Genomic DNA, 57,671 nt, shown 5'->3' with positions numbered 1-57,671 from the left:
CAGCAGTCGCAGCGAGACACCCCTCGTACGATGCAGTTTCGCGGTGCGCTCCAGATGCCGCAGATGTTCGTTCGCGTAGTCGCCCGCTGCTTCGGGCCGACCCATGGCCAGGTAGGTTTCGGCGAGATCGTTTCGCCAGGGCACCAGTTGCGGTAGATCCAGCCCCCAGCCCCGCATCAGCGCTCCACAGCGCTCGAAATCGTGCAACGCCCGATCATGATCGCCGACCGCGAGATGGTAGTGACCGCGCGCGTGCAGGTACAGCAGTCCGTATCGGGATCGGAACATCGCCTCCGGCACCGGGCGGTCGAGTTGCCTGCGGACCTCGTCGTACTGCATGGTCGCGGTGAGCCCGCGAATCAGGCAGGCCAGGGGACGCCCGATCCGGGTTCCGAGCCCCTTCGCCGGAACCAGATTCAGTGCGTCCAGCCCGTATTGCACGGCGTGCGGCATATCCCCCTCCCGCAGCGAGATCTCCGCGCGTAGGGCGGTGAACAGCGCCTGCCAGGTGGGTGCTCGTCGAGCCACCGCCTCGGCGAGCAAGGTGTCGCACCACGCCTCGGCGTCGTTGAGGTTGCCGACATGGATCAGGCCCTCCACAGCCACGACCAGAGCGTCGATCGTGGCAGCACCGAGCCGATGATGGTTCAGGATCGACTGCGCGGCGAAAACCGAATTCCGTTGATCCGCACCGGACATCATGCCGCGCAGGACATCGACCGCATGTTCGTACGGCGAGATCGCAGGATCGGTCCGATCGATGGCGAAGCGTTCGGGGGCATCGCCCGGCGCTGCCTCGGGATGAGTGAAGGCGAGCCAGGACCACAGGAACTCGATGGTTCGATCTGGATCGTGCGTCTGCGCGCGCAGTGTCAGCAAAGCCTCGTGGGCGTCGTCGTCGCGGCCCTGCCACAGCAAGTGGATGACCAAGGTCACCAGATACGCGGGCGCCAGCCGTTCGTTGCGGGCCGCGGACCACAGTCGGCCGAAGTTACGCGTCGCCACCGAGGGATTGGCCCGCCATTCCACCGACACCAGCATCGCCGCGATGGCGGTTCGATCGTCGACATGGGTACTGACGCGATAGGCGAGTTCCAAGAACTTCACGGCCGAACCGGTCTGGTTGTGCAGCAGTGCGGAGTCGGCGGCAGCCCGCAACACCGCCACCGCTCCGGGAAAGCGCGCGTATCCGGACTTGACGAGGAATTGCGCGACGGTACTCGGCGCCGCGCCCTGACGGTGCAGCACGTCGGCAATCCGGTGGTGCAGCCACGCACTGACGTCCGGCGAGGTCCGATCCAGCACACTGCGGCGTAGTCCGGGGTCGGGGAACCTGAGCCCGGACAGCAACCCGGAATCGCGCAGTCGGCCGATGGCGCGCGCGATAATGTGATCGTCCTCGTCGACAACCTGGTTGATGAGCTCGGGAGTTGCCAGGTCGTCCAGAATCGCTATTGCCTGGCAGACCAACAGCGATTCTCTACTGTCGCTATGAAATAGGCCTCCCAATAGCCGACGATTCGCCGGTGCATCAGCCCTTTGGTAATTCAACACCTGCCAGAGGGAAGATTTCTCCGCGTGATCACCGGAAGACCTTTGTGCCATAACTCCCCCAAACTCGCAGCCCTGCACCGGAGCCTACATGTGCACGTTACTACCAGCCCACTCGCTGATGTGTCAATAGAAACCCGCGTCGGAATCCCGGGCCGCAAATTGACAGCCCCCTGCTATAAAAAGTCCATGCCCGACTATTGAACCAACCGGTCCGTTCCTTGTAGTGATAGGGGATAATCGCAGCCCGACTAGGGGTTATGACAGGCGCACTTCGCGAGTCATCGTGTACGAGGAGGAATCATGACTGAGAGCATCCTGTCACCCCTACGTACCCGGCAGGCACGGCCACGCGTAGGACACATCACCTACTTGAACTGCGCGCCGCTGCTCTGGGGATTGGCGCGCACCGGGAAATTACTCGACATTGATTTGGTGAAGGGCACCCCCGACGTCCTCGCAACCGACATCCTGGAAGGCCGCATAGATATAGGACCGGTGAGCCTGTCTGAATTTCTACAGCATCAGGAATTGCTGGTTCCATTATCCGAAATTGCTATCGGCAGCGACGGCCCGGTGATGTCGTGCATCATCGTGAGTCAGGTACCGCTCGAAGAACTCGACGGTGCAAGGGTAGCGCTCGGCTCGGAGAGTCGGACGTCGATTCGGCTGGCCCAGCTGGTGCTCGGTGACATGATCGGCGTGCGCGCGGAGTACTTCCTCTGCAAACCTGATCTGGAATCCATGCTGGACTCGGCATCGGCGGCGGTGCTGATCGGCGACGCGGCCCTGCGAGCGGCCACCCTCGCACGCTGTCGATCCGAGCTCACCGTGCACGACCTCGGCCAGATCTGGCGGGAGTGGACCGGACATCCCTTCGTCTTCGCTGTGATCGCGGCCCGGCGCGAGTTCGCCGCGCAGCATCCCGACCTGGTCTCGGAGGTCCATGCGGCACTGGTCGAAGCCCGAGACCTGGCATTGACCGAGATCGATGAGGTCAGCCAACGGATCGCGCGCTGGGAGGATTTCGATGCCGAGTTGCTCCGGCGGTACTACACCCGTGCGCTGAACTACGACCTCGGTGATCGGCAGTACGCGGGAATCGCCGAATTCGCGCGCCGTGTCGGCTTGCCGAGCAATCTCGACGATCGGGTGCCACGGGATGTGTCATGGTCGATCTGAGTCCGGCCCGACGAATACTGGCCCTGTCCACCGTCGCGGGTGAGCGGATCGCGCTGTCGGTGGACGGCATCGACAGCCTCACGTATCGCGAATTATCCAGTCGCACCGAGGAACTCGCCGCCCACCTCGCCAAATCGGGCGTTCGGCGAAGTGACCGAGTCGGCTTTCTCGGCGGCAACGGCACGGCCTTCGTCGTCGCCTATCTGGCCTGCGCCTGGGTGGGGGCGATCTTCGTTCCGGTGAACTCCCGGCTGGAGGTGGCCGAGGTGGCGGGCGTGCTGGCCGACTGTCTGCCCGAAGTGATTGTCGCCGAACCCGATCGGCACACGCACGCGCACGAGGCGAGTGCGGGCCTTGTCCCCCGTCCGGTACTGATCGACGCGGACGTGCTCGCGGGCGCGACCGGGGTGCGGTCCGCGGATCCTGTCAGTCTGGGCGAGGAGGATCTCGCCATGCTGGCCTACACCTCCGGCACGACGGGGCGCCCCAAAGGCGTGCGGATCACCCACGGTGCGCTCTGGTGGAGCTGCCTCAATATGGATCTGGTGGCGCCGACCACCGCGCAGGACGTGACACTCGTGGTCGCCCCTATGTTCCACACCGCGACGTTCGGCTGTTTCCTGCTTCGCGGGCTGCTGCGCGGAGCGACCGCACTCGTGCGGCGATCCTTCGTCCCCGAACAGTTTCTGGCCGATCTCACCTCGGGCCGGGTGACGACCGTCTTCGCCGTGCCCGCCATGTACCAGGCCGCCACCACTCTGCCGGAGTTCGGCGCGGCCGACTTCGCGGGGGTGCGGGCGGCCGTCACCGCGGGCGCACCCGCCCACCGGGGACTCGTGGACTCCTACCGCGACCGTGGCCTGGTGATCCAGCAGGCCTACGGACTCACCGAGACTCTCTTCGCGACCTGCGCCCTGCTCCCCGACCAACGTGAGCCCGACGATTCGGTGGGGTCGGTCCTGCCCTACACCCACCTGCGCCTGGTCGATATCGGCACCGGCGCCGAGATCACCGCGGCCGGTGATCTCGGCGAGATCTGCCTGCGCGGGCCGACGGTCACCAGCGGGTATTGGCGCCCGCCCACCGGCACCGCGACACCGTTCGACGCCGACGGCTGGTTCCACACCGGCGATATCGGATTCCTGGACGATCGCGCGGGCGTGCGTCTGGTCGACCGGATCAAGGACATGATCCTGGTGGGCGGTGACAATGTGTACTCAGCCGAAGTCGAGCAGGTGATCGCACGGTTCCCCGGCATTGCGGACGTGGCCGTGGTCGGCACGCCCGATCCACACGCGGGCGAACGCGTGGTCGCCGTGGTCACCGGCACCGAGCACACCACGCCCGCCCTGAGCCGGTTGCGTGGCTTCTGCGCGAGCGAACTCGCGGAATACAAGCTTCCGACGCAGATCGTCGCGGTTTCCGCGCTACCGAGAACCAGCACCGGCAAGATCGACAAGGTCGCCTTGCGCACCGCGCTGGCGAACGGGATGGACGGGCTCGCGGTGTCGGTCGTCGACACTGCGTCCGCCGCCCGCCCGTCGGCCCCCCGTCAGCTCACCGAAACCGTGACCGCACAGGTCGCCGACCTGATCGGGCGGGCGCCGCGCCCGACGGAGGTGGACGAGAACTTCGCCGATCTCGGCATCGGTTCTCTCGCGGCAATCGAGCTGGTCAGGCGGCTCAACGCCGAGCTCGACTGCGAGCTGCCGACGACCGCGCTCTACGAATTCACCACCATCAACCGGATCGTCGAATACGTGCTCGAACAGCGCGGGGGCGCGACCGCGACCGATGACTCGCGCCCGATACGGTCCGCGCCGGGCGAGCCGATCGCGGTGGTCGGAATCGGCTGCCGCTTCCCCGGCGGCATCGAATCACCGCGCCAGTTCTGGAATCTACTTGCCCGCGGCGGCGACGCCATCTCGGCGTTCCCGCCCGAACGCGGGTGGGATCCGGCCGCCCTCTTCGATCCAGATCCCGATCATCCCGGCACCACGTATGTCTGCGCGGGGGGATTCCTCGACACCGCGGCGGAGTTCGACGCGCACTTCTTCGGCATCGCGCCGAACGAGGCGCTGGTGATGGATCCACAACAGCGCCTACTGCTGGAAACCTCCTGGGAGGCAGTCGAACACGCCGGCATCGATCCGACCCGCCTGCGCGGATCGGATACCGGTGTTTTCGCCGGCGTCATGTACCACGACTACCGGGCCTCCGGCCTCGGCACGCCACGCTCGGCCCAGGCCTACCTCGCCACCGGCCGGGCCGCGAGTGTGGCCTCCGGCCGCATCGCCTACAGCCTCGGTCTGCGCGGTCCCGCCCTGACAGTGGACACGGCGTGCTCGTCCTCGCTGGTCGCGGTGCATCTTGCTGTGCAGTCGCTGCGCCGGGGTGAGTGCTCCCTCGCGCTGGCGGGCGGGGCGACCGTGATGTCGACCCCCGAGGTCTTCGTCGAGTTCTCCCGCCAGCGAGGGTTGGCCGCCGACGGACGGTGCAAAGCCTTCTCGGCCGCCGCGGACGGCACCGCGTTCGCCGAGGGCTCGGGAGTGCTCGTCCTGCAACGCCTCTCCGATGCGCGCCGCGAGGGCCGCACCGTACTGGCGGTTGTCCGTGGCACGGCGGTGAACCAGGACGGAGCGTCCAACGGGCTGAGCGCACCGAATGGCTCAGCACAGCGGCGGGTGATCCAGCGGGCACTCGACGACGCCGGTCTGGTCGCCGCCGACATCGATGTGGTCGAGGCGCACGGCACCGGCACCGCCCTGGGCGACCCGATCGAGGTCCAGGCCTTGTCGGCGACCTACGGCCGGTCACGGCCACCTGGGCGACCACTGCTGCTCGGTTCGGTCAAATCCAATATCGGACACACCCAGGCCGCGGCCGGTGTCGCGGGTGCGATCAAGATGATCGAGGCGATCCGCCGAGGCACCGTGCCAACCACTCTGCACGCGGAACCGCCTACGCCACACCTCGATTGGGCCAGGTCTGGGATCAGACTCACCACTGGACCGACCATGTGGCCGGTCACCGGGCGCCCGAGACTCGCGGGTGTCTCGTCGTTCGGTATCAGCGGAACGAACGCGCATCTGATCCTGGAACAAGCACAGGGGATCTAGTGGAGCGCTACGACGTCATCGTCGCCGGAGGCGGGTCGGCGGGCGTCGCCGCGGCGGTCGGGGCGGCACGGACCGGTGCGCGCGTGCTGTTGATCGAACGCGGGCCGTGTCTCGGCGGTGCGGCCACCCTGCGCAATGTCTTGACCTACTGCGGTCTGTACACCCGGGCCGATCCGCCCGTGCAGGCGGTGTACGGGATCGCCGATGAGGTGTTGCACGGGCTGCGCGCTATGGACGCCGTCACCGAACCCACTCGATTCACTTCCATCGCCGTGGTTTTCGACCCAGAGGCGGTCAAATGCGTCCTCGACGAACTGTGCGCGCGGGCCGGTGTCGACGTGCGGCTGCACAGTCAGTTGATCGCCGCGCGGCGGGTGGGCGCGACGGTTCGCTCGGTGCGGCTGGCGGACCATCAAGGCATTCACACCATCGGCGCGGCAGCCTTCGTCGATGCCACCGGCGAAGCGGATCTGGCCGCCTTCGCCGGTGCCGCGGTCCGATACGGCAACGACGGGCGGGTTCAGAACGGGACGCTGGGCGTCCGCTTCGGCGGTGTCCGCCCGGACGCGGACCTGTCCCGTGGCACGGTCGCCGCCGCACTGACACCCGCGCGGTCCACCGACATCGACGTGGCCTGTGGTCTGGTCGCACGCCTGCCGGTCTCCGGGGACGTCATCGCCTACCTGATCGACGAGGGCTACGACGCGCGAGACGCACTGGACACCTCTCGGGCACAGATCCGCTCACGTCGGCGGGCCCGAACGTATCTGCGGGTCTTGCGCGGGGTGAACGGGTGGGCGGGCGCGCACATCGTCAGCACGGGCCCGGAGATCGGCACCCGCGAGTCGCGGCATCTGGTCGGCCGCTATCAGTTGTCCGGCCACGAGATACTGTCCGGCCGCAGATTCCAGGACGTCATCGGGCTGGGCACGTGGCCCGCCGAATACCACGGCATGTCGGGCGAGCCTGCCGAGTGGCAGTTCATCGCCGACGACGGGCATTACGACATTCCACTGCGCATCCTGCGCAGCGCCGACACCGGGAACCTCTTCGGCGCGGGCCGGGTCGTCGACGGTGACCGGCAGGCCGGTGCGTCGCTGCGGGTCATGGGTACGGCCTTCGCGACCGGGCAGGCCGCGGGCGTCGCGGCGGCGCTGGTCGCGGCGACCCCCGCCGAGCTGTCCCCTACCGCCGTCCAGCGGGAGCTGCTCGCGCAGGGGGCGTGGCTGGGCGAGTAGACCGTGGGCGGGCGAGGACTCAGCGGCGCAGGATCGCGCGCAGGGCAGCCGCGAGCTCCCCCGCGGGGTCGGCGACGGCACCGCCCGACCGCCACGCGACGTGCTGGTCCGGGCGCACCAGGATCGCGCCCGAGGCACCGATCCCGCTGAGCGAGGCCCAGTCTCCGCCTCGGTCATGCCAGGCTCCGGGCGCGGTCTCGGTGATTCGAGCCGTCGCTATCGGCACGCCGAGCTCGGTGCCGACCTGCCGGGCGGCCCGCTCCCACCCGTCACCCTCGCCGCCCGTGATCAGGCCGAACGCACCCGTGCCCGCCAGATCCAGGGTGGAGTGCCGCACCCCGTCCCGATGCAGCCACGCATGCGGCAGTCGATGGCCGGGACGGGTGGTCGGCCGGTAGATGTCGCCCATCGGGGAGGGTGGGTGCGCCGTGGTCCCGTCCGGGCACAGCGCGCCCTCGGCGTAGGCAACGCCGAGCTCGAGATCGTGTGCCTGACAATCGGTCCGGTGCGTCCCGAGTATGTCCGCCGCGCGGGCCCGCTGGGTCGCGCCGCGGTCGCTGTTCTCGAAATAGTTCTGGAAGAACATCTTCCGCGCGATGCGCGGGACATGCGGCCCCAACCCGAGCGCCGCGTCCAGGATGACCTGCGAGTTGGTGAGGATGCCGAGCGCCCAGTCCAGATTCCGCCGTCCCACCGGCCTGCGCTCGGACTCGTAGGTATCGAGCAGATCTTCGGTGGCCCAGCCCGATTCCACCGCGGCGAGCTTCCAGGCGAGGTTGTGCGCGTCCTGGATCGCGGTATTGAGCCCGAGTCCGGCCGCCGGTGGCATGCGGTGGGCGGCGTCACCGGCCAGGAATACCCGGCCCGCCCGGTAGCGGTAGGCCAGCACCGCGTCGATCGCCCAGTTGCTCGTGCGGTGCACGGTGAGGTTCAGGTTCGGCAACCTCAGAATCTCACGAATCCGGTCGGCGACGGCAGCAGGATCCTTCAGCGCGGCGTCGTCGCGGTCGGCTGTGAAGTGCATGCCCCATTCCTCGGAGAACCTGCCCCAGGTCGGGCCCATCTGCACCAGAACAGAACCGGTGTGCGCGGGGTTGTCCGGGCTGATGAAGTAGGTGAGCAGCGCGCCGTCGCGCTGCCAGGGCGACAGGTCGGCGGAGAAATGCACGGTCGACACATGGTGAACCTGGCGTAGCCCGTCCATGTGGATGCGCGCCCGGGCCGCCGCGGTACGGCCACCGTCCGCCGCGATCAGATACCGTGTCCGCACCGAATATTCACGGCCGCTGCTGTTTTCGCGCAGTTGAGCGGTGATGCCGTCGGCGTCGGAGATCCATTCGGTCAGTTCGCAGTCGAATCGCACGCGCCCCGGCGAGCGCTGTTCGGCTTCGTGGCGCAGCAGTGGCTCCAGGCGTACCTGCGGCAGATTCGTCGCCGCGCTCGGGCTGTCGGCGCGGTAGATCTGTTCCAGCTCGCCCGCGCCGAAAGCGTCCAATTCGTGAATGATCCGGCCGTCCAGCGGGCCGTCACCGCCGAGTGAGGTCTGCCAGCAGACTTTTCCGAACTTGTCGAGTGGTGCGCCCTGTCGCAGGATCGGCTCGGCGATGCCGTGCTGCCGGTACAGCTCCATCGTGCGCTGGCTCAGATAGTGGGCTTTCGGCAACTGTGAAGTGCCCGAGCGGCGTTCGACCAGCAGATGGTCCACGCCGAGGTTCGCCAGGAAGATCGAGGCCGACAGACCGCAGCCACCGCCGCCGACGATCAGCACCGCCACGTCGAGGTTCGTCATCAGCGGTGCCCGCCCGATCCGGACTCCCCTGGAAAGTAGAAGCTCTCGTGCGACTCCCAATCCACACCTGCCACCTCCTGGACATCGTCCAGAATGGCGGTCGTCGGTGTGCCCCCGTCCGGGCGCAGCCAGATGTGGGTGTCCCACAGCCGCGGATGCGGAATGCCGAACGAATCGGGGAGACTCGGTTCGAGCGCACCGGAAGCGCCACCCCGGATCGCCTCCTCGGGTGGGCGGCAGAGCATGTCGAACGACGGAAGCGCGTGGATGCCGCGCTCGTGGACGAACCAGTCGGTGGGGTCGAGACACAGCGACGCCGACACCGGATACACCCCCGGGGTGTACTTGGCCAGGTGGCCCCACCCGGCCAGTTCGTACGGGTAGTCGCCCTCGACCGGATCGCCGAGGTCCGCACCGGTCGCCAGCGACCGATAGAACAACACCGCGGGCTCGCCCGCTGTGACCGTGAGTGGCGCGGGAAGATCGGCGGTGAGGCCCTCGACCGAATTCACCAGCAGCTCAGCGGCTCTCACGGTATCGGTGAGAACCATCCCCATCCCGGCGTAGCTGACGACACCGTGGGACAGCGGTGTCCAACCCGCCAGCGACACCGCGGCCAGATCCGCCGGGCCGCGCAGCGTCCGCAGCGGCCCGAGTCGATTCAGCACGAGATCGCGATCGTGTTCCAGCGATGCGATGCGGGCCTGCGCACTACATCCCGGTGCGTCGGCGGAGGCTGGTGTCACTCCCGCGACGCTGTAGCCGGCCGTCGCGAGCAGCAGCGCGCAGGCCGCAGACAGCAGCGGTCCGCGAACCGACGGTGATGGATCCTGGCGCATAGGGAAACCCCTCTCAGCCGGAAGTAGCCGACCGGCAGTCGAAACCGTGCCCTCGGAATTGTCGTGATCGCCACGCTGTCCGCAAACCCCTAGTCGCGTCCCCTACCTGCCGGGATAGGGGACGGCTAGGGGTTTCCCACTCGTATCCGACGCTGGGACAGTTCGCCTCACCCCGCAGCGGAAGTGCTCGACACGGCGTTCTGTTGCCCGACATCGACAGCACCAGGCCGCATTCCGGTCCAGAAGGGAAGAACAATGGCCACGGAAGAAGAACTGCGTACCCACCTCAAGCGAGCCGCTGTCGATCTGACCAATGCCCGGCGGCAGCTCAAGGAGTTCGAATCCAAAGATCACGAGCCGATCGCCATCATCGGCACAGCCTGCCGGTATCCGGGCGGCATCTTCACGCCCGAGGATCTGTGGCAGCTGGTGATGGACGAGCGGGACGCGATCGAGCCGTTCCCCGCCGACCGCGGCTGGGACGTGGCGGACCTCTACGATCCGAACCCCGACTCGCCCGGCAAGTCCTCGGTGCGGGACGGCGGATTCGTGCACAGCGCAGGAGATTTCGACCCCGCGTTCTTCGGAATCAGTCCGCGTGAAGCACCCGCCCTCGACCCCCAGCAGCGACTGCTGCTGGAGACGACCTGGGAGGCGTTGGAGCGCGCCGGCATCGATCCCTCCGACCTGCGCGGCAGCCGCACCGGCGTTTTCGCGGGCGTGGTCTCCGGGGACTACGCCGCGCGAGCGGGTGCCGGCGCCGATCTCGATCCCGGCTATCTGATGCTCGGGGTGACCGGCAGCGTGGCCTCCGGACGAGTGGCCTACTCGCTGGGATTGGAAGGCCCCGCACTGTCCATCGACACCGCCTGCTCCTCGTCGCTGGTCGCGATTCACCTGGCCTGTCAGTCGTTGCGGCGCGGCGAATCGACCCTGGCGGTCGCCGGTGGTGTCACCATCATGGCGACTCCGGGCATCTTCGCCGGCTTCAGCCAGCAAGGCGCACTCGCGCCGGACGGACGATGCAAGCCGTTCGGCAAGGCAGCCGACGGATTCGGCGTCGGCGAAGGCGCGGGCACTCTGATCTTGGAACGGCTGTCCGACGCGCGGCGCCACGGGCATCCGGTGCTCGCGGTGGTCCGTGGCAGCGCGGTCAACCAGGACGGCGCCAGCAACGGCCTGGCCGCGCCCAACGGCCTGGCACAGCGCAAGGTCATCCGGCAGGCGCTCGAGGACGCCCGGCTGAGCCCCGCCGAGGTGGAGGTCATCGAGGCACACGGCACCGGAACCTCGCTCGGCGACCCGATCGAGGCCGAAGCCCTGCTCGACACCTACGGCCAACGCGCCGAGGGAGATCCGATCTGGGTCGGTTCGGTGAAATCCAACATCGGGCACACCCAGGCCGCGGCCGGAGTCGCCGGCGTGATCAAGATGATCGAGAGCTTCCGGCACGGTGTCCTGCCCGCGTCGTTGCACGTGGACGAGCCGACACCGCACGTGGACTGGAGCACAGGTCACCTCGCACTGGCCACCGCGACCCGACCGTGGCCGGACGCCGACCATCCGCGCCGTGCCGCTGTGTCGGCCTTCGGTGTCAGCGGCACCAACGCCCACGTCATCCTGGAACAGGCTCCCGAGCACGACCTCGCCGCGGGCATCGACCCGCTCGGTGCCGTGCCCGCACACCGAGCCTGGGTCGTGTCCGGCCGTTCGCCCGAAGCGCTGTCGGCGCAGGCGCGGCGGCTCGGTGCCGCTGTCGCCGAGGCCGATGTCGATGATGTCGCCTACTCGCTGCTCACTACGCGGACGCTGTTCGAGCAGCGGGCCGTGGTGATCGGGCGGGAGCGGTCCGAGTTGCTGGCCGGGATCGAAGCCATGGCCACGGGCATGGCGAACGACCGTGTGGTCTCCGGCCGTGCCTCGGTCAAGGGCAGGACAGCGTTCGTTTTCCCCGGACAGGGCGCGCAGTGGGTCGGCATGGCCACCGAGTTGCTGGCCGGCTCGGAGGTCTTCGCCGAGCGCGTCGACGCGTGCGAACGGGCGTTCGCTCCGTACGTCGACTGGTCACTGCGCGAGGTGCTGACCGGCGGCGCGGACGCCCCCAGCCTGGACCGTGTCGATGTGGTGCAGCCCGCGCTGTTCGCGATGATGGTCTCGCTCGCGGCCGTCTGGCGTTCGTTCGGGGTCGAGCCCGACGGCGTGATCGGACATTCCCAGGGTGAGATCGCGGCTGCCTGCGTCGCCGGCGCCCTGTCGCTGGAGGACGCCGTGCGCATCGTCACCCTTCGCAGCAAGGCGATCGTCGCCCTCGCCGGCACCGGCGGCATGGTGTCGGTGGCCGCGGACGCCGACCGGACCCGGGAACTGCTGACCCCGTGGGCCGATCGCATCGGGGTGGCTGCCCTCAACGGCCCGACCGCCACGGTGGTCTCCGGCGAGCCCACCGCGCTGGATGAGTTCACGGCAGCCTGCGCGCCCCTCGAGATTCGCACCCATCGGATTCCGGTGGACTACGCCTCGCACTCGCAGCAGGTGGAGGCTCTGCGCGACCGCATCGTGTCGGATCTGGCCGAAATCACCGCGCACACCACGGGTATCGAGTTCTGCTCGACGGTGACCGCCGAACCGATCGATCCCGAGGGTCTGGACGCCGACTACTGGTACCGCAATCTGCGACTGCCGGTGAAATTCGAACGCACCACCCGCGAGATGTATCAGCGCGGATACCGAGCCTTCCTGGAGATGAGCCCGCATCCGGTGCTCGTCCCCGCCATCGCGGACACCCTCGAGGTCGCCGAGGCCGATCCGGACGGGTTCGTCGTCACCGGTTCGCTCCGCCGCGAGGAAGGCGGGCCCGTTCGTTTGTTCACCTCGCTGGCCGAGGCGTTCGTGCGCGGCGTGCCGGTGGATTGGACCCGGCTCTATCCCGCGCCCCGCCAGCGGGTCGAGCTGCCCACCTACGCCTTCCAGCGGGAACGCTACTGGGTCGAGATGTTCGCACCCGCCGGCGACGCGGGCAGTCTCGGCATCGGCGCGGTGGGTCATCCGTTGCTGGCCGCGGTCCTGGCGCTGCCCGACGGCGACCGCACCGTGTTCACCTCACGCCTGTCGCTGAGAACGCACCCCTGGCTCGCCGACCACGCGGTGCTCGGCACCGTACTCGTGCCGGGCGCGGCGCTGGTGGAGCTGGCTCTGTACGCGGGTGAGCGGCTCGGCTGCGCCAAGGTCGAGGAACTCACCATGATGGCTCCGTTGATGTTGCCCGAACAGGGCGGTGTGCAGGTACAGGTCGTGGTCACCGAACCGCGCGAGTCCGGTGACCGGGGCATCTCCGTTCATTCCAGGCTCGACACCGACGCCGACGCGCTGGACGAGACCCGTCCGTGGACGACCAACGCCGAAGGCGCGGTCACTCCGGTCGACATCGGCCAAGCCACTGCGGCACAAGGCCTTTCGGTGTGGCCGCCGGTCGGGGCCACACCGATCGACCTGACCGGCTCCTACGAGCGCCTCGCTGAGCTCGGCTACCAGTACGGTCCGCTGTTCCGCGGTCTCAACGCGGTCTGGCGGCGCGGCGACGACGTGTTCGCCGAAGTGGCGCTGCCCCAGGAGCGCGACGCGGAAGTCGCGCAGTTCGGCTTGCATCCGGCCTTGCTGGACGCAGCCATCCAGGCGTGCGGCGGGCTGGAGGCCTTCCTTCCCACCGGCGACTCCGGCACATTGCGTCTGCCGTTCGCATGGGAGGGCGTGACCTTGCACGCCGTCGGCGCGACGGCGCTGCGGGTGCGCCTCGGGATGGCCGGGCCGGATCGAGTGACCGTCACTCTCGCCGACGCCGCCGGGATGACCGTCGCCACAGTCGATTCGCTGGTCCTGCTCGAGGTCTCCGCGGACAAACTGCGTGGCGAGCAGGACGCCGCGCGCCCGCAGGATTCGCTGTTCGGCATCGAATGGATGCCGGTGTCGGCGCGCACCCTGAAAGTTCCGGCCCGCTCGGGTGCGTGGGTGGTACTCGGCAGTGGCGCCGAGGATTCGGTGCGCGGCCTCCTCGAATCCGCCGACGGCGTGCAGATTCCGGCGTACCCGGATGTCGCCGCGCTGGTGGCGGCCCTCGGCGACGGGCCGGCGCCGGACGCGATCATTCTGCCGGTCGGCGGGCGAGAGGCCGGTGGCGAACTGCCGCGCGAGATCCGCGACGAACTCGCCTGGGTGCTCGGGCAAGCGCAAGCCGTGCTCGCCGAGGGTGCGTTGAGCGCGACGACATTGGTCGTCACTACGCGCTCGGTGGTGGCGGTCGAGACCAGCGAGGACATCGCCGACCTGGCGGCGGCCACCGTATGGGGCATGCTGCGCAGCGCGCAGACCGAGAACCCCGGGCGGATCATCCAACTCGACGTCGGGACCGAGCCGTGCACGGTGGAAACCGTCGCCACGGCTCTGGCCTGCGACGAACCCGAGGCGGTCCTGCGGCGCGGCGTCCTGTACGGGCGACGCCTGGCCCGGGTGGAGACACCGCCGACGGCCATCGACATCACCGAACAGCAGTGGCAACTCAGCATCACCGAGCGGGGCACCCTCGACAATGTCGAGATCCTCCCACTGGCCCCAGAACTCGTGACGACGCCGCTGGCCGACGGACAGATCAGGGTGGCGATGCGCGCGGCCGGCGTGAACTTCCGGGATGTGCTCATCTGCCTCGGCATGTACCCCGACGAGAGCGCCGCGCTGGGCGGCGAGGGCGCGGGCATCGTCGTCGAAGTCGCTTCGGACGTCACCGATTTCGCACCCGGTGACCGGGTGATGGGCATGTTCGCCGCCATGGCGAGCACCGTCGTCACCGATCGACGGCTGGTGACGCCGATTCCACGGGGATGGAGTTTCGCGCAGGCCGCCGCGGTGCCCGCGGTGTATCTCACCGCGTACTACGCCCTGCACGACCTGGCCGGACTGCGCGCCGGGGAGAAGTTGCTCATCCACGCGGCCACCGGCGGCGTCGGCACGGCCGCGGTACAGCTGGCGCGCCACTTCGGCGCCGAGATCTACGCCACCGCCAGCATGCCCAAGTGGGATACCTTGCGCGACAACGGATTCGATGACACGCACATCGGAAACTCGCGCACCGTGGAGTTCGAGCCGAAGTTCCTGGCCCAGACCGACGGCGCGGGCGTGGACGTCGTCCTCGACTGTCTGGCGAATGAGTTCGTCGACGCGTCCTTGCGACTGCTGCCACACGGTGGGCGCTTCGTCGAAATGGGCCTGGTCGATGTCCGTGAGCCCGACGTCGTCGCGGCCGCGCATCCGGGTGTCGACTACCGATCCTTCGTCCTGCTCGATGCCGGACTGGATCGGCTCCAGGAGATCCTCGCCGAACTCTCGACTCTGTTCGCCTCCGGCGTGCTCACCCCGCCGCCCATCACCTCCTGGGACGTCCGACGCGCCCGCGAGGGGCTGCGTTATCTGAGCCAGGCGCGCCACATCGGCAAGGTGATCATGACCTGGCCCGCGCCGCGCGACCCGGCGGGCACCGCCCTGATCACCGGTGGAACCGGCACCATCGGCGGTCTGCTCGCCAAGCATCTGGTGACCGAACACGGCGTCCGCCATCTGCTGCTGACCAGTCGCAGTGGATCCTGCGCGCCCGGCGCCACCGAACTGGTGCGGGAACTGAGCGACCTCGGCGCGCAGGTCACGGTCGCGGCCTGCGACACCGCCGACGGCGAGGCTGTGCGGAGCCTGCTCGCGGCGATCCCGGCCGAGCATCCGCTCGGCACCGTCGTGCACGCCGCAGGCACACTCGACGACGCGTTGTTCACCACGATGAACGTCGAACAGCTGGAGTCGGTGCTGCCCGCCAAGGTGGACGGCGCTTGGAACCTGCACCAGCACACCAGCCATCTGGATCTGACCGACTTCATCGTGTTCTCCTCCGCCGCAGGCGCGTTGGGCGCACCGGCTCAGGCGAACTACGCGGCAGCGAACACCTTCCTCGACTCGCTCGCCCAGCACCGCCAGCACCGGGGTCTGCCCGCGGCATCGATGGCATGGGGACTGTGGGAGCAAGCCACCGGCCTGACCGGAACCCTCAACGCCGCGGACCTTTCCCGCATCAACCGCGGCGGTTTCCAAGCCATGCCCACCCCGCTCGCCCTGTCGGTGTACGACGCGGCACGGCTGCTCGGCAGGCCACACACCCTCACCACCGCAATAGATATCGGGGCCCTGCGCACCGCGTCGGGCCTGGCGGAACTGCCACCGCTGCTGCGCGGGCTGCTGACCACCCGCAGGCGGGTCGACACCCGCGGCTTCGACGCGGGCGCGCTGGCCAAGAAGCTGGTCGGACTGTCCGAAAAGGATCAGTACACCGTGGTACTTGACCTGATCAAGAGTCATATCGCCGCCGTGCTCGGGCACAGTGGCCCGGACGTGGTCGACGCGGATCAGAAGTTCCTGGACATGGGTTTCGACTCGCTCAGCGCGGTCGAACTGCGCAACAGGCTCAAGGCGACGGCAGGCGGAGCGAAGATGTCGACCACGGTCATCTTCGACTATCCGACGCCTGCCTCGTTGGCGGAATTCATCCGCGGGCAGATCACTCCCAAGGACGACGAACTCACCGAGCCCATCCTGACCGAGATCGACCTACTGCTCGGCCGTTTGGCCGAAGTGCATCCGAACCGGACCGTCCCCTCGACAGCAGTGGACCGAATCCTGGCCGGAGTACGCGGATTGCACGCGGCACCCAAGGATTCGGAGCCGCTGACGCTCAGCGCCACCGACCTGGACACCGCCGACGACGACGCGATCATCGCGCTGCTCGACGGCAACGACCAGTAACGACGCGGCACCTGCCACGGACGAAGGAGGAAACACCTATGGTTCCGAGCACAGCGCCCCCGGACAGCGATGGTTCGCGTGGATCGGCCTCGATCCTGCTGGACGGATTCGAAAGTCTCACCGGCACACGGGCCAGGTTCGGGTTGCGCCTGTGGGACGGCAGTCGGGCAGGCCGCCCGGATGCGCCCACGGCGCTACTCGGTTCACCGAACGCCCTGCGACGAATGATCCTGCGACCCGACGACCTCGGCCTCGCCCGCGCCTTCGTGACCGGTGAGCTGCAGGTGGAAGGGTCGGTGACGGAATTCCTGCAAGCCGGAGCGCTCACCGCCGACGACGCCGATTGGGCCCAGGGCCTCTGGCGGGATCTGCCGGTCCGCGTCCGCGGTGTGCTGTCGCTCACGACGTGGGCCCTGCGAACCGGATCGGCGTGGCGTCCGCTGCCACACCCGGCGGTGGAGCTGGCGCGCTGGCGGCTCCGCAGCGGCGCGCAGGCGGTGCGGCACCACTACGACCTCGGTGACGACTTCTACCGGCTGATCCTCGGCCCGTCCATGGTCTATTCGAGCGCGTACTGGCCCGATCCCGACCAGCCGAAGGATCTGGAGGCGGCACAGGCCGCCAAGCTCGACCAGATCTGTCGCAAGCTGCGATTGGGCCCCGGCACCACCCTGCTCGATATCGGCTGCGGGTGGGGCAGCCTGCTCGTCCACGCGGCCGAGCAGTACGGCACGAAGTCGGTGGGCGTGACCCTGTCCTGTGACGAGGCCGAGTACACCCGTCGCCGCGTCGAGTACGCAGGGCTGGGTGATCGCATCTCGATCCGGCTCGGCAATGCCGTCGACGTGACCGACGGACAATTCGATGCCATCGCCGGCATCGCGGTCAGCCAGCATCTGAACAGGAAGCAGCAGCGCCGCTACGCGCAGATGCTGCACGATCTGCTCAAACCCGGTGGCCGGGCGCTCAGCCACGACGTGTGCGTCTCCGAAACCGGTCGCAAGTACCGGGATTCGCCCTTCCTGCGCCGCTACATCTTTCCCGAGTTGAACCTGCGTTCACTCGGTGAATCCGTGGTGTCGTTCGAACGGGCGGGACTCGAGGTGGTCGAGGTGGAGAGCCTGCGCGAGCACTACGCCCCGACCTACGACGCGTGGCTGGGCAACCTCGAGGCCAACTGGGACGCGGCAGTGCGGACAGTCGGCATCGAGAAGACGCGCGCCTGGCAGCTGTTCCTCGCCACCGGCTCGGCCGGGTGCCACCTGGGGTGGACCGGAGCCAATCATGTGATGCTGACCCGACCCGAATCGGCGGTGACCCGATGACCGCCGCGGTCACCGGCGGCACCGGGTTCCTGGGACTACGACTGGTCCATCTGCTGCTCGAGCGCGACGAGCAGGTGATCGCGCTGGGGCGCCGCGGACAGCGCCCGGCGGCCGACCGGATAGCGGAATTCCTGCTCCACTCCGGCATCGCCGAGGACGAACGCACGCGCTTGCTGCGCGGGTTGCGGGTGGTCGACATCGATCTGGAACAACCCAGAATGGGACTGTCGGAGAAGGTATTCCGGAAACTGGCCGACTCGGTCGACATCATCTGGCACTGCGGCGGTAGCACCTCCTTTCGCGACGACCAGCAGGTGTTTCGTATCAATGTCGGCGGTGCAGAGAGCGTGACGGCACTGGCCACCGCTGGCGAACGCCGACCTCTGTTGTGCCACACCAGCACCGTCTCCGTCGTCGGCTCCCAGCAGCGTGGCGTCATCCTGGAGCAGGAGGTGCACGCGGAACCGGCCGAATTCAACTCCGTCTACGAAAGATCCAAGTTCGAGGCCGAACGAATCGTCTGCGACTGGTCGAGGAACACCGAGCGGCCCGCGGTGATCTTCCGTCCCAGCGGGTTGATCGCGCGCTCGCCGCAGTACCCGGGCTGTCCGATGCATCCACTACAGACGGCAGCGAGGGCCGGAAAGTCGCTGTTCGAAGTATTCCAGATGGTGATGGGCGAAACCGGTGAGCCGGTGCCGATTCCCCTGGTGACCACGGAGAGCAAGACCAACCTGATTCCGGTGGACCACGCGGCCTTCGCGATGCTCGAGATCGTGCGTCGTCGGCCGCCGGAAGCGCTGTCGTTCTACCACATCGTCAACCACGTCGATGTCGCGCTGACCACGATCACCGACGCGTTCTCCGAGTACTTCGGAATCCCGTTGTATCTGGCCGAACAGGGTATGGAGGTCTTCTCCGAGCAGGAGCGCACGATGATGCAGGACTTCGGGCTGTTCGACGACTTCGGGGCCTACGTCAACTGGGCCACCATCAGCCGCGACTACGACGTCACGGGGCTCACCGAACTCGACCTGCTGTGCCCGGATCTGCTGGTGGACAAAGATTTCATCCTGGCAAGTCTGGACTGACCGATGGGCGAGTACGTACAACGCTGTCTGTGCGCGGCTCCCCTGCCGATCACATTCGCCTTCGTCGATGACGCCGAACGACTGCCGGTGTGGGTGATCGGCGTCTCCGCCTTCACCCACACCGGCGGGCCGGACCGGGGCCCGGAATCGCTGTGGCAGATGCAGATCTCGTTCGGGCCGATGAAGCGTCGTATCCCGCTGCGGTGCGACGAGTGGATCGAGAACCAGCTGATCGTGATGCGGTCCACGAGCGGGCGAGAACTGCGCATCGAGTTCAGGTTCGCCGCCGAAACCGATACCGACACCGCGGTCGACCTCGTCGTCGGCTATCCGGAGCCGGAGGGAACCGCCGAGCGGGCGTTGGCTGCCAGGCTGGAATCGATCGCCACCGTCGCGATGGGACGCATCGCGGTGCGCCTCAGAGATTGTGTCGCAGAGGTGTATTTGCGGCAGCCGCGAGCGAATGACCTGGGTGCTACCATTTTCGATGGTGCTGGGCGGGCGATCGTCACCGAGCTCGGTCCCACAGGGGAGCGTGATCGTCAGTGATCAGATCGGGTATCAACCGATTCCGGGTCCTGACCCTGCGCGAGATCGCCGCCGGGCCCGGCCGTTCGGCGGCGGTGGTTCTGGTCATCGCGGTCTCGGCGGCGCTGCTCGTCGCGGTGATAGCGACCTACGGATCACTGACCAACTCGGCGCGACAGCTGACCGACAGCATCGCCGGTGATGCACGCATCGTGGTGAGCGGCTACACCGACACCGGTTTCGACGCGGCAGTCGTACCGCGCATCGCGGCACTGCCCGGCGTGAGCGTCGCGGCGCCGATCGTGCAGCAGCAGCGCGAGATCGACGGCACACCGGTCACGATCCTCGGGGTCGACGTGAGCATCCTGGGACTCGGCTCCGACCTGGGCCAACTGGCCGAGACCGGACTAGGCCCGAATTCGCCGCTGCTGAGGCTCCGTGACGGCGTAGTCGCGGGCGCTGGACTCGGTGTCGCGCAGGGTGAGCGGCTGCGGATCGGCGAGCACACCGTGACCGTCGCCATCGTCGCCGAGGAAGCCGACAGTGCCAGAGTGAACGGCGGCAGGTTCATCGTGGCGCCGCTACCGCTGGCACAGCAGCTCACCGACCACAAGAACCGCATCGATACCGTCGCCGTCGCGACAGAACCGGATACCGATCTGGTCGCCTTGCGGACCGAGATCGTCCGCGCGGTGGACAACCGAGCCGTAGTCTCCGACACCGACATCCGTAGTACCCAGGCCGAGAACGCGGTGGCGATCAGCCGCGACTCCACCCTGCTGGTGGCCGCGATCTCCCTTGTCGTCGCGGCGTTCCTGGTCTACAACTCGATGGCCATGCTCGTGATGCAGCGACGCCAGAAGGTGGCCACCCTGCGCGCGATGGGGGCGAGGCGCTCGACGGTCGTGGCTGACCTGGTTCTCGAGTCGATGGTCACCGGGCTGTTCGCCGCGGCGCTCGGGATTCCGCTCGGCTGGTTGCTCAGTCGCAGAGCGATACAGGAAGTTCCGGCATTCCTGGTGCAGTCCGTTTCCGCGCAACTGGTCTTCTCGGTGCCGCTACTCACCTATCCGATCGTGGTTCTGGCCTGCGTGGCCACCTCGATGGCCGCGACTGTCGGCGCGGCCAGGCAGGTGCACCGCATCTCCCCACTCGAGGCCTTGCAGAGCGCCGAGTTGGCCGCCACCGAAACACTGCGCAGTCGTTGGACCGTGCTCGCGGCCGTGACCGGGGTGAGCTTGATGGCCACCGCTTTCGCGCTGGCGGTGCTGATCAGGGGACCGGTCGTGTTCCTGTCCGTGGCGGTATACACCGTCGGTGGCATCCTGCTCGGTGTCGCGGGCATGTCCCGGATCTCGACCTGGTCCTCGGCGGTCGCGCGACGTTTCGGAGTTCCGGGAAGGCTGGCCGCGGCGGCGATCGAACGGACACCACGCCGGTCCTGGGCTACCGCGGTCACCGCCGGCATCGCGGTCGCCCTCGGCATCGGCGTGCACGGCGCGCTGGCCGATGTCATCGACTCCGGGTCCGATTCCTTTGTCGGCCTCCGTGCTACGGATGTCTTCGTCTCGAGTTCGCCAAGCAGCGCACTGCCCGCCGGCGCGACGCTGCCCGAGGATCTCCCCGATCGCGTCCGCGCGGTGCCCGGCGTCGGCACGGTCGGTGCCGGGCAGTGGGCCTACGTCACCATCGGCGAACAGCGGGTGGCGGTGGAAGGTCTCGGCGCGGACAACTCCGGGACCACCGGGGCACTGATGAATTCCGACATGCTCCACCAGGTTCGCGCGGGGACCGGCATCGCGGTCTCGCGTCAGATGGCCAGTCGAGAGAGGTGGGAGGTGGGGTCGCGGATCAGCATCGGCACACCCTCCGGCCCGCGATCGACCACGATCATCGGGATCATAGACATCCTGTCGATCGACTCCGGAACGATCGCCATGAGCATCGCGGACCTACGCGGCTGGTTCGATCGCCCCGGCGCCACCTACCTCTCGGTCGGTCTCGCCGCCGACGCCGACCGATCGCAGGTCATGAGGGCGATCGAGCAGCTGACGCCGGATTCGGTGTACGTGTATTCGGGCGAGGAATCCTACAACGCGGCCACCCACAACATTCGGCAGGCGGGCGTCCTCGCGAGCGGGTTGCAGTGGATGGTCGCGCTGGTAGCGACGGTCGCGCTCATGAACACGTTCACCTTGGCCGTCCTGCAACGCAGACGCGAACTCGGCGTGCTGCGCGCGATGGGCGCGACCCGACGTCTGGTGTCACGGTTCATCCTGGTCGAGGCATTCTCCGTCGGGGTGGTCGGCGGTGTCCTCGGCATGGTGCTCGGCATCATGGTGCAGTACCTCGCCACGCTGGTCAGTGTCGAAACGCTGGGTATCGCCGTGCGATTCACCGTCGCGCCCAGCGTTCTCGGTTTCGCGGCCGTCGGTGTGCTGATCTGCCTGCTCGGCTCCGTCGTGCCGGCCGCGCGGGCCGCACGCATGAATATCGTCGCCGCGATCTGGAGTGAGTGACGCGCGCGATCAGCCGAAAGGAAGCACCATGTTGACCTTGACCGATGTCGTCCGCGAGTACCGACTGGGTGGGGAGACCGTACGCGCACTCGACGGCGTCGCCGTGACGATCGAGCCCGGCCGTTTCGTCTCCATCGTCGGCCCGTCCGGCGCGGGCAAGAGCACTCTGCTGCATCTGCTCGGCGCACTGGATTCACCCACCTCCGGCTCCATCGCCTTTCGCGGCCAGGAGATCAGCGACCTGACCGACGACCGTCGGTCCGAATTCCGTTTGCGTCAGGTCGGATTCGTCTTCCAGTTCTTCAATCTCCTCCCCACCATGTCGGCGTGGGAGAACGTCGCGGTACCGCGGCTGCTGGCCACCGGAGCGCATCGCGATGCACGCCGCCGTGCCACCGAGTTGCTGCATCTGGTCGGCCTGGCGGACCGCGCCGAACACCGTCCCGCCGAATTGTCCGGCGGTCAGATGCAGCGGGTGGCCATCGCCCGCGCCCTGATGATGGATCCGCCGCTCGTCCTGGCCGACGAACCCACCGGCAACCTCGATTCCCGCACCGGCGCCGACATCATGACCCTGCTCGCCGACATCGCCCATGACACCTCCCGCGAACGCGCCGTTGTGATGGTCACCCACGACCAGCAGGCCGCGCGACGCACCGACCGCGTGATCACGCTGCGCGACGGACGGATTCACAGCGACGAACCCTGCACTCCCCCACCGACACCCGACGAGTCCTCGTGCGTCTGAACCCCTTCGAAAGGCACCCCATGAATTTCCGCTCCGCTGTCCGCGCCCTCACGCTGGGAATCTTGATCATCGCGGCGGCGACCCTCACCGCCTGCGCTTCCGGCGATGACGAAGCGGCACTGCCGACAACGACCACGAAGGCCGGTGCGAACTGCCCAGCGGTGCCCTCCACCGCGGATATCGATGCGCTGGTGAGCAAGGCGGTGGACCCGAACACTCCGGTCGCGGAGTTGCTCGCGATGGTTCAAGGCATGGAGGACGTCGATCCGGGGCCGATCGAGCAGGCGCGCCAGCGTAACAGCGCGAGCCTGACCGATCTCGGAATGACCTGGAAGGTCGACAAGATCGTCGACAACTGTGGCACCGCGTCCGCCGAGGGCAAATTGGCGGTCAACAACCAGCCGGGTGTCCCGTTGACCGTCCCGATCGTCTACGACAACGACTCCTGGAAGATCGAGAAGTCCACCGTGTGCAGCCTGATCATCCAGGGATCCGGTCAGATCGCCACCGGTGGCGACGTCGACCAGGATCAGGCCCTCACACTGGCGGGCTGCTGAGCGAATCACCGGGAGCCCCCGAGATGGCCACCCGGGCGATCGCCGCGCTCGTCCTCGTCGTTCCGCTCATCGCCGGGGCGGTCTTCGCCGCTCTCTTCCCGGTGGCGCCGCCGAGCCCGCGAGCAGTCCCGTCCATCGCGATCGTGTCCACACAGCAACCGCCGGCAGGATCTGCCTCGGCGAAACTGATTGCCGCGCTCGGCTCGTCGAATGCCTTCCGATGGCGGACACAGCATCCGGATTCGGCCGGGCCCGACCTCGCCGACGGAGCCGTGGCCGCCGCGGTGGTCGTGCCCTCCGATTGGGGCGCGCGCGCAGGAGACGTCGAGCGTCAGGTGACCATCACGCCTGGCAGTCGCGGCCTCGATGCGAGTACCTACGCGAACCTCGTGCAGGCGGTGTCGGCCGCCGCGGCGACGGTCGGGGTGCAGGAACTACTGGTCGGCGTCTCGGCGGCGCGAAAGAACCTCAACTCCGCCCAATTCAGCGCTGCCCTGGTCGATGCCGCCGCCGGGCAGGCCGGCGACATGCTGGCGCGGGCGTTCGAATCGGTGGACACCATCCAGGAACAGGCGGGACCGCTGCTGGCCGATGTCGACTCGATACTGCCTGCCCTGCGCCAACTGCCCGATACCGTGAACCAGACCGTCGACCTGCTGACGCGCGTGGCGACAGCTCTGCGGGATTCGGAGCTGACCCTGGGCGATATCCGAGCGGGCGCGACCTCGGCGCGCGCGAACGCCGACATCGTCGCCGACGCCGTCCGCGAATCCGCCGCGGCACGCGCCCAGGCACGGGCCGCACTGGAACCACTGGCGGCGATCCTGCGAACCTCCGGCATGCCGCAAGCGCGACAATTGGCAGACCAGTTGACCGGCCTGATCGACCTGATCGGTGGCGCATCCGACACCGCGGCGACGACCGGGGCCGAGGTGCTCGGTCTGGGCGCTGACGCGGTGCCACACCTGCTCGACGGACTGTCCGGGCTGCTGGATGTCACCGTCGAGGACAGCACCCGCGTGAGCGACGTTCTCACCCTCGCCGCCAACCGGCTCCGCTGGCTCGGTTCGATCCTGGGCCAGAGCGAACAATTGCTCACCGGCGTCGATTCGACTGTCGACCAGGTCACCGCCATGCAAGTCGAAATCCGCACGCTGCTGACCACATTCAAGCAGGTCACCTCCCAGTTGGTGGTGTCGATCGATGCCTCCTCCAAAGCCCTGCCGACGGGTGCGGATGCCGCCGCCTCGGTAGGCGTGGCCGACCCGACCACCCGCGCCACCGACCCGGTCGTCGCCCGCGCGGTAGTACTCATGTTCGTCGGCGCACTGCTCATCGCACTGCTGTACGCCCACCTCGTCGAAGGCGCCCATCAGCGCGCACGCGTACTCGCCTTCTGCGCCGCCGCCGTGGCGCCTGCCGCCGTGGCGCAGACGGTCCTGGACTCGGTGCCACGCGCCGACGCGGCTTTCGCCTTCTCGGCACTCGTGTCGCTGGCCCTCACCGCGGCGGCCGTCGCGGTATTGCGGATCTGCCCGGATCGGTGGGGCGTGGTGGTATGGATGCTCGTGACCGGTGCGGCGGTGACGTTCGAGGGTGGAATCGACGGCGGTTACGGCGCGATCGGGGATCTTGTGCGCCGGCTACTCCCCAGCGGATACGCGATCACCGGCCTCGCCGAGGCGGCGCGCAGCGGCATCGGTCCCCGCACGCTCGTGCCATTGGCCGTTCTCACCGGAGTGGGCGTGACCGCGTTCCTCGCGCTCGTGATCCTGCGTGGCATGGTCGGAAACCGCTCGAGAATCCCGGCCGCGCCGGAACCCGCCGACGCGTAGCCTTCGCCGGCGCGACCGGGCGCGGCACGCTCGGCCATCATCCGCTGCCACGCGGGCGGGACCACTCGGCCCTGGACCGCGACGAGCGCCTCACCTGGCAGTTTGCACTGGCAATCAGGTTCCGGATTCAGCTTGACACATGTGTAAGGCTGAGTTATTTTCTAGTGGCCCAGATCACAAATCGCGATCGGGTCGCCGGGAATCGCCGAGCGTGCGATGAGGCGTCGAACATGTAGATCGACGGGTTGTCCGGCGGAATTCGCCAGCGCAACCGGCCTGGAGAGGCATTCAGAATGGGTATCAGAACCGGCCGGATCGCCGTAGCGGCGTTGGCCGCCACGTGTGTGTTCTCGGTTGTCTCGTGCAGCGACAACAGCAGTTCCGAAGCGGGCAGCACGACCTCGATCGCACCGGGGGTCTTGGCTACCGGCGACCCGATCAAGGTCGGCTTGTTCAATCCCTCGAAGGGCCCGGCGACGCAGGCGGGCGTGACAACGGGCAAAAACGCGGCGATCGAGTACATCAACAACCAGATCGGCGGAATCAACGGCCGACCGATCGAGGTCATCGACTGCGGAATCGACAACACTTCGCCGGAATCGACGATCTCGTGCGCCAACCAGTTCGTACAGGCAGGCGTGGTGGCGGCGGTCGACGGCTACAACGCCGAATCGGCCGCGGCCATGCCGATCCTGACCTCCGCGGAAATTCCACTGGTCGGTCAGATTCCCTTCAATACCGCGACCGGCGCCGTGCCCGAGAACCGTGTGTTCTTCGGTCCGCCGCCCGCGGCGTTCCTGGTCGGATTCCTCCAGTCGCTCAAGCAGGCCGGAAAGGACTCGTTGACCTTGGTCAACGCTGATCTGCCCCAGGCGCATCAGGTGTTCGACAGCCTGCTCACCCCATTGGGCCAACAATTGGGAATCGACGTCAAGAGCGCGTACTATCCGCCCGCGGGACCGAATTTCACCGCACTCGCGTCCACGATCGCGGACGGTTCCCCCGCGGCGGGCGGTCTGATGACCGCGCCCAACGACAACACCTGCAACAAGCTGGCGCAAGCGCTGAAGTCCGTAAAGTATTCGGGCACAGTGTTCTTGGCCGCGTGCACGGAATTCGTCGACGTTTTGGGGGCCCAGGCCGTCGGTGCTCAGTCGTATTCGCCGGTGTGGCTGCCGCCTGCCATCGACTCGGCTCCCGAACCGGCCAAATCGAATCTGAGGACAGCCGAGCAATTCATCGACAACGCCGGCGGAACGGCCGGGTTCTACGCGTACGGCACCTTCGCCACCTTCGTCGATCTCGCTCGGGCGCTCACCTCGGCGCCCCCGGCGGAGTTCACCGGGCCTGCCATCCTCACCGCGCTCAAGGGGCTGGCCGATTATCAGAGCTTCCTCGGTCCGAAATTGAACTGCGGCAAGGCCACCTCACCCAACTGCACCACGGACATGTTGCTGTTCGAGGTGACCGGAGACAAGAAGACGGCACCTGTATCCGGCGGGTTCATCACGCCGAATCCCGAAGTTCTCAAATTGATTCCGGGTGCGGCGTAACCGGAATGGATGACCGTGGTGGACAGACCGCTCGCCTTTTCGGCGGCCTGCCCACCACGGTCTCGGCTATCCACAGAAAACAGGGCACATGGGCCAGTTCTTGCAGTTCGTCTTCTTAGGTCTGTCGACCGGCGCGGTGTACGCGGTCTTGGCCTCGTCGCTGGTGGGAGTGCACGCCGCGACCGGCATCATCAATTTCGCGCAGGGCGCGTTCGCCCTGTGGGCGGTCTACGTCGTGGCGGCACTGCGGACCGACGGAACGTTCGTCCTACCGCTCGGCAGCATCGCGCTCGGCAGCGAAGACCATCCGGTTCCCATGGCGGCGGCGATCGCGCTAGGAGTCGCCTCCGCGACGGTATGGGCATTGCTGGCGCATCTGGTGGTGTTCCGACCCCTGCGCCAGGCGCCGGTGTTGGCACAGGTGGTCGCCTCGGTCGGCCTGATGTTGTTCATCCAGGCATTGGTGGGGCTGCGATTCGACACCGAGAACCTTTTCGCGGCACCGATCCTGCCGGAGAGCACCGTGTCCGTGGCCGGTGCGCTGGTCAACGTATCCGACCTCATCCTGGCCGCGATCGCGATCACGATCGCGGTCGGTCTGCGGGCCTACTTCACGCTCACCACCGCCGGCATCGCGACTCGCGCGAGCTCGGAAGACGAACTCGCCGCGCGCTTGACCGGCTATTCGCCCGATCGGCTCGCGGCGATCGTGTGGACGCTGACCGGCGCCGCGTGCGGGCTGATCGGGGTCCTCGCCGCGTTCACCATCGGGTTGAACGAGACGAGCTACACGTTCTATGTGATCCCGGCGCTGGCGGCGGCGCTGGTCGGACGACTGTCGTCGTTCGGCGTGGCCTGTGCGGCGGGGTTGACGTTGGGTTCGTTCCAGGCGGTCATCCTCTGGGTCGACACCAAGGACTGGTGGCCCAATTGGGCGCAAGCCGGGCTCGGCGACGCTGTGCCCTTCGTCATCGTCGTCGTCACGTTGTTCCTGCTCGGCGGGCGGATTCCGGCTCGTGGCTCGCTCGGGGCGGTCAAGATGCCCGCCGTGCGAATTCCCCGGGTCGCGATCACGCCGACCCTGGTGGTTCTGACAGTCGCGGTCCTCGCGATCGTCGCGACCACCGGGACGTGGCGCTACGGCGTCGTCACCTCGATCATCCTGTCGCTGATCGCGTTGTCGCTGGTATTGCTGACCGGATATCTCGGTCAGATCTCGCTGGCGAGTATGGCTTTCGCCGGCACGGCGGGATTCGCGTTGTCGAAACTGTCGACCGAATGGCACGTTCCCTTTCCGCTGGGCATCATCGCGGCCGCCTTGACGGCTACCGCGTTGGGGATTCTGGTCGCGGTGCCCGCGTTGCGCATCCGTGGCGCCCAATTGGCGGTGGTGACTCTGGCCGCCGCACTGGCGATCCAGAGCTTCGTGTTCAACAACCCGTCCCTGACTCCCGCGCAGGGCAACATCATCGCCGACCCGACCCTGTTCGGGATCGACCTGGGGGTTCGCGACGGCACCAACCTTGTCACCCTGCGCTTTGCGCTGATGGTGCTGGTGGTCGTCACGATCTGCACGTTGGCGGTGATGCGGATCATGGCGGGCGCCACCGGTCGTGCGATGCTCGCGGTGCGCTCCAACGAGCGAGCAGCGGCATCGGTAGGAATCGACGTCGCGGCAACGAAATTGCTCGGCTTCGCGGTCTCGTCGTTCCTCGCCGGCATCGGTGGTTGCCTGATCGGCTACAGCAGAGGACAGCTTTCGGCGGGTTCGTTCACCGTGATGATCGGCTTGACGCTGTTGGCGATGACCTACGTCGGTGGCATCACCTCCGTATCGGGCGCGTTCATCGCCGGCACCGTCGGCCCGCTGGGAGTCGGCTACGTATTCCTCAACCAGACTCTCGACCTCGGCGAGTACTACGAGGTCATCGCCGCGAGCGTGCTGTTGCTGATGGCGGTGCTCAACCCGGTCGGCGTCGCGGGGGCGGTGACGTCGGCGATCGAGTGGCTCACCGCGGCGATCCCACGCCGACGCAACCATGAAACGACCGGCGACAACGCCGCGCAGTCGGGAAAGAAGGCAGCAGCGCATGTCCGATAACGCGCAGCCCCTGTTGCGTACCCACGGATTGTCGGTTCGCTACGGCGGTGTCGTGGCCAACACCGACATCGATATCGCCGTCGACGCCGGAGAAATCGTGGGTCTGATCGGTCCCAACGGGGCGGGGAAGACCACATTCGTCGACGCGGTCACCGGATTCACCGAGTACACCGGAAGCGTCACCCTCGATGGCATCGTGCTCGACCGACTCGGCACGCATCGACGACGCCGTGCCGGATTGGCCCGGACCTGGCAGGCGGGTGAGCTTTTCGGCGACCTCACCGTCGCGCAGAATCTCGCCGTCGCGATCCAACCGGCAGGTCTGCGCACGCTGTTCGCCGACATCGTCGGACGTTCCGTGCCGCCGAGTGAGACCATCGACGCTGCCCTGGAATTGGTGGGCGTGCCCGGCGTCGCGGCCCAGCGTCCCGACGAATTGGCCCTCGGCCAGCAGAAACTCGTCGGGGTGGCGCGCGCGCTTGTCGGCGGCTCGAAGGTGGTGCTCCTCGACGAACCCGCCGCGGGACTCGACACCCACGAAAGCCGAGAGTTCGGTCGGCATCTGCGGCGCATCGCGGCGGCCGGCATCGGTGTTCTACTCATCGATCACGACATGTCACTGGTCCTCGACACCTGTGCGCGACTGTATGTTCTGGACTTCGGTGCCGTCATCGCCGCCGGAGAGCCCGCGCGAATCCGGGAAGACCCGCGGGTGATCGCCGCGTATCTCGGCACCACCCGCCCCGACGGCAACGACAGCGCTGCGCAACCGGCCCGACCTGCAGGAGACAGCAAATGACCACATCGGCGACGTCGGAAACGCCGCTGATCGAGGTGAAGCCCGCCTTGAATATCGCAGGGCTCGCCGTCGGATACGGCGGCGTGCCCGCCGTTCGCGATCTGAACGCCCACGTACGTGCGGGCGAGATTCTCGCGCTCTTGGGTCCGAACGGAGCAGGCAAGACCACCACCCTGCTCGCGTCGGTCGGGGCACTGCCCGCGCTCTCGGGCACCATCACCGCGCTCGGCGAACCCCTGGACCGACGCGTCGAAGCCAACGCGCGCCGTGGCATCATCCTGGTTCCCGACAGCCGTGGCGTGTTCCACCGCCTGTCGGTCGACGACAACCTGCGCCTGGCCCGCCGCAAACACGGCCCCTCCGTCGATGACGTCTTCGACTACTTCCCCGCTCTCCGGTCGATGCGCTCCCGCCGGTGCGGCACACTCTCCGGCGGCGAACAACAGATGCTCGCCCTGGCGAAAGCGCTGCTGTGCGCACCGAAGATCCTGCTCGTCGACGAACTCAGCCTCGGCCTGTCGCCGATCGCCGTGGAGGGCCTGCTCCCGCGGCTGCGTCAGATAGCCGACGACCAGCACATGGCCGTGGTGCTGGTCGAACAACACATTGAACTGGCACTGTCGATCGCCGATACGGCGGTCGTGCTCCATCACGGCAGATCCGTCATGTCGGGCTCCGCGACCGAGCTTCGTGGTCGCCGAGATATGGTCGAGGCGGCGTACTTCGGTAGTGTCGAAGAGCCCTCGGGTGACCGGACAGGTGTGCCCGAGCGACAGTGACACCGTCACAGACAGTACTGGGACTGCATCGAGGCACCGAGGAGGAAGGTTGACCGAGACCGGGCACTCGGATCGACGAGACAAGGCGCCTGCACGACGCAGCACCCGCAATCGCCCGACCGACACCGGACTCCTCGATGCGGCATGCGCGGTGATCGCCGAGGTCGGCGTCGACCGAGCCACGATGGACAGTATCGCTCAGCGCGCCGATACCTCCAGAGTGACGCTCTATGCCCATTTCGGCTCCCGCGACGCACTGATCGACGCTGTCATCGAGCGCGAGCTCGCCGCGTTGACCACTTGGATGTTCGAGATCTATGACAACGGCGAGACGATGAGATACGGCCAGCGGGCCCGATACTCGATCGAATCGCTCTTCGATTACGCGCGCCGCCACCCCGAGGGATTCCGTGTCCTGCTCGACAACCGATACGACGACGGCCACCCTGGGCGTCGGTTGTCTGCCGCCCTCGAACCACGTATCGCCGAACGACTGCGCGCCAACTACGCCGAACGGGGGACACCCATCAACACCGGCGCGGACACACTCGCCACGATGCTCCTCGGCATCAGCTTGGACGTGGCCTACCGGGCCGTTATCCTCGCGGGCGCCGACATCGGCGCGGCCTGTGACCTGGCTGTCACAGCGTCGCTCGCGGTCCTGCGGTCCGTCGATCCCGAGCAGCTACGTGCCATCGACACCCGCCCTCCGCCGACTCCGTAGCGGCCAGCACCGCATCGGGATCACCGAGCCGATCCACGGCAGAGGCGCTACCAGCACCGCCTCACTCGAGTGTCGTTGCAGTACTAAACAAGCCCACTACCAGCGAAGACAGGCAACACATCACGAAGTGATGCTGGAGTACTAGCCGCGGATGTCGAGCGCGCCGCCAAGGCACGGCTGCTGGTGTGGTTCGCGTTGGCTTCTATGACGGGTGGGGCGGGTTTCTCTGCTGATCAGGCTCGACTGGATGGTCGGCAGCGATCTCGATGGTGAGGCGGGTGCCGCCGAGGGGGCTGTCAGTGAGGAAGGCTCGGCCGCGGTGGAGCTGGGCTTGCTGGGCGATGAGGGCGAGTCCTAGGCCGGAACCGTCGCGGGCGGCGTTGCTGCCACGGTAGAAGCGTTGGAAGACCGCGTCGCGCTCGCCGGGTGGGATGCCGGTGCCGTTGTCGTCGATGGTGATGATGACGCGGTCGCCCTCGCGGTGAGCGGCTATGTGGATGATGGTGGCGTGGCCGTGCCTGACCGCATTGGCGACGGCGTTGTCGAGCACCAGGCGCAGTCCGGTGGGTAGTCCGCGCACGGGCAGGGGTGGTTCACTGCGGACGTCGACGGTGACGGCGGGATGGTGGCGGCGGGCGTCACGCGCGGCTTCGTCGGCGATATCGATGAGGTCGACGAGAATGCGCTGGTCGTCGCGGGCGAGTTCGCCGGAGGCCAGCTGTTCGAGGGCGGTGAGGGTGACCTCGATTCCACCCTGTTTGCGCAGGACATCGTCGATCAGGTCGGTGCGCTGGTACCACGGCAGGTCCAGTCCGCGCATGACTTCGAGGTCGGTGCGCATCGCAGTGAGGGGGGTGCGCAGCTCGTGTGCGGCGGTGGAGGCGAAGGTGCGTGCGGTCTCGAGCGCCGATTCTCGCTGGTCGTTCGCCTGACTGATGCGGTCGAGCATGTCAGCGACCGCGGTCGACAGTTGGCGCGCCTCGCGGATGCCACCACCGGTGCCGGTGAGGTCGGGAGTGAGCGTGCCGGCGCTGATGCGATGGGTCAGCTCGACCAGGGGCCGCACGGCCCGGCCACCGAGTACCCAACCGAGGCCGGTCGCGACCAGGACCGCCGCGATGCCGGTGGCCGCCACGCGTTGCTGCTGGGCGCGGGTGACGGTCTGGGCGCGGGCGGTGGGAGCCGCCACCGAGACCGTGCGAGAACGGCCGGTGCTCTCGCTGATGGTGTCGGTGCGGATGCGGTAGCCGGTGCCGTCGATATCGCGAGTGGAATAGCCGGCTGGCAGCTCGGGGAGCTGGGTGGTGGTGGAGGCGACGACAACGCCGTGGTCGCGCAGTGTGACGGCGAACGCGCCGGCGTCACCGACCCGGCCCAGGAACAGGCCGACGGTATCGGCGTTGAGCTCGATGAGACCAACGGCGGTGTCGAGCTGGTTGTCGAGGTGATCGATGTTGTTGCGAGCGACGAGGTGGGAGACGGCCAGGACGAGTCCGGCCACGATGACGAGGGCACCGAGGCCGGTGGCCAGGGCGACGCGGGTGCGTAGTGACAGCGCAAGCATGGCGGTCAATCGGCGCGCAGGACGTAGCCCACGCCGCGGACGGTGTGGATGATGCGGGGTTCGCCGGCGGCCTCGAGTTTGCGCCGCAGGTAGCTGACGAAAACGTCTACGACATTGGTATCGGTGTCGAAGGTATAGCCCCACACGGTTGCGAGTAGCCGCTCGCGGGACTGCACGACGTCGTGATGAGCTGCCAGGACGGTGAGCAGTTCGTATTCGCGGCGGGTGAGATCGAGTTCGCGACCCGCACGGCGGACGCGGCGGCCGGCGGCATCGATACGCAGCGAGCCCAGCGTCAAAGGTTCGGCCCGCGCGGGCTCGGGCCGGGTCGTACGGTAGCGGCGCAGCAGTGCGTGCAGGCGCGCGGTGAGCTCGTCGAAGACGAACGGTTTGACCAGGTAGTCATCGGCCCCGGCCTGCAAGCCCATGATCCGGTCATCGGGAGCGCTGTGGGCGCTGAGCACACAGATGGGGACGTCGTTGCCCGCGGCTCGCAGAGCGGTGATCACACCGAGTCCGCTCAGGCGCGGCATCTGCATGTCGAGCACGATCACATCGGGATCGTGCTCGGTGCACGACCGGATCGCCTGAGCGCCGTCGCCTGCGGTGAGCACCGCGAACCCGGACAGCTCGAGTCCGCGCTGCAGCGACTCACGCACGTTGCGGTCGTCATCGACGACCAGCACACAGTGCTCGCGGCCGGCGTCGGCTGGTGTCACGGTGGCTCCCTCCGAGTTGCGATTGGGTGGGACAGCGGCACGGTAGCAGTCCGATCAGCTCGCGGCGCCGCACACTGGCGCAGTGACGATGAGAAAACAGTGAGAACGGTTGACCGGACTCACACCCGCCCATACGCTCCACCCGCCGACTAATGACGGAGGTTGCCTGTGGCATTCGCCGACGCACGTGCCCACCGCGTTCTCCTCGCCGCCCTGGTCGTGACGTGGCTGGTCGCGTGCGCTCCCGACACCGAAACCGCCCGTCCCGACACCGATATCGAAATCCCGCCCGATGCCGTACTGACCGGACAGGTATCAGCGGTCGGACCCACCGATCTGGCGGTCGATATCGGCCTCGCGCGACCGGTGGCGGTGGCACTGGCCGGCATCGCCGTCGTCGACTGTGGTGCGGGTGGCGCCACCGCCTACGCGACCGGTCTGACCGAGCTGGCACCGGTCGGCGCTGTGGTGACGCTGGTGCGATCGAATGCGCACACCGAACCCGATCACGATCTCACCGCCTTCGTCCACGCCGCAGGCCAGGACCGGCTCGCCGAGACGAGCGTCAACGAGGTCCTGGTGCGGACCGGCCGCGCGCGGCTGAACCCGCCGGTCGACCACAGCGCGACCGCTGCGTCGGCGCGCGACCAGGTCGCCGCCGACACGGCGCGATTGCCTGAACCCGATCACGACTACCGCAGTGTGCTCGCAGCCGCAGAGGACGAGGCATGGCAGGCACGGCTGGGTCCGATCGGCGCCTGCGCGACGCGGCAGGACACACTCGATCGCGACCGCGATCCCGCACCGACGGCGCAGCCGACAGCACCGGCGACCGAGACGCCGGCGCTTCCGCGGATCGAGATCACCGTCCAGCGGCCCGACGTCGAGATCACCCTGCCGCGATCACCGCGTCCTCGCCCTTGCGAGCTCGTCGACCGCTGCTGACCCGACACGTCCGCAGGACGCCGGTTCTGAACGGCCGGGCTACACCCAAAGGACTCGGTGTAGCCCGGCCGCTCACTCATTGCGCGGGGGGTAGAACGGTCACCGCAGGAACGGGTGCCCCGGGATTCCCGGCAGCCCGAATCCCAGTCCCGGCAGCAGGCCCAGGCCCGGTGCGCCCCGATCCGCCGAGCCGGTACGGGGAACGAACACACCAGGACCCGGCACTCCAATACCTGGACCCGGATCGAGCACCGGCTTGGCACGTGGGACGAACACACCGGGGCCGTCGACGCCGATGCCGGGACCAGGGTCGGTCGGCCGTTCCTGGAATACGCCCGGGCCGGGCACACCAATACCCGGGCCCGGATCGACGGCCGACGCGACGCCGGAGAAGGCCGCGAGCGGGATCGCCGCCAGCGCTCCGACTGCCGCCGCACGTACCGCCAGCCGCCGCACGGAATTGCGCTGCTTTCGGTGTTCACTCATAACCAAACATCCTTTCGTTGGGGCCCTCCACGCATGAGATCTGATCGACGAACAAAGTTCCGAATCGTGAGGGGCGAGACCAAAGATAGGCGCGACCAGAACACGAGGAAACACTTGACAGCGTTCTCTCACCGAGTGCTCATCGTTCTCACCGAACCTTCACCCGATACCGGACCGGCTACCCCGACGCCACCCAGCGAGGTATCGAAATATGTTGTCTAACAGCATATGTCGATGGATCTAGCCCTCGCCGAATGTCGGAGGATCCACCTCGGAATGCGGATGCTCACCAGATGCGAACAAAGTCGCGTGAGAACGATGAGGAATCGATGAGGATCCGGTTCACGTGTCGCGCTATTCACACCGGCGAATTACCGTCGACGCGAATAGCTACACCCGACACAGAAGAGTCATCCCCGATACATACGATCCAGGAGTCTTCATGTTTCCCAGCCGCACACTACGGCGAGCACTGACCGCCCCCGCAGCGGCGCTGCTGGCGGTCACCGGCGGCCTGTCCGCGGCATCGGCCGCACCCGAACGCGTCGACGAGCGGCCGAACATTGTGATGATCCTCGCCGACGACCTGGACGCGACCACCACACCGGTCTGGGAGGCGATGCCACGCACCGCCGCGCTGATCCGTGATCGCGGTATGGAATTGACCGAGAGCTTCGCGCCCATGCCGATCTGCTGCGCTGCCCGCTCGTCCATCCTCACCGGACAGTACGGCCACAACACCGGAGTGCTCACCAACGCCGGACCGGTCGGCGGATTCGAATCATTCCGCGACAACGGCAACGAGGACCACACCATCGCCACCGTGCTCCACGACGCGGGCTACCGGACCGGCATGGCCGGCAAGTACATGAACGGTCTCGAGAACGACCCGGGCCACATCCCGCCCGGCTGGGACGACTGGAATGCCGGGGTCGACAACTTCCTGTACTCCGGCTACAACTACACCCTCAACGAGAACGGCACCTTCGTCAAATACGGTGTGACGCCGGCCGACTACCAGACCGACGTCATCGCGAACAAGTCGCGCGCCTTCATCACCGACGCCGCCGCGTCCGGGCAGCCGTTCTTCTGGTATGCCCTGCCCACCGCCCCACACTTCCCCATCCCGCCCGCACCCCGGCATATCCCCGAAACCCGGCCCACCGCCGCACCGCGCTCACCGAACTACCAGGAAGCCGATGTATCCGACAAGCCCTCCTGGCTCATCGACACCGCCGCGGCGCGCGCGGCCACCATCGCGGCCACCAACGACATCGACTACACCAACCGCCTCGGCTCACTGAAAGCTCTGGACGAGATGGTCGCCGACATCGTTGCGACTCTCGCGGCCACCAATGAACTGGACAACACCTACCTGGTGTTCACCTCCGACAACGGGTACAGCCTCGGTGCCCACCGGCTCACCCAGAAAATGGCCCCCTACGAGGAGTCCATGAGGGTGCCGCTCGCCATCGCCGGGCCAGGAATCTCGTCCGGACGCAGCGCCGCGATGGCGCTGTCGATCGATCTCGCCCCCACCCTCTTCGATTGGGCCGGTACCGACATTCCCGGCCATGTCGACGGCCGCTCTCTCGTCCCGGTCCTCGCCGGCGACGACACCGGGTGGCGCACAGACTTCCTGGCCGAATACGGTGGCGCGGGCTTCAATGGACGCAATGGCATCATCCAGGAGCAAGTCCCCGGCACCGAGACCCCCGCCATGTACATGTTCGACATGCCGTCATGGAGCGCGGTGCGCACCGGCCGATACCTGTACACGCGCTGGTACGACCGCGAACGTCCCCTCGAAGACCGCGAATACGAACTCTACGACCTGGAAGTCGACCCCTATCAGCTGACCAACCTCATCAAGACCGATGAGGGCCGCGCCGCAAACGCCCAACTGGTCGAGGACCTCGACCGTCGCCTCACCGAACTGAACTCCTGTACCTCCCTGTCCTGCCACTGAACGATCCACTCATCGTGGACAACCCTGCCGTCGGCGAGGGTTTGGTGACGTATCCAGGTGTTGATCTGCCGACGGTCGGTCTCGCTGAGCGAGCCAGGGATCCCCACGTGCGCCGGACCGGTCGCGTCAAAGCCACCGATACCGGTGGACTTGACACTGGCACACCCACGGGATCTGACCGTCATTCGGCATGGGCGGTCGAAACGGCCCCATCGTCTCTACCTGTGGCCGAATCGCTGCCTACTCCGCTCGACCGATGTCGAGGCAGCGGACCAGCGTGCTCACGTGAGAACATCTCCGTCCCCGCCGGATGGTCAGGCACCCCGACCGACCACGCAAGCACTGTGGAGCCGTCGTCGTCCGTGCCGAGGGACGATGCCCAACAAACAGCGAGTCCTACCGGTTCGTGGCATGGTTGGATCTTGTCGGTCGGATCAGTCTTCCGAATGGGGTGCCACGCGATGAGCTATCCGAAGTCCCGGTGGGTGATCGGTGCGCTGCTGTCAGTCGTGATTGCGGGATCAGTTCTGGTTGCGGGATCAGTTCTGGTTGCCGGTGCAGTCGCGCTGGAGCGCAGGTCCGATCAGGGCGGCGCCTCGCCCCAGGAACGACAGTGCGCGGAGCGCGGATGGCGACCCGCCGTCGTCGACGTGTCAGGCACGCCGCGCGACGTGCAGTGGAAAGGCCCGGATCGGTCCTGGTCCAAAGGTGCGATCATCGTCATGCACGGCGGCGGTGGCGAGCATGTCCAGTGGTGCGGGTCGAATTTCGGCTCAGCGGCGGCGCAAGTCCGATTCAGCGAGCTCGCCGTCGAAGAAGGCTTCGCCGTCTTTCTGCTCAATTCGTCGAGCGAGGTGAGCGACAACCAGGGTCGGATCTGCGGCAAGATCTGGGACGACGAGGTTCGAGACCGACCGAATCTGGATCTGCCGTTCATCGAACAGGTTATGCAGCAAGTGATTCCGTCGCTGCGGCCTGCCGACAGCGAGGACGCGATCTACCTTACCGGCCTGTCTTCCGGAGGGTATATGGCCGTTCGGGCAGCTACCCATCTCAACACGCTCGTCACTGCTTTCGCACCGGTTTCCAGCGGAGACCCCTACGGCTGGCATCGAAGATGCGAGCCAGGACTGACAGCGCGCATCAAGGTCGAAGGCGCGGGATACGACAACGAGACCGGCAAGCACATCATCGAGCGGAATTCCTGTCTATCGCAGAGCTACCCGAACGAAGCCCGCTGGGACGACGGACAGGCACCGACCAAACCGACGTTCCGACTTTTCCATCACGAGATGGACGGCATCAACGATGTATCGTGCGCAGACAAGGTCGCTCGCCAGCTACGCTCGCACGGCTATCCGGGCGAACCGGACTTCCTGCTTCGCGGAGGGCGGCGCAGTCTGGCGAACCATCTCTGGCAAGACGAGTACAACCGTCCCATCCTGGACTTCTTCACGAGCAGTCTCGATCGATGAAGACCCATGTCTCTCCAAGGAACTGGCCACGATCTCCCTACCGAGACGCTCATAACCTCGTCAACCGGGCGTCGGTGGGGCGCAAGCACTTGTCGATGCGGGACTACGCGACGATGTGCCGGGGGGACTGCTGCACGGATACGTGACATCTGATCTGTGGTGCCGACCCGGCCCTGCTGGAAGGATGTGGCCTGATCCCCGTCGATGGGACCAGGTGGACTCGATATCGGGACCCGCCAACACGACCTGGCGGCTCAGAACCAGCTGTCAGCAAGCAGGTTCAGGGAGCGCTGCCGCACTGCGGGGTCGTAGGCGTAGGTAACGGTAATGAGCTCGTCCGCGCCGGTGCGCTCCACGAACTCTTCCAGCTCCCGAACGACCGTCGGCGGCGCCCCGACAGCCTTGATACGCAGCATCGCGTGATCACGACCGCCCTGGGCAGCAACCTGGCCGGGGTCGACGGGCGGCTGGAGCTTGCGTCGCCGACCGCTCTGGACATCGAGGAACATCTGCTCCAGTGTGGTGAACTCTCGCTCGGCCTCCTCGGCCGTCGGTGCCACCATGACGTTGATGCCCGCCATCAAGTACGGCTCGGCGATCTGCGCGGTGGGGGCGGAACTGGAAAACGTGTCCCGGTAAACCCTCGCGGCCTCGTCCAGCTGATCGGGCGCAAAGTGCGAGGCGAGGGCGAACGGCAAGCCGAGCTGGCCGGCGATAGAAGCTCCGTTGACCGTGGACCCCAGTACCCAGATGGGGACTTCGGTTCCTGCGGACACAGCTGAGACGATCGGGGCGGTCCGGGCTGTTCCGTCTGCGCTGAACCAGCCCTGCAGATCGAAGATGTTCTCCGCAAAAGCCTGCGGTTCGCCCGATGACCGGCTCAGGGCGCGAGCGGTCATCATGTCCGTACCCGGGGCACGGCCGAGACCCAAATCGATTCGGTCGCCGTACATATTAGCGAGAGTCCCATACTGCTCGGCAACCATCAGCGGCGCATGGTTGGGCAGCATCACACCGCCGGATCCCACGCGGATCCGTTCGGTCACCGAGGCCGCCTGAGCGATCAGCAGCGACGTGGCACTGGCGGCGAGGCTGGCAGTATCCTGAGACAGGGCTGGCGACGCTCGCCGAGGGCTACCGTGTCTTCCTGACCGACCGAGAACTCCCGATGGTGCTGTTGTATGGGTTCGCCGCGTCGGGCAGCAACCCCACCGTCGGGGATGAGGTCCGTGAGCGTTTCGGCCGGATCTACTCGCTGATCGGTGACCTCTCCGGTGCGAACGTGACCGACGTTCGCAGGTTCGTATCCAGCGGAATGCTGATTACCATGTTGACCGCCATGCAGGTCGTAGGTGAGGACGCCGTCGAATTGCCGTGGGCACAGCAGATTCTCGACAGTATGCCCTTGCAGGCGCCATTGCGCGGACCCAGCTCGCTCCCCGAGCAGGGTCCCGCGCAGAGGAACTGCGGTGGGTCGCAATGAACCTATCGCGGCGGCGCGGCGAGCAAGGATCGCGCGAACCAGACGACGATCGCGACGCGGCCAGCTGCACTCCTGCAACTTGTGTAGCTGGCCGCGCGTCTGTCATGTCAGTCGAAGAAGCACTGACCGTTCACGACGCCACTCGGGGTGACTGTGAACCTGGTGTTCGTTGTGGTCGGCAACGCCGGCGGAGGCACAGCCGGGTTCACACACTGGAATCCGGTCAGGGTCTCGGCCGCATGCGGCGCGGGGCTGGAGGCAACAAGCTTGCCGTGGAAACGGGCGTGGCCGCCGCCGGACGGGAGCGAGATCGCGTCGAAGCAGAATGTGAACACGTAGCCGCCGTACGAGAACAGATTGTCGCTCTGCGCAGGACAGGTGCGGTAGTGCAACGCCCCTTCCTGTGCGGTCGCCATCGGCGCCGCAACCAGACTCGCGGCCAATGCCGCGCCGCCCATGAGAGCTACGGCGGTGAGTCGGTTGTTCCGTATCCTCCGAATCATGACGTCCGAAACCATTCGTTCCTGCTTTCCTTGATACAGCTGATCACTCAGCGTGCGCCCATGACGATGAAATTCGCGGTGGCCTGAGCGTAGAGCCGATCCGTCGAGTCCAGTAGCTGCGCCTGTGCGGCCGCAGCGCTGCGGCCCACATGCAACGGGGTGGCGACGGCACGCAACACGCCTGTCTCCCCGGTCACCCGACGCAGCAGATTGATATTCAGTCCCGTGGTGCTGACGATGGATCCCTCTCCGACGCGAGACTGCACCGCAATCCACATGGCAGCGTCCAACACCGTGCCGATCACGCCGCCTGCGACGATGCCGATCACGTTCTGATGCCGCTGATCGGGTGTCAATTCGACGACCACCCGCCCCGGCTCGGCCTCTGCGACTCGGAAGTTCATCAGTTCGCCGATCGGTGGGTTCGCGAGCTCGCCTGAGGTCATACCCGCCATCAGCTCCTCGCGCGACATCTGGAATGCGCGCAGCGCGACTGCGGCCGGGTCGCTCCAGCGCACCCGCAGCTCACTCGTGCCGTCCGCCAGGATTGTCACTTCCTGCGGGACCGTGTTGTTCTCGACCACTGGTTCTCCCTGTGTTGATTGCTGTTCGGAACTGTTCTCGATGTCCTCATCGGTCCCCTATCCGGCCAAGCCGTCGATCAGGGAGAACAGGTCATCGGCGGTGGTCGCGGACTGGACCGCGGTGGCAGCATCCCTGGTCTTGCCGGTCTCCGCGCCGTCTCGCCCGTCCAGCGCCTGCGCGGCGATGGACCGAAGTTGCCGCGCCAGAGCTGCTTTCGCGTCTGCCGAGGACAGCGACGCGATCAGCGTGCGCAGCGCGGTCAGCTGCTCGTCGACCTGTTCCTCTGGTCCCGCTCCCGCGATCCGGGCGCGCAGCAGCTCGGCGACCGCGGCGACGGTTGGATGGTCGAACACCAGCGTCGACGGCAGGCTCAGACCGGTGGCGCGAGCCAGCTGATTGCGGAACTCGACGCCACCGAGAGAGTCGAAACCCATCTCGTTGAACGGGGTGTCGACGTCGACGGCGTCCGCCGACTCATGCCCGAGCACCGTTGCCGCCTGTTCTCGGACGAAACCGAGAATCAGCGCGGGCCGCTCGGCCTCGGGCGCCGCGGCCACCCGATCACCGAATTGTCCGGCGCGCTCGACCTGCCTGCGCACCGGCACGGACACGAGGCCGCTCAGCACCTCGGGCAGCATGCCCGCCCGCGCCTGGGCAGCCAACGCCCCGTGATCGAACAGCACACCGGCGACGACCGGTTGCCCGGCCGTGAGCGCGGCGTCGAACAGCGCGAGCCCCTCGGCATCATCGAGCACCCGCAACCCGAGCCGGCGTAGCCGGGCCACGCTCGACGCGTCCAGTTCGCCGGTCATGCCCGCGCCCTGATGCCACGGGCCCCACGCCAACGACAGCGCGGGCAGTCCGGCGGCGGCCCGACCGCGGGCCAGCGCGTCGAGCACGCTGTTCGCGGCCACATAGTTCGCCTGTCCGGGCGAGCCGAGCACGGCCGCCGCCGACGAGTACAGCACGAACGCCGCCAGCGGGCGCTCCTTCGTGAGCTCGTGCAGATGCAGCGCCGCAACAGCTTTCGGGTTGAGTACCCGATCCAACTGCGCGGCGGTGAGCGTCTCGACGGTGGCGTCATCGAGGACGCCGGCCGCATGGATCACGCCGGTCAACGGATACTCGGCCGGGATCGTCGCGAGTGCCGCCGACAGCGCGGTGCGGTCGCCGACGTCGCAGGCTACGACGTCGGCGTGGGCACCGAATGCCGCCAGATCGGCGATCAGCGCGTCGACGCCCGGCGCGGCTGGTCCGCGCCGGGAAAGCAGCAGCAGTCGTCGCACGCCGTAGTCGGCCACCAGATGCCGAGCCGTCACCGCGCCCAATCCGCCGGTGCCGCCGGTGATCACGACGGCACCGTCCGACAGCGCCGGACGCTGCGCCGGGCGGCCTACGTCCGCCGCACGTAGGCGCGGGACGAGCAGCTGTCCGTCCCGCACCGCCAGCTGCGGCTCGTCGCTCGCGGCGGCGGTCGCGAGCAGCGCGGCGTCGAGTCGCCCGGCGTGGTCCACGAGCACGATCCGGCCCGGATGCTCCGCCTGGGCGCTGCGGAGCAGTCCGGCCACCGCTGCCGATACCGGGTCCGGCGACTCGCCCGGCAGACCCGCCGCCCGGCGAGTCAGCGCTACCAGCCGCGTCGACGCGGTCCGCGGCTCGGCGAGCCAAGCCAGGAGAATGCCGTGCGCCGCATGGACTTCGGCGCACAGATCCGCGACCGCGTCACCGGTGCGCTCGCCGGCGTCGGACTGCCAGGCGACGATCGCCGGAATCTTCTCGCAGACGAGCAGCTCCGCGAGGTCGAGCGGCGTGCTGTCGATGCCCGCGACAGGCGCGGCGCCCAGCACACCGATCGTGTCCGGCGCCGTCGCCGGACCGGTCGCCGCGATCCAGTCGATGCCGAGCACCGGCTCACGACGGCGGGCTTTGATCGCGGTCAGTGCCTGCGTGTCGATCGGGCGGGTCACCAGCGCGTCGATCGTCAGTACCGGAGTGCCTGCGGCGTCGACGAGCGCGATGCGTGCCCCGCCGTCGCCACTTCGCGCCACGCGGGCGCGCACTGCCGCCGCGCCGCCGCGGTGCAGTCGCACGCCGGAGAACGAAAACGGCAGCGGCAACATGCCGTCTGGCAGTTCCGCGACCAGACCGTCGATCGCGGCGTGCAGGCAGGCGTCCAGCAGCGCCGGGTGCATGCCGAACTGTTCGGCGGAGGCCGCGGTCGCCTCGTCCAGCGAGACCTCGGCATAGGTGTCGGCGCCGCGCTGCCACGCGGCGGTCACGCCCTGGAAGGCGGGACCGTATCCGAATCCGAGCTCGGTGAGCCGGTCGTACATGGCGTCGCGGTCGACGGTCGTCGCCTCGCGTGGTGGCCACGGATCGCGGAAAGTCGCCGGCCCTTCGGCGTCGGCGTCACGCAGTGTGCCGGTCGCGTGCAGTGTCCAGGCGAGGTGGCGCGCGTTCTCACCACCGGACCGGCGATCGGGTCGCGAGTGAATCGTGAAGGGGCGGCGGCCATCGGTGTCGGCGTCGCCAACCTTCAGCTGCAGGTGAACGGCGCCATCATCGTCCAGCGCCAGCGGGGCCTCGAGGAGCAGCTCGTCCACGATCTCGGCGCCGATCTCGGCGCCGGCCGCCAATGCCAGGTCGACGAACGCGGTTCCCGGCAGCAGCGTCGCACCGAACACAGTGTGGTCGGCGAGCCACGGCTGCGCGCGCGGAGACAATCGTCCGGTGAACAGCCATTCGTCGACACCGGCGATCGGGGACGACGCGGTGAGCAGCGGATGTCGGTTCGTTCCGGCTGCCGTGGCCAGAGGGTCGACCGCCAGCCAGTAGCGCTCGCGCTGGAAGGCATACGTGGGCAGGGTGATTCGCGCGGCAGTGCGGCCCGCGAACAGGGGCGCCCAGTCGATCGCGACGCCCGCGCAGTAGGCGTCAGCCAGCGCGGCGACGATCTGCTCGACCTCGTCGACGGTGCGGCGAGACGCCGCGACCACCAACGAGCGCGTGGCGAGATCCTCCGACAGTGCCTGCCGAGTCATGTTGGCCAGCACCGCATCCGGGCCGATCTCCACGAACCGGCGCACCCCCGTCCGAGTCAGCGTCTCCACTGCCGGCGCGAACCGGACCGCATCGCGCACTTGCCGCACCCAGTACTCGGGCGTGCACAGCTCATTCTCGGCCATCGCACCGGATACGGTGGAGCACAGGGCGATTCGCGGCGCCTGGAATACCAGATCGGCGGCGATCTGCGCGTACTGGGTGAGCATCGGCTCGATCAACGCCGAGTGGAAGGCATGACTCACCGCCAGTCGACTGGTCTTCACCCCGTCTGCATTCAGCTGCGCCTCGAGCACCGAGATCTCCGCAACCGCACCGGAGAACACCACCGCGTTCGGCGCGTTCACCGCCGCCAAAGACACGGCCCCGAAGCCGCCGACGGGCCCGGTGTCGGTGCCTGCTTCAGCGTGCGTGCCTGCCCCCAGCAACTCCAGTGCCCGCTCCTCGCTGACCGCAGCCGCCAACATCGCCCCACCCGACGGCAGAGCACCCATCAACCGACCACGCGCAGCAACCAAACGACACGCATCCGACAGACTCCACACACCAGCCACATACGCCGCCACCAGCTCACCGATCGAATGGCCAGCCACCACATCCGGCACCACACCGAACGACTCGATCAGGCGATACAACGCCACCTCGAACGCGAACAACGCGGGCTGAGTGAACTCCGTCCGATCCAGCAAACCCGCGACCTCGGCGCCGGTTCCCGTTTCGGGAGTGTCATCGTCGTCGATCGCCCCGGCCGAGAAATCGTGGGTACTGTCTGCCACGCTGGCGGACATCACGTCCCGCAGCGAAATCCCGAGCAGAGGGTCGAACTCCGCGCACACCTCGTCCAAGGCCCGCGCGAATACCGGGAACGCCGCAGACAGGCCCGCGCCCATCCCGATCCGCTGCGCGCCCTGACCGGTGAACAGAAACGCCGTCTTGCCCGAACCGCACACACCGTAGACCGCACCGGGCTTCGGTGAATTCGCCGCCAGCGCGGCCAGACCCGACAGCAGCTGGTTCCGATCCTGCCCGAGGACAACTCCCCGATGATCCAGCTGCGCTCGCGAACTCCATTGCGCCGCCGCAACATCCGACAGCTCCGCGTCGGGGTTCTCCTGTAGCCAGTCGTGCAGCCGCAGCGCCTGCGCCCGCAGCGCCGACTCCGACTTCGCCGATACCAGCAGTGGGGGCGTAACACTCACCGCACTGCTCTGGTCCACCTCATCCGACGCCGCTGCGACGCTGCCCGCCGGAGCCGACCGCGCGCCACCGACCGCTGCCACAGCGGGCGGCGCTTCTTCGAGGATCACATGCGCGTTCGTGCCACTGATCCCGAACGACGACACACCCGCCCGACGCACCCGATCACCCACCGGCCACGGCTCCGACTCTGTCAGCAGACGCACCGCACCCGCGGACCAGTCGACATATGGCGACGGCGCATCCACATGCAGGGTCGCGGGTAGCGTCTCGTGCCGCAGCGCCTGCACCATCTTGATCACACCGCCCACACCAGCAGCAGCTTGGGTATGACCGATGTTCGACTTCAGAGCACCGACCCGCAAGGGTTCACTGCGATCCTGGCCATAGGCATTCAGCAAGGCCTGCGCCTCGATCGGATCGCCCAATGTCGTACCGGTCCCGTGCGCCTCCACCACATCCACATCCACCGAGGACAGACCCGACGCGGCCAACGCCTGCGCGATCACCCGCTCCTGCGACGGACCATTCGGCGCGGTGAGCCCGTTGCTCGCACCGTCTTGATTGATCGCGCTACCACGGACCACCGCCAACACCCGATGGTCCAACCGCTGTGCGTCCGAGAGCCGCTCGAGCACAAGCACACCAACGCCCTCGGACCAGGCAACGCCATCCGCAGACGCCGAGAATGCTTTGCAGCGCCCGTCTTTCGACAAGCCACGCTGACGTGAGAACTCGACGAACAACAGCGGAGTGGACATCACGGTGACGCCGCCGACGAGCGCCATCGACGCCTCACCCTGCCGCAGCGCCTGTGCCGCCAAATGCAGCGCGACCAGCGATGACGAACAGGCGGTGTCGACGGTCACCGCGGGGCCCTCCAAGCCGAGCGAATACGCGACGCGGCCCGAGACGACACTGCCTGCCGAACCAGTCGCCAGATAGCCCTCCGCGGCGCCGCCCGCGGCGCGCGCGGTGTGCTCGTAGTCCTGATACATGACGCCCGCGTACACACCGGTATCGCTGCCGCGCAACGACGTCGGATCGATCCCCGCGTCCTCGAGCGCCTCCCACGACGCCTCGAGCAACAAGCGCTGCTGCGGATCCATCGCCGCCGCCTCACGCGGCCCGATCCCGAAGAACCCGGCATCGAAATCGCCTGCGTTGTCCAGGAACCCGGCCTCGCGCACATAGCAGGTGCCCGGCACGTCCGGGTCGTCGTCGAAGAGCCGATCCAGGTGCCAGCCGCGGTCGTCCGGGAAATCGGAGATCGCGTCGGACCCGGAGTCGACGAGGTCCCACAGCTGATCGGGCGTGCTCACGCCGCCGGGATAGCGGCAGGCCATGCCGACGATCACAATCGGGTCGTCGGTCAGCACCCGGCGCGTCCGTGTCGGCGCGGGCGTGTGCCCGCCGTCGAAACTCGCGCGGAGGAACCGCGCCACGGCCGCCGCGGTCGGGTGGTCGAACACCAGCGTCGACGGCAGCGTCGCCGCGGTGGCCGCAGCGAGCCGATTGCGGAATTCGACACCGCTGAGAGAGTCGAATCCCAGTTCGGTGAACGGTGTTTCGGCGCCGATGTCGTCGGGTGTCGCATGGCCGAGCACCGCAGCGGCGTGCTCGCGCACGACACTGAGCACGATCGCGTCGTGCCGCTCCGGCGCCGCGGCGGCCAGCCGCGGCGCGAGCGCGCCGGAGGGCTCCGTTCGACGGGCAGGTGCGGCCACCAGGGAGCGCAACAGCGCGGGCAGCGTGCTTGCCCGCGCCTGCTGAGCGAGGCTCGGCAGATCGAATTCGATGCCGGCGACCATCGGTGTCTGCGCCCCGAGCGCAGCATCGAACAGCGCCAGTCCGTCGGCATCGGTGAGCATCCGCAGGCCCTGACGCGCGAACCGGGCCTGCGCATCCGGGCCCATCGCACCGGTCATCCCGACCGCCTGATTCCACGGTCCCCAGGCGAGCGCGACACCCGGCAGTCCAGCGGCGGCCCGCTGCTGCGCGAGCGCGTCGAGGAACGCGTTCGCCGCGGCGTAGTTGCCCTGCCCGGGCGCGCCGACACTGGCGGCTACCGAGGAGAACAGCACGAACGCGGAGAGCTCGCGATCGCGGGTCAGCTCGTGCAGTGCGAGTGCCCCGTTCACCTTCGGTGTCAGCACCCGGTGCACCTGATCGGCGGTCAGCGCGGCTACGCCGGCGTCGTCGACGACGCCGGCTGCGTGCACCACTGCCGTCAGTGTCGGCGTCTGCGCCAGCAGAGCCGCCAGCGCGACGTGGTTGGCGACGTCGCAGGCCGCCAGGCGTACCTTGGCGCCGCGCGCGGTCAACTCGGCCACGAGTTCCGCCGCGCCGTGAGTGTTTTCACCGCGCCGCGACGTGAGCAGCAGATCGCGGACGCCGTGTGTATCGACCAGATGCCGGGCGAGGAGTGCGCCGATGCCGCTGACGCCTCCGGTGATCAGCACGGTGCCCGCGGTCAGCGTCGGAGCCGGGACAGGCTGTACCGGCACATAGCGGGGCACCAGCAGGCGCCCGTCGCGTGCGGCCAGCTGCGGCTCGTCGGCCGACAGCGCCGCTGCCACCAGGTCGATGGACAGCTCGCCGTCATGGTCGAGAAGCACGATGCGGCCGGGATATTCGGACTGCGCGCTGCGCAGCAGGCCCCGGATCGCCGCGGCGACCACATCGGGTGTCTCGCCGGGCAGACCGGCGGCCCGCTGGGTCACGGCGACCAGGCGCGCATCCGTCAGGCGCACCTCACGCAACCAGGTTTGCAGGGTCGTCAGCGCGGCCTGAACGGCGGAGTGCACCCCGTCGGCGGCCGAGGCGGTCGTATTGTCGGACTGTGCTTCATCGGCGGCGGTCGTGATCGGCCAGATCACTACCTGCGGCAGTGCACCCGACGCGGCGTTGGCGACGAGTTCATCGAGGTTCGCATGTCTTGTGACGGCTGCGTCGGCGAGTCCCGGTAGCGGTTCGCCGCCGAGCTGGGCCAGTCGAGACACCGGTTCGATCGGCGTGCTGTCCGAGAATTCGACCGCGTGCCAATCGATCCGGTGCAGGGGCAGGCGCGTTCCGACGCCCGCGCGCACGGTCTGCGCGTCCACGGGCCTGGCATGCAGCGCGTCCAGGCGAGCCACCAGGGCGCCGTCCGCGTCGACGAGCTCGATTCGGACGCGCTCGGTACCCGTGCGAGTCAGCCGGGCGCGGACCGCGGACGCGCCCCGTTGGACGGTGCGCAGGCCGCTGTACGAAAAGGGCAGCGGCACAGCACTTTCCGGCATATCCTCGGCGAGGACGCTGATCGCGGCATGCAAGCTCGCGTCGAGCAGGGCCGGATGCACTCCGTACCGCCCTGCCGTCGCGGCAGCGACCTCGTCGAGTGTGATGTCGGCGAAAACGTCGTCGGCGTTGCGCCAGGCCGCCGTCACGCATTGGAACGCCGTGCCATAGCCGAGGCCGAGGGCGGCCAGGTCGTCGTACAGGTCGGCGACGTCGATCGGGTTCCCCGAAGGCGACCAGGCGTCGATCGCCTGCGGGACGTGCTCGGAGACGTCATCCGCGGCGAGCAGCGTGCCGGTGGCGTGCAGCGTCCACTCCTGACCGGAGCCGACGCGGCCCGCGATCGGGGCGGAACGGATCTCGAGCGCGCGGCGGCCGGTGGCGTCGGGCGCGGCGGCCCACACCTGCACTCGCACGGCGCTGTCCGCGGCCAGCCGCAGGGGCGCGGCGAGCAGCAGCTCGTCGATGCCCGCGGCGCCGAGCGCGGCGGCCGCCGCCGACGCCAACTCCAGGAATCCGGCACCGGGCAGCAGCACGGTGCCGAAGACGGCGTGGTCGGCGAGCCACGGCTGCGCGCCGACGGAAAGCCTTCCCGTGAATATCCATTCGTCCTTGCCTGCCAACGACGTCATGTCGTGCAGCAGTGGATGGTCGAAGGAGCCCGCACCGTGCTCGACGGTCGGCGTCAGCCAGTAGCGGCGGTGCTCGAAGGCGTAGCGCGGCAGCTCGACGCGGGTCGCCGAGCGGGATGTGAGCAGCGGTGCCAAGTCCACCGCGACGCCCGCGCAGTACACGGCCGCGAGCGCGGTCGAGAACTGCTCGGCCTCATCGACAGCACGCCGTCCGGCGGCGGTGACGACGGTCCGCGATTCCAGCTCAGCGGGCAACGACTGGCGCGTCATCGCCGTCAACACCGCATCCGGACCCAACTCGATAAACCGCCGCACACCCGAATCCACCAACGAACCCACCGCAGGCGCGAAACGAACCGCCGCACGCACCTGCCCGACCCAGTACCCCGCAGTCAGCAACTCCTCACCAGCCAACACACCAGAAACCGTGGAACACAACCGAATACGCGGTGGCTGATACGCCACACCCGCAGCCACTCGCTCGTACTCAGCGAGCATCGGCTCCATCAACACCGAATGGAACGCATGACTCACCGACAGACGGTTCGTCTTCACACCATCAGCGGACAGCTGCTCCGCCACGATCTCGATCGCTTCCACCGGGCCCGAGAACACCACCGCGGTCGGAGCGTTCACCGCCGCCAGAGAAGCGGCAACGACGAGCCCTAGCCCAGAACCACCGGAGCTGGCCCCAGCTCCGGTACCGGTGTCGGCCGCCAGCAACTCCAGCGCCCGCTCCTCACTGACCGCAGCCGCTAGCATCGCCCCACCCTCAGGCAAAGCACCCATCAAACGACCACGCGCAGCCACCAAACGACACGCATCCGACAGACTCCACACACCAGCCACATACGCCGCAGACAACTCGCCGATCGAATGACCAACCACCACATCCGGCACCACACCGAACGACTCGATCAACCGGAACAACGCCACCTCGAACGCGAACAACGCCGGCTGCGTGAACTCCGTCCGATCCAACAAACCCGCAGCGTCCTCGGACAGCGTCCCGACGCCACCGGCTCGATCGGAGGCGTCATCGGCGACCCGGTCGACCCCGGCCCCACCTTCCAGCGAGCCATCCTCGCCGAACATCACCGCACGCAGCGAAACACCAAGCAGGGCATCGAACTCCGCACAGACCTCGTCCAAAGCGCTGGCGAACACCGGGAACGCCGCAGACAAACCAGCACCCATCCCGACCCGCTGCGCACCCTGACCCGTGAACAGGAACGCCGTCTTGCCTGCCCCGACCGATCCGGTCAATACGCGTGGACTCGACTGTCCTGCGGCGAGATGGGCGAGTCCGGTCATCAGCTGCTCGCGGTCGCGCCCTACCACGGCGCCGCGATGCTCCAGTTGTGCCCGCGAATACCGAAGTGCCGCCGACACATCCGAGAGCCGCGCTTCCTCGTTCTGCGCCAGCCAGTCGTGCAGCCGCCGCGCCTGCTCCCGCAATGCCGGCTCCGACTTCGCCGACACCAGCAGCGGAGCCGACGCCGCTCGCGTGGTCGTGGCACTCGATGCCGCGGGGCCAGCCGGCCTGGAGACCGACGTGGGCACAGCGCCTGCCGTAGCCGGCCGCGGCGCCTCCTCCAGGATCACGTGCGCATTCGTCCCGCTGACGCCGAACGAGGACACACCCGCCCGGCGCGGACGATCGCCCGCCGTCCATGCCTCCGGTTCAGTGAGCAGTCGCACCGACCCCGCGGACCAATCCACCTGCGGCGTCGGCGTATCCACATGCAGGGTCGCCGGCAACACCTCGTGCCGCAACGCCTGCACCATCTTGATCACACCGCCGACACCGGCGGCCGCGACCGCATGCCCGATGTTCGACTTCAGCGATCCGATCCGCAGCGGCTCCGCGCGATCCTGCCCGTACGCGGCGATCAACGCCTGCGCCTCGATCGGATCGCCCAGGGTCGTGCCCGTGCCGTGTGCCTCCACCGCGTCCACCTCCGCGGGGACCAACCCGGCATTGGCCAGCGCCTGCGCGATCACCCGTTCCTGCGACGGACCGTTCGGCGCGGACAGCCCGTTACTGGCACCGTCCTGGTTCACCGCGGAGCCGCGGATCACTGCCAGAACGTGATGTCCATTGCGCACGGCGTCCGACAGGGGTTCCAGGACCAGCACGCCCACGCCCTCGGCGAAGGCGACGCCATCGGCGGCGGCGGAGAAGGACTTGCAGCGCGCGTCCGGCGACAGCCCGCGCTGGCGCGAGAAGTCGACAAAGATGTCGGGGCGCGCGGCGACGGTGACCCCGCCTGCCAGCGCCAGCGACGCCTCACCACTGCGCAGCGACTGGCAGGCCAGGTGCAGTGCGACCAGCGACGACGAACACGCCGTGTCGACGGTCACCGCGGGCCCTTCCAGGCCGAGCGTGTACGCGACGCGGCCGGAGACCACGCTGTGCGAGCCGCCGGTGAGCCGGTAGCCCTCCAATTCGCCGCCCACCAGATTGGCGTAACCGGACGAGCAGGCGCCGACGAAGACGCCCGCGTCCGTGCCGTGCAGCGTCTGCGGGTCGATTCCCGCGTCCTCCACCGCCTCCCAGGTGGTTTCGAGCAAGAGCCGCTGCTGCGGGTCCATCGCCGACGCCTCGCGCGGGCCGATGCCGAAGAAGCCGGCGTCGAAATCGGCCGCCCGCTGCAGGAATCCGCCCTGCGTCACATAGGTGGTGCCGGGCTGATCGGGGTCAGGGTCGAAGAGTCGCTCGAGGTCCCAGCCGCGGTCGGCCGGGAACTCGGTGATGGCGTCGGTCTGCGCCAACAGCAGCTCCCACAGCTCGGCGGGCGAGCCGACATCGCCCGGATACCGGCAGCTCATGCCGACGATCGCGATCGGTTCGTCGGCCCGCACGCGGCGGGTCGGGCGCGCCGGGGTTCTGGCGGTCTCCGCGCCGTCGAGGCGGCTGCGCACCAGCGCCGCGACGGCCGTCACGGTCGGATAGTCGAAGACGAGTGTCGACGGCAGCGTCACCCCGGCCGCGGTGGCGATCCGGTTGCGCAACTCGACGCCACCGAGCGAGTCGAATCCCAGCTCGGTGAACGAGGTCTCGACGTCGATCTCCGACGCGGAGGCGTGCCCGAGTACCGCGGCCGCGTGTCCGGCGACGAAATCGCGCACGACCCCGTCGCGATCGGCGTCCGCGGCGGCGATCAAGGCGCGCGCCAGTGCCCCGGTGCCTGTGGCACGGCGGGCGCGCGTCGGCGCCAGCTCGTGCAGGACGGTGGGCAGCAGCCCGCCGCGCGCCAGCGTCGCCACGGCAGCACGGTCGAATTCGACTCCTGCGACCAGGGTTTCGTCTTGCCCGAGGGCCCGGTCCAGCATTGCCAGGCCCACGTCTTCGGTCAGCGGGGCCAACCCCATGCGTTCCAGACGCGCGAATCCGGCCCGGCCGAGACCACCGGTCATCTCGCTGCTCGTCGTCCACGGGCCCCACGCCAGTGACTGCGCGGGCAGCCCGGCGGCGCGCCGTTGCAGCGCGAGTGCGTCGAGGGCACTGTTCGCGGCGGCGTAGACGGCCTGACCCGCGGAGCCGAGCAGTGCGGCGGCGGAGGAGAACAGGACGAATGCGGACAAGTTCGCATCCCGGGTCAGCTCGTGCAGATGCAGCGCGGCATCGACTTTCGGCGCCAGCACCCGCTCGATCTGCCCGGCGGTGATCGCGGTGAGCGTGGCGTCGTCGAGTACGCCTGCGGCGTGGATCACCGCCGTCAACGGCGCGTCGGCGGGGATCTGCGACAGCAGCTCCGACAGCGCGGCGCGGTCGGCGACGTCGCAGGCCCGCACCAGCGCGTGTGCGCCGAGTCCGGCGAGTTCGGCGACCAGTTCGGCGGCGCCTGCCGCGTCCGGGCCGCGACGCGAGGTCAGCAGCAGGTTTCGGACGCCGTGCCGTTCGACGAGGCGGCGGGCGGTCAAGGCGCCGAGCCCGCCGGTGCCGCCGGTGATCAAGACTGTGCCCGCGGCGAGACTCGGCACTTCATCCGCCCCCGCCTGCGGGCCGTCGACAGCCGCCGCGCTGTCGGATGCGCCGAGCGGGGGCGCGGCGAGGCGTCGCAGGCGCGGCGCCGACAATGCCTCAGCGCGTTGAGCGAGCTGTGGCTCCTCGGCGGCGAGCACCTGCGCGATCGTTGCGACCGAGATCGGCTCGACGTCGACGGCAGCCGGCTCGACGTCGAGCAGCACGATGCGGCCGGGGTGTTCGGACTGGGCGCTACGCAACAGACCCCACACCGCCGCGGCGGCCAGATCCGGGGCTTCCCCGGGCAGGCCGGCGGCGCCGCGGGTCACCACGACCAGGCGGGCGTCGGCGAATCGTTCGTCGACCAGCCAGGCGCGCACCGTGTCCAACGCCGCATGCAGGCTGGTACGAGTCGCCGTGGCGTGCCCCGCGGCGGTGGCGGGCACGGAAGGCGCCGTGTCCACTGTCCACACCACGGTCCGGACCGGCGTGACGGCGCGGTCGGGGGCGTCGAGCGCGGTTGTCAGCTCGGCGAGATCGGCGTGCCAGCAGTTGATTCCATCGATGGGCGTGGCGCCGAAACCCGTCACGTCGGTAGCGTCGGAATCCGCACGGAACACTACGCCCTCGCTCAACCGGTTCCACCGCACGTCGTACAGCACGGCGCTGTCGGTACCGGTCAGCGTGGCGAGATCGATCGGTCGGGTTCGCAGCGCATCGACCGCGAACACCGGTTCGCCGGCCTCATCGGCCGCATCGATTCGCACCTGCCCCGCACCGAGTCGCCGCAGACGCACCCGCACGGCGTCGGCGCCGGGCCGGAACACTCGGACTCCGTGGAGCGCGAACGGCAGCGGCAGCTGGCCCGGTGCCCATGAGCCCAGTTGCGACAGACCGTGGAGGGCGGCGTCGAACAGCGCCGGATGAATGCTGAAGCGGGCGGCGTCGGCGGCCGGGTCGAGAGACACCTCGGCCAGCACCTCGTCGCCGTGCAGCCAGGCGGCGGTCACGCCCTGGAAAACGGGTCCGTAGCCGAAGCCCATGTCTGCCAGCTGGTCGTAGAGGGCCTCGCCGGTCAGCGATTCGGCGTAGGTCGGCGGCCAGTCGGTGCCGTCCCACGGTGATCGAGCGACGTCGGCGGACGGTGCGAGCACACCTTCGGCATGCAGAGTCCACCCGGACTCCCCCGCTGCGGCGGCGACCCGCGAGTACACCGCAACCGTGCGCCTACCACAGTCGTCGCTGCTGCCGACAGCGAGCTGCACCTCGACGACACCGTCGCCGAGCAGCAACGGCGTCGCGAAGGTGAGCTCCTCCAGCTGGGCGCAGTCCAGTTGTGTCCCTGCGCACAGCGCCATCTCGGCCAACGCCGTACCGGGCACGACGACAGAGCCGAAGACCTGGTGATCCGCCAGCCACGGCTGGGTGGCGCGCGACAGGCTGCCGGCGAACACCCATTCCCCGCGGCCCGCGAGTTCGGCGGCGACGCCGAGCAGCGGATGGGCGGGGACGACCAGTCCGGCGGCCGTCACGTCGCCGACGCCGACCATCGGAGTATCTGTCCAGTAATGCTGGTGGACAAAGGAATACGTCGGCAGCGGTGGCAGGTCGTTCGGCGCGGCCGTCGGGCGTCGCACCGGCGCACCGGCGACGTGTGCGCGGGCGAGGGCGGCGGCGAACTGCGCGGGGCCGCCGTGCTCGCGGCGCAGTGTGCCGAGCACACTGATCCGCTCGGCCATGCCGATCTCGTCGGCGACACTTTCCACGCCGATGGTCAGTACCGGATGTGGGCTGGCCTCGAGAAAGCCGGTGACACCGGCGCGCATCAGGTTTCGAATCGATTCGGCGAACCGCACCGGCTCGCGCAGCGATCGGTACCAGTACGCGGCATCCAGCGTCGTGGTGTCGAGGTAGTCGGCGTGCACTGTGGAGTAGAAGGGGATCGTCGACGCGCGCGGACGCAGCGGAGCCAGATCGGTGAGAATGCGCTCGCGCAGCCCTTCGACGGCCTTCGAGTGCGACGGGTAGTCCACCGGGATGCGACGGGCCCACACGCCGTCGCGCTCGCAGGCTGCCAGGAATTCGTCGGTCGCCGCGAGTTCTCCGGCGATCACCGTCTGGCGGGGGCCGTTCTCGGCGGCCAGCGACAGCCGGTCGCCGTAGGCGGCGAGGCGTTCACACACCGCCTGGCTGCCGAGACCGACCGAGGTCATGGTTCCGAGTCCGGCGAGGTCTTCGGCGATGGCGCGACTGCGCAGCGCGACGACGCGCGCCGCGTCGTCCAGCGTGAGTGCGCCTGCGACACAGGCGGCGGCGATCTCGCCCTGCGAATGGCCGATCACCGCGTCGGGTTCCACGCCCTCGGCACGCCACTGTGCGGCGAGCGACACCATCACGGCGAACAGCGCGGGCTGCACGACGTCGACTCGGTCCAGTGCCGGGGCGCCGGGCTCCGCGCGCAGCACCTCGGTCAGCGACCAGTCGACGAACGGCGCCAGTGCCGATTCACACGCCGCGATCGACGCCGCGAACGGCCCGTCGGCGGCGAGCAGTTCGGCGGCCATCCCGGCCCACTGGCTGCCCTGTCCGGGAAAGACGAAAACCGTCTTGCGGGAGACAGCGCGGCCGAGGCTCACTGTGTCCGAGGCGACAACCGGCGCCGATTCGGCGAGGGCGGCGAGACCGGCGAGCACCTCGGCCCGGTCGGTCGAGGCCACCGCGGCGCGCCATTCCAAGTGGGCACGGGTCGCTGCCAAGGCGGTCGCCGTCGCGGCGAGATCCTGGTCGGGCCGTTCGACCAGCCACCGGCGCAGCGTCTCCGCCTGACCGCGCAGACCGGCCTCGGATTTCGCGGACAGCAGCAGTGGCAGCGCGGCCCCTGCCCATATCCCTGACCCGGCCTCGGTCGGCGCGGACGCGGTCGGGGCGGGAGCCTCTTCGAGGATCACGTGCGCGTTGGTGCCGCTGGCGCCGAAGGAGGAGACACCGGCGCGGCGCACGCGCTCGCCCGCAGGCCACGGCTCGTTGCCGGCGAGCAGCCGCACCGTGCCCACGCTCCAGTCCACGTGCGGGGTGGGGGCATCGACGTGCAGGGTGGCAGGCAGGGTGCCGTGCCGCAGCGCCTGCACCATCTTGATCACCCCGCCCACGCCCGCGGCCGCGGACGTGTGGCCGATATTGGATTTCAGCGAGCCGAGGCGCAGCGGCTCCGTGCGGCCGGGTCCGTAGGCAGCGACCAGGGCCTGCGCTTCGATCGGGTCGCCGAGGGTGGTGCCGGTGCCGTGCCCCTCCACCGCGTCGACATCAGCAGGCGCCAGCCCGGCGTTCGCGAGCGCCGCCCGGATCACCGCCTCCTGGGCCGGGCCGTTGGGGGCGGTGAGCCGGTTGCTGGCGCCGTCCTGGTTGACCGCGCTGCCGCGGATCACGGCGAGCACGCGGTGGCCGAGTCGCTGTGCGTCCGAAAGACGTTCGACGACGAGCAGGCCGAGCCCTTCGGAGAAGCCGGTGCCGTCCGCGGCTGCGGCGAACGCCTTGCAGCGCGCGTCCGGTGACAGCGCGCGCTGGCGGGCGAACGCGATGAGCAGTGTCGGATCGGGCATCACGGTGACGCCGCCGACCAGCGCCAGCGACGCGTCGCCCTGGCGCAGCGCCTGACCTGCCAGGTGCAGCGCGACCAGCGACGACGAGCACGCGGTGTCGACCGACAGCGCGGGTCCTTTGAACCCGAAGGTGTAGGCCACCCGACCGGACAACACGCTCGCCGAGACACCCAGGTACGCATGGCCTTCGGTCTCCGCGGACATCACTCCGGCGCCGATCCGGTCCCCGTAGGGCTGGTGGATCACCCCGGCGAACACCCCGACGTCGCTGCCACGCAGGGAGATCGGATCGATGCCGGCGTCCTCGAGCGCCTCCCATGAGGCTTCGAGCATCAGTCGCTGCTGCGGGTCCATCACCGCGGCCTCGCGCGGCCCAATTCCGAAGAAGCCGGGATCGAATTCGCCGACGCCGTCGAGGAATCCGCCCTCGCGGGTATAGATGGTGCCTGCGGCGTCGGGGTCAGGATCGAACAATCGCTCCAGGTCCCAGCCGCGGCCGGTCGGGAAGGGACCGACCGCGTCGACACCGGATTCGACCAGCTGCCACAGCTGTTCGGGGGTGCGGACACCACCCGGGTACCGGCAGCTCATGCCGACGATCGCGAGGGGCTCGCCGGACTGGGCCTCCAGTTCGGCGATGCGCTTGGTCGCGGTGCGCAAGTCGCCCGTGAGCTTGCGAAGGTACCTGCTGAGCCGCTCTTCGCTGCTTTCAGACCGTTGCGTGGCGCTCATAGGTGTCCAAACTCCTCATCGATCATTTCCAGAAGCTCCACATCGGAGCTGGACTCGATGTCGTCATACGACTCCGAGCCGGCACTTTCGCCCAGATGCGAAAGCAGTCGTTCACTGATGCCGCGCAGTCCGGACGCGGCGTCTTCGTCTCCGTGGACCTGCGCCAGGATGTCGTCGAGCAGTGACTCCAGCCGGGCCAGGTCGGCCGAAGACACAGCGGGCAGAACTGGCGGTGCCGACGGAACCTGATGGGCGGCTTGCTTGTACAGGTAGCCCGCCAGGTCGGTCGCGGTCGGGTAGTCGAACACGAGCGTCGACGGCAGCGACAGTCCGGTGGCCTTGGCGAGGCGGTTGCGGAATTC

General features: G+C 68.2%; 30 protein-coding genes and 2 pseudogenes (2 of these 32 running past the window's edge). 21 read left to right on the top strand and 11 right to left on the bottom strand.

Annotated elements, in window-relative coordinates:
• Positions 1–1,470, bottom strand: partial view of a LuxR family transcriptional regulator gene (locus tag BOX37_RS13650; RefSeq protein ID WP_071927972.1) — the 5' portion only. The gene continues 474 nt to the left of window position 1, outside the view; 1,470 of the gene's 1,944 nt are visible here — the first part of the coding sequence; its start codon is at positions 1,468–1,470; its stop codon lies off the left edge, out of view.
• A 384-nt stretch (positions 1,471–1,854) separates the two neighbouring features.
• Between BOX37_RS13650 and BOX37_RS13645 the strand changes: the two genes are divergently transcribed.
• From BOX37_RS13645 to BOX37_RS13635, 3 genes are read left to right on the top strand one after another with little or no spacing between them, the layout of a single operon-like run.
• Positions 1,855–2,733, top strand: coding sequence for a menaquinone biosynthetic enzyme MqnA/MqnD family protein (locus BOX37_RS13645; RefSeq protein ID WP_071927971.1), 879 nt, complete (start codon positions 1,855–1,857; stop codon positions 2,731–2,733).
• Positions 2,721–5,852 (top strand): type I polyketide synthase, encoded by a 3,132-nt coding sequence (locus BOX37_RS35785; protein ID WP_071927970.1) that lies wholly within the window; start codon positions 2,721–2,723, stop codon positions 5,850–5,852. The genes BOX37_RS13645 and BOX37_RS35785 overlap by 13 nt, the downstream gene beginning before the upstream one ends.
• Positions 5,852–7,090, top strand: a complete 1,239-nt coding sequence (locus BOX37_RS13635; RefSeq protein WP_071927969.1) for an FAD-dependent oxidoreductase — start codon at positions 5,852–5,854, stop codon at positions 7,088–7,090. The genes BOX37_RS35785 and BOX37_RS13635 overlap by 1 nt, the downstream gene beginning before the upstream one ends.
• Before the next feature lie 19 nt (positions 7,091–7,109).
• On the opposite strand, the gene BOX37_RS13630 is transcribed toward BOX37_RS13635, so the two are convergent.
• Both BOX37_RS13630 and BOX37_RS13625 read right to left on the bottom strand, forming a co-directional pair.
• Positions 7,110–8,879, bottom strand: a complete 1,770-nt coding sequence (locus tag BOX37_RS13630) for an FAD-dependent monooxygenase (RefSeq protein ID WP_071927968.1) — start codon at positions 8,877–8,879, stop codon at positions 7,110–7,112.
• The gene (locus BOX37_RS13625; protein WP_071927967.1) at positions 8,879–9,718 is read right to left on the bottom strand and encodes a hypothetical protein; all 840 of its coding nucleotides are present in this window, start codon (positions 9,716–9,718) and stop codon (positions 8,879–8,881) included. Before BOX37_RS13625 ends, BOX37_RS13630 begins: the two co-directional genes overlap by 1 nt.
• Before the next feature lie 255 nt (positions 9,719–9,973).
• Between BOX37_RS13625 and BOX37_RS36125 the strand changes: the two are divergent.
• From BOX37_RS36125 to BOX37_RS13560, 14 genes and pseudogenes are all read left to right on the top strand, one after another.
• A pseudogene (locus BOX37_RS36125) lies at positions 9,974–12,607 on the top strand (type I polyketide synthase); the annotation flags it as partial.
• A gap of 102 nt (positions 12,608–12,709) precedes the next feature.
• The gene (locus BOX37_RS36120; RefSeq protein ID WP_420811622.1) at positions 12,710–16,552 is read left to right on the top strand and encodes an SDR family NAD(P)-dependent oxidoreductase; all 3,843 of its coding nucleotides are present in this window, start codon (positions 12,710–12,712) and stop codon (positions 16,550–16,552) included.
• A 38-nt stretch (positions 16,553–16,590) separates the two neighbouring features.
• The gene (locus tag BOX37_RS13615) at positions 16,591–17,877 is read left to right on the top strand and encodes an SAM-dependent methyltransferase (protein WP_071927965.1); all 1,287 of its coding nucleotides are present in this window, start codon (positions 16,591–16,593) and stop codon (positions 17,875–17,877) included.
• The gene (locus tag BOX37_RS13610) at positions 17,874–18,968 is read left to right on the top strand and encodes an SDR family oxidoreductase (RefSeq protein WP_071927964.1); all 1,095 of its coding nucleotides are present in this window, start codon (positions 17,874–17,876) and stop codon (positions 18,966–18,968) included. Before BOX37_RS13615 ends, BOX37_RS13610 begins: the two co-directional genes overlap by 4 nt.
• Positions 18,969–18,971: 3 nt before the next feature.
• On the top strand, positions 18,972–19,517 hold the full coding sequence (locus BOX37_RS13605) for an SRPBCC family protein (RefSeq protein ID WP_071927963.1): 546 nt from the start codon (positions 18,972–18,974) through the stop codon (positions 19,515–19,517).
• The gene (locus BOX37_RS13600; protein ID WP_071927962.1) at positions 19,514–22,015 is read left to right on the top strand and encodes an ABC transporter permease; all 2,502 of its coding nucleotides are present in this window, start codon (positions 19,514–19,516) and stop codon (positions 22,013–22,015) included. Before BOX37_RS13605 ends, BOX37_RS13600 begins: the two co-directional genes overlap by 4 nt.
• A gap of 28 nt (positions 22,016–22,043) precedes the next feature.
• Positions 22,044–22,763, top strand: coding sequence for an ABC transporter ATP-binding protein (locus tag BOX37_RS13595; RefSeq protein WP_071931474.1), 720 nt, complete (start codon positions 22,044–22,046; stop codon positions 22,761–22,763).
• A gap of 20 nt (positions 22,764–22,783) precedes the next feature.
• On the top strand, positions 22,784–23,320 hold the full coding sequence (locus BOX37_RS13590; RefSeq protein WP_071927961.1) for an MTB12 C-terminal domain-containing protein: 537 nt from the start codon (positions 22,784–22,786) through the stop codon (positions 23,318–23,320).
• A gap of 23 nt (positions 23,321–23,343) precedes the next feature.
• A complete protein-coding gene (locus BOX37_RS13585) occupies positions 23,344–25,155 on the top strand; it encodes a hypothetical protein (RefSeq protein WP_071927960.1) in 1,812 nt (603 codons plus the stop codon).
• Between the two features lie 293 nt (positions 25,156–25,448).
• Positions 25,449–26,708 (top strand): ABC transporter substrate-binding protein, encoded by a 1,260-nt coding sequence (locus BOX37_RS13580; protein WP_206045824.1) that lies wholly within the window; start codon positions 25,449–25,451, stop codon positions 26,706–26,708.
• A gap of 88 nt (positions 26,709–26,796) precedes the next feature.
• Positions 26,797–28,809 (top strand): ABC transporter permease, encoded by a 2,013-nt coding sequence (locus BOX37_RS13575; RefSeq protein WP_071927959.1) that lies wholly within the window; start codon positions 26,797–26,799, stop codon positions 28,807–28,809.
• The gene (locus tag BOX37_RS13570; RefSeq protein WP_071927958.1) at positions 28,799–29,608 is read left to right on the top strand and encodes an ABC transporter ATP-binding protein; all 810 of its coding nucleotides are present in this window, start codon (positions 28,799–28,801) and stop codon (positions 29,606–29,608) included. Before BOX37_RS13575 ends, BOX37_RS13570 begins: the two co-directional genes overlap by 11 nt.
• Positions 29,605–30,387, top strand: coding sequence for an ABC transporter ATP-binding protein (locus BOX37_RS13565; RefSeq protein WP_071927957.1), 783 nt, complete (start codon positions 29,605–29,607; stop codon positions 30,385–30,387). The genes BOX37_RS13570 and BOX37_RS13565 overlap by 4 nt, the downstream gene beginning before the upstream one ends.
• Positions 30,388–30,436: 49 nt before the next feature.
• On the top strand, positions 30,437–31,111 hold the full coding sequence (locus BOX37_RS13560; protein ID WP_071927956.1) for a TetR/AcrR family transcriptional regulator: 675 nt from the start codon (positions 30,437–30,439) through the stop codon (positions 31,109–31,111).
• 202 nt (positions 31,112–31,313) lie between these two features.
• Here the strand turns inward: BOX37_RS13560 and BOX37_RS13555 are convergent, their stop codons facing one another.
• Together BOX37_RS13555 and BOX37_RS13550 are read right to left on the bottom strand one after the other, a co-directional pair.
• Positions 31,314–32,675: a sensor histidine kinase gene (locus BOX37_RS13555; RefSeq protein WP_071927955.1), complete on the bottom strand. Its 1,362-nt coding sequence runs from the start codon at positions 32,673–32,675 to the stop codon at positions 31,314–31,316.
• Positions 32,676–32,680: 5 nt separating this feature from the next.
• Positions 32,681–33,394: a response regulator transcription factor gene (locus BOX37_RS13550; protein ID WP_071927954.1), complete on the bottom strand. Its 714-nt coding sequence runs from the start codon at positions 33,392–33,394 to the stop codon at positions 32,681–32,683.
• Positions 33,395–33,562: 168 nt separating this feature from the next.
• On the opposite strand from BOX37_RS13550, the gene BOX37_RS13545 reads away from it, so the two are divergent.
• Positions 33,563–34,339 (top strand): hypothetical protein, encoded by a 777-nt coding sequence (locus tag BOX37_RS13545; protein WP_071927953.1) that lies wholly within the window; start codon positions 33,563–33,565, stop codon positions 34,337–34,339.
• Between the two features lie 99 nt (positions 34,340–34,438).
• On the opposite strand, the gene BOX37_RS13540 is transcribed toward BOX37_RS13545, so the two are convergent.
• The gene (locus tag BOX37_RS13540) at positions 34,439–34,825 is read right to left on the bottom strand and encodes a hypothetical protein (RefSeq protein WP_071927952.1); all 387 of its coding nucleotides are present in this window, start codon (positions 34,823–34,825) and stop codon (positions 34,439–34,441) included.
• 442 nt (positions 34,826–35,267) lie between these two features.
• Between BOX37_RS13540 and BOX37_RS13535 the strand changes: the two genes are divergently transcribed.
• Both BOX37_RS13535 and BOX37_RS13530 read left to right on the top strand, forming a co-directional pair.
• Positions 35,268–36,794 carry a sulfatase family protein gene (locus tag BOX37_RS13535; protein ID WP_071927951.1) on the top strand — a complete coding sequence of 509 codons (1,527 nt, stop codon included), beginning with the start codon at positions 35,268–35,270 and terminating at the stop codon, positions 36,792–36,794.
• A 461-nt stretch (positions 36,795–37,255) separates the two neighbouring features.
• The gene (locus tag BOX37_RS13530) at positions 37,256–38,269 is read left to right on the top strand and encodes an alpha/beta hydrolase family protein (RefSeq protein WP_071927950.1); all 1,014 of its coding nucleotides are present in this window, start codon (positions 37,256–37,258) and stop codon (positions 38,267–38,269) included.
• A gap of 254 nt (positions 38,270–38,523) precedes the next feature.
• Here the strand turns inward: BOX37_RS13530 and BOX37_RS13525 are convergent, their stop codons facing one another.
• Positions 38,524–39,381 (bottom strand): MsnO8 family LLM class oxidoreductase, encoded by an 858-nt coding sequence (locus tag BOX37_RS13525; RefSeq protein WP_084759624.1) that lies wholly within the window; start codon positions 39,379–39,381, stop codon positions 38,524–38,526.
• A gap of 56 nt (positions 39,382–39,437) precedes the next feature.
• On the opposite strand from BOX37_RS13525, the gene BOX37_RS13520 reads away from it, so the two are divergent.
• Positions 39,438–39,752: a hypothetical protein gene (locus BOX37_RS13520; protein WP_071927949.1), complete on the top strand. Its 315-nt coding sequence runs from the start codon at positions 39,438–39,440 to the stop codon at positions 39,750–39,752.
• 107 nt (positions 39,753–39,859) lie between these two features.
• On the opposite strand, the gene BOX37_RS13515 is transcribed toward BOX37_RS13520, so the two are convergent.
• From BOX37_RS13515 to BOX37_RS13500, 4 genes and pseudogenes are all read right to left on the bottom strand, one after another.
• On the bottom strand, positions 39,860–40,270 hold the full coding sequence (locus BOX37_RS13515) for a hypothetical protein (RefSeq protein ID WP_156910390.1): 411 nt from the start codon (positions 40,268–40,270) through the stop codon (positions 39,860–39,862).
• Positions 40,271–40,302: 32 nt separating this feature from the next.
• Complete coding sequence (locus BOX37_RS13510) at positions 40,303–40,839, bottom strand: PaaI family thioesterase (RefSeq protein WP_084759622.1); 537 nt, start codon at positions 40,837–40,839, stop codon at positions 40,303–40,305.
• A gap of 57 nt (positions 40,840–40,896) precedes the next feature.
• Entirely contained in the window at positions 40,897–57,309 is a 16,413-nt protein-coding gene (locus tag BOX37_RS13505; RefSeq protein ID WP_071927947.1) for a type I polyketide synthase, read from the bottom strand.
• Positions 57,306–57,671 (bottom strand): annotated as a pseudogene (locus tag BOX37_RS13500) (SDR family NAD(P)-dependent oxidoreductase); its annotated part runs 13,482 nt beyond the window's last position; the annotation flags it as partial. The gene BOX37_RS13505 and the pseudogene BOX37_RS13500, both read right to left, overlap by 4 nt.

It is taken from the genome of Nocardia mangyaensis (genome assembly GCF_001886715.1).
GTDB lineage: Bacteria > Actinomycetota > Actinomycetes > Mycobacteriales > Mycobacteriaceae > Nocardia > Nocardia mangyaensis.
This window is presented reverse-complemented; position numbering and strand designations above follow the sequence as displayed.

Excerpts from the sequence above, each read along its gene's own strand:
- BOX37_RS13530 (WP_071927950.1), top strand. The coding sequence starts at position 37,256 with ATGAGCTATCCGAAGTCCCGGTGGGTGATCGGTGCGCTGCTGTCAGTC.
- BOX37_RS13515 (WP_156910390.1), bottom strand. The coding sequence starts at position 40,270 with ATGGTTTCGGACGTCATGATTCGGAGGATACGGAACAACCGACTCACC.
- BOX37_RS13615 (WP_071927965.1), top strand. The coding sequence starts at position 16,591 with ATGGTTCCGAGCACAGCGCCCCCGGACAGCGATGGTTCGCGTGGATCG.
- BOX37_RS13570 (WP_071927958.1), top strand. The coding sequence starts at position 28,799 with ATGTCCGATAACGCGCAGCCCCTGTTGCGTACCCACGGATTGTCGGTT.
- BOX37_RS13595 (WP_071931474.1), top strand. The coding sequence starts at position 22,044 with ATGTTGACCTTGACCGATGTCGTCCGCGAGTACCGACTGGGTGGGGAG.
- BOX37_RS13625 (WP_071927967.1), bottom strand. The coding sequence starts at position 9,718 with ATGCGCCAGGATCCATCACCGTCGGTTCGCGGACCGCTGCTGTCTGCG.
- BOX37_RS13575 (WP_071927959.1), top strand. The coding sequence starts at position 26,797 with ATGGGCCAGTTCTTGCAGTTCGTCTTCTTAGGTCTGTCGACCGGCGCG.
- BOX37_RS13590 (WP_071927961.1), top strand. The coding sequence starts at position 22,784 with ATGAATTTCCGCTCCGCTGTCCGCGCCCTCACGCTGGGAATCTTGATC.
- BOX37_RS13505 (WP_071927947.1), bottom strand. The coding sequence starts at position 57,309 with ATGAGCGCCACGCAACGGTCTGAAAGCAGCGAAGAGCGGCTCAGCAGG.
- BOX37_RS13630 (WP_071927968.1), bottom strand. The coding sequence starts at position 8,879 with ATGACGAACCTCGACGTGGCGGTGCTGATCGTCGGCGGCGGTGGCTGC.
- BOX37_RS35785 (WP_071927970.1), top strand. The coding sequence starts at position 2,721 with ATGGTCGATCTGAGTCCGGCCCGACGAATACTGGCCCTGTCCACCGTC.
- BOX37_RS36120 (WP_420811622.1), top strand. The coding sequence starts at position 12,710 with ATGTTCGCACCCGCCGGCGACGCGGGCAGTCTCGGCATCGGCGCGGTG.
- BOX37_RS13520 (WP_071927949.1), top strand. The coding sequence starts at position 39,438 with ATGGTGCTGTTGTATGGGTTCGCCGCGTCGGGCAGCAACCCCACCGTC.
- BOX37_RS13565 (WP_071927957.1), top strand. The coding sequence starts at position 29,605 with ATGACCACATCGGCGACGTCGGAAACGCCGCTGATCGAGGTGAAGCCC.
- BOX37_RS13535 (WP_071927951.1), top strand. The coding sequence starts at position 35,268 with ATGTTTCCCAGCCGCACACTACGGCGAGCACTGACCGCCCCCGCAGCG.
- BOX37_RS13540 (WP_071927952.1), bottom strand. The coding sequence starts at position 34,825 with ATGAGTGAACACCGAAAGCAGCGCAATTCCGTGCGGCGGCTGGCGGTA.
- BOX37_RS13645 (WP_071927971.1), top strand. The coding sequence starts at position 1,855 with ATGACTGAGAGCATCCTGTCACCCCTACGTACCCGGCAGGCACGGCCA.
- BOX37_RS13585 (WP_071927960.1), top strand. The coding sequence starts at position 23,344 with ATGGCCACCCGGGCGATCGCCGCGCTCGTCCTCGTCGTTCCGCTCATC.
- BOX37_RS13580 (WP_206045824.1), top strand. The coding sequence starts at position 25,449 with ATGGGTATCAGAACCGGCCGGATCGCCGTAGCGGCGTTGGCCGCCACG.
- BOX37_RS13605 (WP_071927963.1), top strand. The coding sequence starts at position 18,972 with ATGGGCGAGTACGTACAACGCTGTCTGTGCGCGGCTCCCCTGCCGATC.
- BOX37_RS13555 (WP_071927955.1), bottom strand. The coding sequence starts at position 32,675 with ATGCTTGCGCTGTCACTACGCACCCGCGTCGCCCTGGCCACCGGCCTC.
- BOX37_RS13610 (WP_071927964.1), top strand. The coding sequence starts at position 17,874 with ATGACCGCCGCGGTCACCGGCGGCACCGGGTTCCTGGGACTACGACTG.